This window comes from Streptomyces sp. NPDC050806 (assembly GCF_055586425.1).
On sequence record NZ_JBVJIF010000001.1, the window covers coordinates 55,912 to 113,582 of the forward strand.

Consider the following 57,671-nt stretch of genomic DNA (forward strand, 5'->3'; position numbering starts at 1 on the left):
GGCGTCGGCCGCCCGGGGCCGCGGTCAGTTCACGGCCACCTTCCGCTCCGCTGCCGACTCGGCGAACTGGGTGCGGTACAGCTCCTCGTAGCGACCGCCCGCGGCGAGCAGCGCCTCGTGGGTGCCGCGTTCCACGATGCGGCCGTCTTCGAGGACGAGGATGAGGTCGGCGGACCGTACGGTGGACAGCCGGTGGGCGATCACCAGGGAAGTGCGGCCCGCCAGCGCCTCGGCCAGCGCTTCCTGTACCGCCGCCTCGGAGGTGTTGTCCAGGTGGGCGGTGGCCTCGTCCAGGATCACGACCCGGGGGCGGGCCAGCAGCAGGCGGGCGATGGTCAGCCGCTGCCGCTCACCGCCGGAGAGCCGGTAGCCGCGTTCGCCGACGACCGTGTCCAGGCCGTCCGGCAGGGAGGCGATCAGCCCGTCGAGCCGGGCCCGGCGCAGCACGTCCCACAGCTCCTCCTCGGCGGCCCCGGGCCGGGCCAGCAGCAGGTTCTCGCGGAGCGAGTCGTGGAAGAGGTGGCCGTCCTGGGTGACCATGCCGAGGGTGTCGCGCAGCGAGGCGGCCGACAGGTCGCGCACGTCCACGCCCCCGATGCGTACGGCGCCCTCGTCCGTGTCGTACAGCCGCGGCAGCAGCTGCGCGATGGTGGACTTCCCGGCGCCGGAGGAGCCGACCAGGGCGATCATCTGGCCGGGCTCGGCGCGGAAGGACACGCCGTGCAGGACATCGTCGCCGCCACGGGTGTCGAGCGTCGCGACCTCTTCGAGGGAGGCCAGGGACACCTTGTCGGCGGCCGGGTAGCCGAAGCGCACATCGTCGAACTCCACGGCCAGCGGGCCGTCGGGTACCGGGCGGGCGTCCGGCTTCTCGCTGATCAGCGGCTTGAGGTCCAGTACTTCGAAGACCCGCTCGAAGCTCACCAGGGCGCTCATGACCTCGACGTGGGCGCCGGAGAGCGCGGTGAGCGGCGCGTAGAGGCGGGTCAGCAGCAGGGCGAGGGAGACGATCGCGCCGGGGCCGAGGCTGCCGCTGAGGGCGAGGTAGCCGCCGAGCCCGTAGACGATGGCCAGCGCGAGTGCGGAGACGAGGGTGAGGGCGGTGACGAAGTACGTCTGCACCATGGCCGTACGGACGCCGATGTCCCGTACCCGGCTCGCCCGTGCGGCGAATTCGGCGGACTCGCGGTCGGGCCGCCCGAACAGCTTGACCAGCGTGGCGCCGGGCGCGGAGAACCGCTCGGTCATCTGGGTGCCCATCGTGGCGTTGTGCGTGGCGGCCTCCCGGCGCAGCTGCGCCAGGCGCCGGCCGACGCGCCGGGCCGGCAGCACGAACACCGGCAGCAGCACGAGGGCGATCAGGGTGATCTGCCACGACAGGGCCATCATCACGACGAGCGTCAGGACCAGGGTGACGATGTTGCCGACGACTTGGGAAAGGGTGTCGCTGAAGGCCCGTTGCGCGCCGATGACGTCGTTGTTGAGGCGGCTGACCAGGGCGCCGGTGCGGGTACGGGTGAAGAAGGCCACCGGCATGCGCTGGACGTGGTCGTACACGGCCGTCCGCAGGTCCAGGATCAGGCCCTCGCCGATGGTCGCGGACAGCCAGCGGATCAGCAGGCCGAGGCCGGCCTCGGCGAGGGCGATGGCGGCGATCAGCCCGGCGAGGCCCAGTACCAGTCCGGTGGAGGAGCGGTGCTCGATCGCGTCCACGACCCTGCCAGCGAGCAGCGGGGTGGCCACGGCGAGCACGGAGGTGACCGTGCTGAGCAGCAGGAACGCCACCAGATTGCGTCGGTGCGGGCGGGCGAAGGCCGCGATGCGGCGCACCGTCCCGCGCGAGAACGGACGCTTGTCCTGTTGCGCGGTGACGGTGCTGTGCATCGAATGCCAGGCGGCGACTTCCATGTCCATCGCGGACCTCCGGGATGCGGTCATCCGTCGCGGTCGGGACTGACCGGCGACACATCAGGAAGCTATGACCTCAACCAATGTTGAGGTCAATTGCTTCCCTCGAAGGTTCAGCAGAAGGGGCGGTTCCCGGAGCCTGTCGAGCGGAGCTCGCAGGCCGCGGTCGGGTACGTCGTGGACTCGGTGAACCCGGGTGAGCCGGTGCGGACCGGGGCGGACCGGCGGGACGGGCTCAGTGCTGTGGCGGCGGACAGCAAGGCCGGGGCCGCGGCAAGGGCGAAGCACACGGGCAAGGGCATGCGGCCCACGAGCAGCCCGGCGGCAGCCGTTGCCGCCGCCGTGCCGGCGTTGAGCGCGGTGTTGACCCATGCGCCCGCTCTGGTGCGGGCATCCGGGCCGGCGCACTCGTCGGCGATCAGGTACGCCGTCGTGATGGCCGGGGCCACGAAAAGTCCGCCCAGTGCCGCCCAGAGGATGAGCACGTAGGGATGAGGCGAAAGACCTGCCGCCGCCAGCACGAGCCCCAGGGCGATCGCAAGCAGTGACAGCCGGCGCCTGCTCGACGCGCGCCACTGCACGGCGCCGTAGACGAGGCCGCCGACGGCGCTGCCGGCGGACAGCGCCGCCAGGACCCAGGGCACCACATGGGAGGCGTGGCGTTCATCGGCGAAGGCGATCACAAGGAGGTCCAAGGCGCCCAGGCTCACACCCACCCCAGCAGAGACGGCAATCGCCTGCCCCAGCCTCGCGCCGCCCCTGGATGCCGGGCCCGGGGGAGCGTCCTCGGACGGCCCTGCCGACGCCGCAGCAGCCTTTCCCCGGTCTCCCCAGTCGCGGGTCACCGGTGACGCGGCCAGCGTGAGGGCCCCGGTCAGTACGAGGGCGGCGCTCACGGCAAGACCCACCGACGGCACGGCGACTTGCACCAGAACGCCCACCAACAACGGCCCGGTCACGAACAGGAGCTCCTCGGCCACCCCGTCCAGGCTGTACGCGCGTTGCAGCAGCGCCCGGTCACGAACCAAGGTGCTCCACAACGTTCTCATCACCGGACCGAGTGGTGGCGTACTGGCACCAGCCGTCCCGGCCAGGAGACCCAGGAGGATTCCCGGCACGCCTGGCCATGCGGTCGCCAAGGCCAGGATGCTCAACAGCACCGCATAGGCGGCGGCCATGGGAGGCAGCACGCGGCGCGGCCCGTACCGGTCGACCAGACCGGCACGGGCAGGAGAGAGAAAGACACTGGTCAACCCGAACGCAGCCGTGGCACTGCCTGCCACGGTGTAGGAGTCGGTGGCCTCTTTGACCGCCAGAATCAGCGAGAGAGAAACCATTCCGTAGGAAAGCCGGCCCACCAGCGCCGCACCGAAGGTGCGGCAGGCATAGGGGGTCCGCAGCACAGCTGCGTACGACGGGGCCACGACAGGCGAAGACATGATCATGTTCCTCGGGAGAGGCGGCGCCGTACCGGCGGCGCTCGCACGTGCAGGGGCAGCGAAGGCCGCGTCCGGTGGGAGGACGCGGCAGCACTGACTCCTATGCACGGAAGAGGAACATGCGGGCGAACATAGCAGAACCGGGTCGAGAGGGGTGACCCTCATGACAAAAGTGCCGTCTGCCGATGCCCACCCGCTGATCACGAACCGGCAGGTGGGTGCTCAGGCCGCGGCGCGCCGCCACGCCGTCGTACGCAGCAGCCGCAGACCGTTCAGGCCCACCAGGACGGTCGAACCTTCGTGCCCCAGCACGCCCAGCGGCAGCGGGAGTTGGCCCGCCAGGTCCCAGATCACCAGGGCGCCGATGCACACCGACGCGATGACGAGGTTCTGCTTCACCAGCTGCCGGGCGCGCCGGGAGAGCGCCACGACGGTGGGCACGGCGCCGATCTCGTCCCGGACGACCACCGCGTCGGCGGTCTCCAGCGCCAGGTCCGAGCCGGCCCGGCCCATCGCCACGCCGCTGTCGGCGGCGGCCAGCGCGGGCGCGTCGTTGACCCCGTCGCCCACGACGAGCACCCGCTCGCCCTGCTCCTGCCAGGCGCGCACCGCCGCCACCTTGTCCTCGGGCAGCAGCCCGGCGCGTACGTCCGTCATCCCCGACTCGTCGGCGGTACGGGCCGCGGTACGGCCGTTGTCACCGGTCAGCAGGGCGGGCTCGGCGCCGGCCAGGGCACGCAGCCGGGCGACGGCACGGGGCGCGCCGGGGCGCAGCCGGTCGGCGAGCGCGAGTACGGCGGCGGGCGCGCCGTCGATCAGTACGACGACGGCGGTGCGGCCGTCCTCCTCGTACTCCGCGACGGCCCGGCGGGCGACCTCGTGTCCGGCGACGGGCTTCCCGGCGGCTGCCGCACCGTCCGGGCCCTCGGCGTCCGTCGGCAGATCGCCCGTCAGCAGGCCCGAGGGGCTGCCGACCTGGACCGTACGGCCCGCCACCGTGGCCCGGACGCCGCGGCCCGGTACGGAGGAGAAGTCCGTCGCGTCCGCCGGGCGCAGGCCGCGGTCGCGGGCGGCGGTGACCACCGCGCGGGCGAGCGGGTGTTCGCTGGGGAGTTCGGCGGCGGCGGCCGCAGCCAGCGCCTCGTCCTCGTCGAACCCGGGCAGCGCCCGGACGGCGGCGACCCGCGGCGTGCCCTCGGTGAGGGTGCCGGTCTTGTCCATCGCGACACGGGTGACCGAGCCCAGCCGCTCCATCGCCACCGCCGACTTCACCAGCACGCCGTGCCGTCCGGCGTTGGCGATGGCGGAGAGCAGCGGCGGCATGGTCGCCAGCACGACCGCGCACGGCGAGGCCACGATCATGAAGGTCATGGCGCGCAGCAGCGTCGGGGTGAGGGCGGCGCCGAAGGCCAGCGGGACGGCGAAGAGCGCGAGGGTGGCCACGACCACGCCGACGGAGTACCGCTGCTCGATCTTCTCGATGAACAGCTGGGTCGGCGCCTTGGTGCCGCTGGCCTCCTCGACCATCGTCACGATGCGGGCGATGACCGATTCCGACGCGTCCGCTTCGACCCGGACGCGCAGCGCTCCGGTGCCGTTGAGGGTGCCGGCGAAGACGGTGTCGCCGCTCCGCTTCTCGGCGGGCAGCGGCTCGCCGGTGATGGACGCCTGGTCCACCTCGCTCGCGCCGTCCAGCACGGTGCCGTCGGCCGGCAGCCGCTCGCCGGGGCGCACCAGGACGGTGTCGCCGACCGCCAGCGCGGTGGCGGCCACGGTCTCCTCGCCGTCGGCGGTCAGCCGTACGGCGGTGGACGGGGCGAGGTCCAGCAGGCCGCGTACGGAGTCCTCGGTGCGCCGGGTGGCCAGCGCCTCCAGCGCGCCGGAGACCGCGAAGATCACGATGAGCAGCCCGCCGTCGAGGTACTGGCCGATGGCGGCGGCGCCGATCGCTGCCACGACCATCAACAGGTCGACGTCGAGGGTGCGTTCACGCAGCGCTGTCAGGCCCGCCCAGCCCGGCTCCCAGCCGCCCGCCGCGTAGCACACGGCGTACAGCGGGCCCCACGCCCAGGCGGGGGCGCCCGCGAGGTCGAGCGGGAAGGCGATCAGGAAGGCGAGTGCGGCGAGCGCGGCCCAGCGGACCTCGGGGAGCGCGAAGAGCCGGGTGCGGCGGGGGAGCGCCGCGGGGGCCGGTGGCGCCGGAGCGGTGGCCGCGGTGGCCGTGTGCTCGTCGGCCAGCGTGGAAGCCATGGGAGACACCTCGGGAGCGGTGGCGTGCGCGGGCGGGGCCCGGGGGCACGAGGGTGCGGACGGGGACGGAAAACCACGTACGCATGAAGACCTCTTCATGCGTATGCGCCGGTGCCACCATAGCCGAATACATGAAGAGGTCTTCAAATATGCTGGTCGTTACGATGGGCGCATGGGACATGGAGTCGACGCCCGGGTCACGCCGGCCGAGCACTTGGACGCGGAGTCCGCCGCGACCATCGCCGCCACGCTTCAGGCGCTGGCCACGCCGTCACGCCTGATGATCCTCACCCGGCTCCGGCAGGGCGCCTGCCCGGTGGGGGAGCTGGCCGAAGCGGTGGGCATGGAGCAGTCGGCCGTCTCCCACCAGCTGCGGCTGCTGCGCGCGCTGGGCCTGGTCACCGGCGCCCGCCGGGGCCGCCGCATCGTCTACAGCCTGTACGACAACCATGTCGCGCAGCTCCTGGACGAGGCCGTCTACCACATCGAGCACCTCCGCCTGGGCGCCCGTGACCTGCCGTCGGACGACGAAGCGGCCGAGCGGGACTGAGCCCCGCCCGGCCGCTGCCGAGGTGTCCGGCCGTCAGCTCTTCCTGCGGCTGCCGCCGTTCTGTGCCTTGACGTCGTCCGGCGAGATGTAGACGTCCGTGCGTTCGAAGTCGCGCAGCGTCGCGTCCCGGCCGGACTGGAACCCGGTCCGTACGAAGTCATCGCCCGCCGTGGCGTTGAGCAGCCAGTTCGCGACGGTACGGAACCGCGCGGTACCGGTCCGCAGGGCCATAAGGTGGTAGCCGCGTGCCACCACCTGCGCGGGCAGGCCGACCAGTTCCTTGCCCAGCGGCCGGGACACCGCGTCGGCGCCGCCCAGGTCGACCACCAGCCCCAGGTCCTTGTGCCGGTACGGCGTGCAGAGCTGCCCGTGCAGCGAGGCGATGATGTTCTTCGCGGCGTGCTTGCCCTGCCGCTGCGCGTGCTGCGCCGTGGGCGGGCAGACCGCGCCGCCCTCCTTGGTGATGTCCGGTACGGCGGCCGCGTCACCGCAGGCCCACACGCCGGGCATACGCGGCACGGACAGGTCGGCGTGCACCGCCAGCCGGCCCTTCACCGTCTCCGCGCCGAGCGTGCCGATCAGCGGGCTCGCGGCCACCCCGGCGGTCCAGATCAGGGTGTGGCAGGGCAGCACCCGGCCGTCCGTGAGCGTCACGGTGTCGGCGGTGACCGACTCCACGGACACCCCGAGCGACACCTCCATGCCCCGCTTCTGCACCAGCTCCATCGCCTTGGTGCCGAGCCGTTCGCCCAGCTCCGGCATGAGCCGCGGCGCGATGTCGATCAGATGCCACTTGATCTCGTCCGGTTCGATACGGCCCGCGTACCGCTCGGCCGCCGCGCTGGTCAGCCGTTGCAGGTACGCCGCCGTCTCGGTGCCCGCGTAACCGCCGCCGACCACCACGAACTGCAGCCGGGCCGCCTTCTCCGCGGGGTCGGCGCAGCACGCGGCGATGTCGAGCTGCGCGATGACGTGGTCGCGGATGTACGCGGCCTCGGCGAGCGTCTTCATGCCGAGCGCGTGCTCGGTCAGACCCGGGATGTCGAAGGTCCGGGTGACGGAGCCGGGGGTGAGGACGAGGTGGTCGTACGACAGATTGACGGTCTCGCCGGTGATCTGGCGGACCGTGCACACCTTGTTGGCGGTGTCCACGCCGATCACGCCGCCCGGGACGAGCCGGGTCCGGCGCAGGATGCGGCGCAGCGACGGGGCGATCGACTGGGGGGTGACCACGCCGGCCGCGAGGTGCGGCAGGAGTGGCAGATACAGCTGGTAGTTGGTGGGGGAGACCAGCGTCAGCTCGGCCTCACGGGCCTCCAGGCCGTGCTCCAGGGCGCGGGCGCATTCCACGCCGGCGAAACCCCCGCCCACGATCAGCACTCTGGGTCGTTCCATCACGGTCCTCGCAATATCGGCAGCAGGGGCCCGGTGGCGACGCCACCCCTGGACACGCTGGCACGCACCCCTCCGGCCCGCCATCGGACCGGGGCCGGTCGTGCGACCGGGTGAGCACCGGCGTTCCAGGTGCGCCGGGTGCCCCGCGAGGACAGTGGTAATCACCCGAGTGATGACGATTCGCGACACGTGGGTACGGGGGACAAACTCACGTCCGTACGGGTGACGGGCCGTGGGCACCGGACCGCCGCTCGCGTACGCGCGTTGATAAGCGCCGGCGCATCAATGTGCGTCGAAGACCTATCAGGACCTTCTTCTCACGGGCCCGTCGCAGGCGGCAGGCTGGTGCCCAGCGGCGCCGGGGTGCGCCGGACGGGGGAAGGCGGGGGCGTCGGCACATGTCCGTGTGGGCCGGCGCTCCCCGCCCGCCCGGACATTCCACGGCACGCGGGGCTTCCCTCTGTGCATACGCGGAGAGGAGCAAGCGCGGGGGGTGGCGAGGAGTGGCGTAAGGGGGCCAACAACTTTCCGGTACAACCAAGTTGTTGACTCAGGCCAGTAGAGCCGGGTACACCGTATTCACACGTAACGGACCGGCCGATGACCCGGACCCTGCCGACGGCCGGCACGGCGCGGATCCCCGAACGTCGACGGTGGTCGTTGCTGACCTTTCTCCGCGGGTGTCCCCCACCTCCGCAAGCCTCCATCGCCGGTGTACGGCGCGATCACGCGTCTCGGCCGAACAGTGAAGTGGGGACGGGGATGGCCGAAGAGAGGCGGTCCTTCGGGGGCCGTGAAAGGGCCGTGGGAGCCACCACGGTCATCGAACTCTGTGGGGAACTGGACATTCTGGCGAAGGTCAATCTCGCCGACCGGATGGATGTGCTGACCAGCGCGGGCAGGCCCGACCTGGTCGTGGACCTGCGGCAGGTCACGTTCGTGGACTGCAGCGGACTGTCGCTGCTGTGCCGGGCGCGGCTGCGGATCCTGGCGCGCGAGGGACGGCTGCGGCTCATCTCGGACGGCGACAGTGCCTGTGTCGTCCGTGTGCTGCGCCTGACCGGCCTGCTCGAATCCTTCGAGGTCCATCCCGATCTGCTCTCCGCGCTCGACCCGCTGGGTACGACGTCCGACGACGCCATAGCCTGACCGGGCGCCGCCGCGGTGCGCGCATCCCTCCTCGATGCATTAATGCACCGTGCTGCTCGGTAGATTAATGCATCAACTCGCCGCGGCCAAGGGGTGAGTGGGAGCTGCCCACCGGTTCCCGGCACGCCGCCCGCCACTCCTCGACGAACTGCCGCACACCGGAGTGCCGGTGCGGCGGGTCGGCGCAGGTCGCCCGGGTTATCACGGCACGCTGCCGGGGCGTGCCGCGCCAGGCGCGCTCCTCGTCGCCCGCGTCCAGCAGCAGCCGCGCCGTCCGACCGAGGGTGAACACCGTCGTCCGGATGTCGATGACCGCGCCGCGCACCCACTCCTCCGGCGCCATGAACCGCCGCGACCCCGGCAGCCGGTCCGCCTGCACGGCGAACGGGCCGCGGCGGTACTCGTCCAGGTCCACGAGGTGCGGGGTGTGCGTGGCGAAGTCGTACAGCACCGCGCCGTCGTAGAAGTCCACCGCGACGTATCCGGCCTGCTCCACCGCGAGGTGCGCGTCCAGGATCAGGTCCAGCGCCGCCAGCACCCGCGCCACGGGGAGCGCGCGGAAGCGCGCCAGCGCACCGCCCGGCCGCTGCCCGGGACCGGCGGCCGGCGCCCGGTGGTACAGCGATGCGCCGTCCCGCCAGGGCAGTACCACCGCCGACCGCTCGCCCACCCGCAGCCGGTGCACCTGCGGGACGATCACGGGGTGCCGCACCGCCCGGTGGAACGCCCAGCCGCGGTCCAGCGACCGCTGCGCCGCGTCCGTCACGGCCTCCTTCACGCACCAGCGTTCACCGTCCGGCAGCCGTACGCCGTAGGTACGGCACCCCGAGTCGTGGACCGGCCCGGCGGCGAACACCTCGCCCACCCGGGCGAGCAACGGTTCCAGTGCGGGCACCTCGTGCGTTCCGAGCAGCGGATGGTCGGTCATGCCGAGCATCCTGCCAGCGCTTTCGGCACGGCCGGAGTGCTCGCGGGCCGGGCCGGTGATTTCCGGCCGGTACGCGTCACCGCGGCCCGACGGTCTCCGTGGCGCCGGACTCCGCGGCACGCTGCGCCGTCTCGATCAGGGCGAGGGTGCGCGCCGCGTCCGCGACCGAAACGGCCGGTTCCGCCTCGCCGCGCGCCACCGCGAGGAAGTGCCGCAGCTGGTTCGTGTACGAATCCCCGGTGCCCTTCGGTACGAACCGCGTGCTCAGCGGCCGGGTCCAGTCCGACGTGCCCTCGTGGTGGTAGTGCGCCAGCTGCGGGAAGGACAGCGAGCCGGTGGTCCCGGCGATCGAGTAGCAGGAGCCGTCGGGCCGGTACGGGAACGACGGGTCGTCCTCGGTGGCCTGGTCCCAGCCCCACGGCGCCACCACGGTGTCGGAGATCAGGAACGACCCCAGCGCACCGGACTCGAAACCCACGACGACGCTCGCCGTCTCCTCCACCTCGTGGCCCCGCACCGCGTTGCTGGTACGCGCCTGCACGGTGGTGATCTCCCCGCAGATGTGCCGCAGCAGGTCCAGGTCGTGCACCAGGTTGATCAGCATCACCCCCGCGCCCTTGCTGCGCCGCCACTCCTGGTCGAAGTACGCGTCGTCCTTCTTCGTCAGCCAGAGCCCGTTGACGGCCACCAGCCGCCCGAGGCCGCCCCCGCGGACGAAGTCGCGGGCCGCGGCCACGGCGGGGTGGTGCCGGCGGTGGTGGCCGACGAGCACCGGAACGCCGTGCTCCCGCTCCGCGGCGAGCAGCACGTCGGCCTCGGCGCGCGAGGTGGCCACCGGCTTCTCCAGCAGGGCCGGGACGCCGGCCGCCAGACAGTCCACCGCAGTGGTCACGTGCGCCCGGTTGGGGCTGGCGATGATCACCGCGTCCATGTCGCCCCGGGCCAGCAGCTCCTGATGCGATCGCACATGGGGTACGCCGCACCGCTCGGCCAGCGCGGAGCTGTACGGGTCGGCGACGGCCACCAGCCGGGCGTCCTGCTCCCGGTCGAGGAAACCGGCGTGCTGGGCGCCCATCCGCCCGGCGCCGATGATCCCGATGCGCAGCGGACCGTTACGTGGAGACATCGCCGGCTTCCTCACTCTGGATGACAGTGCTGTATGGCAGCTGCGCTGCATGACTGCGCAGTCATGCAGCGTGCGAAGAAGCTAAGGAGGGGGTGATGTCAGCGTCAAGCCCCCGTGGACGGGCGAACTGCCACGCCCGCCGACGCGTACTTTTCAGCGGTAACCCGCTCTATTGAGTGGATAATGGCGCATAGCCGACGTGGAAGGGCGCGATGGTGACTGAACAGCCGCACGGGACCGGGCACCGCACATCCCCCGTCATCCCGGCGCTGGACGTGTTCGACCCGGCGCCGGTCGCCGTGGCCGTCTTCCGCGGCCCCGACCACGTCCTCGCGTACACCAACGCCGTCTACCGGAAGCTCTTCGGCGACCGGCCGCTCGGCGTGCCCGCCCGCGAGGTCATGGCCGATCTCGAACGGCAGGAGGCCTTCACCCTTCTGGACGAGGTGTACCGCACGGGTCAGCCGGCGCAGATCGGCCCCGACCGGCCGGTGCGCATCGAGGACGCGCAGGGCGAAGTACGCGACCGCTGGTTCAGCCTCAGCCTCTCCCGGGCCGCGCCCGAGGGGCGGGCCGGCACCCCGGACGAGGTCGGGGTGCTGCTGGTGGCCATGGAGGTCACCGGCGAGGTGACCGCCAAGGAACGGGCCCGCATGCTGTCGGAGAAGCGGCTGCGCGTCCTCCACCGGTACCAGAGCCTGGTCACGGCCGGTGCCCAGAAGGTGTGGGTCACCGACCGGGACGGCGGGCTCGTGGAGGGCAGCCCCGGCTGGGAGCGGGTCACGGGCATGCCCTGGGACCGGCTCTGCGGGCGTGGCTGGCTGGACGCCGCGCACCCCGAGGACCGGCGGGCGCTCGCCGGGGCGTGGGACCGCGCGGTCCAGGAGGTGCCGCAGCTGTTCCAGCACCGGTTCCGGCTGCGGCACCGGGACGGCTGCTACCGCCACTGCGAGCTGCGCGCGGTCCCCATCCGGGAGAACGGCCGGGTCGTGGAGTGGGTCGGCGCCTGCGCCGACATCGAGGACCAGTGGGTCGCGGACCGCCGCAAGGAGCTGCTGGCGCGGGCCTCCGCCGCGGTGACCGAGTCGGCCCACGCCGACCGCGCCTTCGCGGCGGTCGGCCGGGTGATCGTTCCGGAGCTGGCCGACGCCTGCGGTGTGTACCTCTTCCCCGAGAGCGAGCCGGGCGCCGAACGGGAGGCGGGCATCATCCACCGGATCTCGTCCACCATCCGGCACGGGCTGCCCGCGGCCGTGGCCCCGCTGCGCCCTGAACGGGTGGCGCCCGGCTCGGCCTTCGACCAGGTGATCCACGAACGCCGCCCGATCCACCGCAGGATCCGTCCCGGCCCCGTGCCGCCCGAGAAGGTGCCGCCGGGCGTCGCGCCGTGGGCGGAGCTGGCGGAGGTGCACGACGTGGTGATGTTCCCCGTCACCATCGCCGGCAGCGTGCATGCGGTGGTCGCCGTCTACGCGTGCCGCGAGCGGGAGTCGTTCGGCCGCGGCGAGCTGGGCCTCGTCCGGGCCGTCCTGGACCAGTCGCTGCCGGTGTTCAGCAACACCCTGGAGCTACGGCACACCCAGCGCATCGCCCTCGCGCTGCAGCGGAGCCTGCTCACCGATCCGCCGCTGGTCGACGGCCTGGAGATCGTCGCCCGCTATCTGCCCAGTTCGATGGCGGACGAGGTGGGCGGCGACTGGTACGACTCCTTTGTACTGCCCGACGGGGCCACCACCCTGATCATCGGCGATGTCGCCGGGCACGACCTGACCGCCGCCGTCGCCATGAGCAAGATGCGGAACATGCTGCGCAGCCTGGTCGTCGACCGGCAGGAGCCGCCCGGCGACATCCTGCGCCGGCTGGACGTGAGCACCCAGATCCTCGGTACCGAGGAGGGCACGGCGACCTGTGTGTACGCCCGCATCGAGGGCTCCGCGGGCGGGCCCTGGCAGCTGCACTTCAGCGTCGCGGGGCATCTGCCGCCGCTGCTGGTCACGGCCGAGGGCGAGGCCCGGTTCCTGGACGCCGCCCAGGACATCATGCTCGGCGGGCTCGCTCCCGACCAGGAACGGGCGAGCAGCATCGAGCCGCTGCCGCCGCGCGGCATCGTCCTGCTCTACACCGACGGCCTGGTCGAGCGGCCCGACGAGGACATCGACGTGGGACTGGAACGGCTGCGCCGGCAGGCGGCCGGGCTCGCCACCGAGCCGCTGGACGATTTCTGCCGGGCCCTGGTCGCGGGGCCGTCGGCGGACAGCAGCGACGACATCGCGGTGATCGCTGCCCGGATCCCGGGGCACGAGGGGCAGGAACCCGAGGGCTCGGCGACGATCGGCTGAACCGGGCCGCGGCCCGGCCCGGCGCGGACGGTCAGTGCGGCGCGGGACCCGACGTGTCGCGTTCGATCAGCTCCACGTCGAAGACCTGCCGCCGCGGGATGTGGGCCGCCGGCTGCTCGATGCGGTGCAGCAGCGTCGTCGCCGCGGCCCTGGCCATCTCCGCCAGCGGCTGGCGCACCGTGGTCAGCCCGATCATCGACCAGCCGGACATCGCGATGTCGTCGAAGCCGATCACCGACAGGTCCGCCGGGACCCGCAGGCCCCGGCGCCGCGCGGCGTCCAGCACGCCGTACGCCACGATGTCGCTGCCGCACAGCACGGCCGTCGGCGCCGGGTCCAGCGCCAGCAGTTCCTCCGCGAGCGCGAACCCGGTCTCGTGCGCATGGCTGCCCCAGCGCGCGTACTTCGGGTCCAGCGGGCACCCCAGCTCCGCCAGCGCCGATGCGAAGTGCTGCCGCCGGTACCGGCCGCTGGAGGTGTCCGGCGGGCCGGTGAGCACGCCGATCCGCCGGTGGCCCAGGCCCACCGCGTACCGCGCCGCGAGGCCGCAGCCCGCCCGCTCGTCGCTCAGTACCCGGTCCACCTCGCCCCGCTCGGTGTCCCGGTGCAGCAGCACCAGGGGCATGCCCGACGCCAGGAACTGGGCCACCGCCGGCGATTCGACGGTCGCGGCGGCGAACACCACGCCGTCCACCGCCCGGCCGCGCAGCGCATCCAGGTCGCGCGGCGCGCCGTCCTCGTCCGCGCCCGGGTCGCCCCGGGTGAGCAGCATCGTGCGGTAGCCCGCCGCGCTGAACTCGCCGTGCAGTGTGGTGATCTCCTGGGGATACAGGGGGTTCACCACGTCCGGGGTGATCACGGCGACGGTGTACGCGCGGTTCGTGGTCAGGGTCCGGGCCGCGAGGTTGGGGGCGTACCCGAGGCGCCTGGCGATCTCCAGGACGTGGTCGCGGGTGCGTTCGGCGACGAGGGTGTCGCCCCGGAAGACCCGGGACACCGTGGTCTGCGACACCCCGGCGGCGCGTGCCACGTCGTACCCGTTCGGCACCGGTCCTCCCCTGTCTCTCGGCCTGGCCCGCTCACCCTATAGCCGGCCGTCGGGCCCCCTTCTTCCTACGGGCTTCAGCACGCGGGCCTCTTCACGCGGGCCGGGACCGGGGCCAACTCGGCGGCGGCGGAGCGGTCGTGGTTCTGACGAACTGGCCGCGGAGGTAGAGCAGCGGGCGGGCCTCGCGGCCCGGTTCCAGGGCGAGGACCCGGCCGATCACCACGTCGTGGTCCCCGGCGCCGTACACATCGGCGATCTCGGCGTGCACGCGCAGCAGCACCCCGGGCAGCGACGGGGTGCCCCACCGCGACAGGTCCCAGCCCAGCCCCTCGTACTTCCGTCCTGTTCGCGACCCGAAGCGCGTGCTCAGCTCCCCCTGGTCCTCGGCCAGCACATTGACCGTGAACCTGCCGGCAGCCCTGATCCGCGGCCAGCTGCGGCCCTCGTGGCCGGCGCAGAAGAGGACCAGCGGGGGAGCGAGGGAGACCGAGGCGAAGGTCTGGCAGGTGAAGCCGACCGGTTCGCTGCCGTCCAGGCCGGTCACCACGGTCACCCCGGTCGCGAAGGTGCCCAGGGCACGCATCTGCCGGGGCGTCGGGGGAGCGGCGACGGGCGGCGGCTCCGCCTGCGGCAGGGCCGTCGTGACGGGCGGGGTCGCCTCGGCGGGCTGGGCTGTCGTCGTCATCAGGGTCACCTCGACTGGTCCGGCGCGGGGCATGGCCGCCGCGCTGTGGCTCGACGGTGGACCGTCGCCGCCGGGCCCCGTCGCGCCGCAGGCCAATGCCGCGCGGTGCTGTCGAGTTCCCCCGGTCCCCTTCGGTATACGGTCCCAAAACCGCCCCGCCCCAGGGAAACCAAGGTCAGAACATCACGGACCGGAGTGGGGTGGTGCGCCCGTGCCGGAGGGGGTCAGAGGGCCTCGCGGATCGCGCGCTCGAAGCCCTGTACGTGGGCGTGGGCCAGCTCGGCGGCCTTGTCGGGGTCGCCGGCGGCGATGGTGCGCAGCAGCGGGCCGTGCTCGCCGATGTGGCCCGCCATGCCGGGCAGCCGGTCGACGAAGAGGCACCAGACGCGGGTGGCGAGGTTGTCGTACCGCACGAGGGTGTCCTCCAGGTACGGGTTGTGCGTGGCGGCGTAGATCGCGCGGTGCACCGCGAGGTCCAGGCGCATCAGGTCGTCCGGGCTGCGGCCCTGCTCGCCCGCGCTCTCCAGTTCGTGCAGCAGGGCGGTCAGCCGGGACCGGTCCTCGGCGGTGGCGCGCCGGGCGGCCTGGGCCGCGGCCATCGGCTCCAGCTGCCGGCGGACCTCGGAGAGGTGGGCGAGGTCGGTGATGTTGACCTCGGTGGCGAAGGTGCCGCGGCGGGGGAACGTCGCGATCAGCCGCTCGTACTGCAGGCGCTTGAGCGCTTCGCGTACGGGGGTCCGGCCGAACCCGAGGGACTGGGAGAGCTGTTCCTCGTTGATCGGGGCGCCGGGTCTGATGTCCAGCATGACCAGCCGGTCCCGGATCGCGCGGTAGGCCCGCTCGGCGAGCGACAGCTCCTCCGCAGGGGACTCGGGACCATTCATCGGCGCACCTCTTGACCTGTTCTCCGGGCTCACATACGTTACCGCACAGCCTGATATATCAGTTGGGCTTCAAGCGGATTCTAGGAGCGCCGCAGATGGCAGCGAAATCTTCGAACGCCCTCAACTCCCCGCTCGGCGCGCTCGACCCCGAGGTCGCGGCCGCTGTCGATGCCGAACTCCACCGCCAGCAGTCCACCCTCGAAATGATCGCGTCGGAGAACTTCGCGCCCGCCGCCGTCATGGAGGCCCAGGGCTCGGTCCTCACCAACAAGTACGCCGAGGGCTATCCCGGCCGCCGCTACTACGGCGGCTGCGAGCACGTCGACGTCGTCGAGCAACTGGCCGTCGACCGGGTCAAGGAGCTGTTCGGCGCCGAGGCCGCCAACGTGCAGCCGCACTCCGGCGCGCAGGCCAACGCCGCGGCGATGTTCGCCCTGCTCAAGCCGGGCGACACCATTCTCGGGCTGGACCTCGCGCACGGTGGCCACCTCACCCACGGCATGCGCATCAATTTCTCCGGCAAGCTCTACAACGTCGTCCCGTACCACGTCAGCAAGGACGACCTGCGCATCGACATGGACGAGGTCGCGCGGCTCGCCCGCGAGCACCGGCCGAAGCTGATCGTCGCGGGCTGGTCCGCGTACCCGCGACAGCTGGACTTCGCCGCCTTCCGCCGGATCGCGGACGAGGTCGGCGCGTACCTCATGGTCGACATGGCGCACTTCGCCGGGCTGGTCGCCGCCGGGCTGCACCCCAGCCCCGTCCCGTACGCCGATGTCGTCACCACGACCACCCACAAGACGCTCGGCGGCCCGCGCGGCGGTGTGATCCTGTCCAGGGCGGAGCTCGCCAAGAAGATCAACTCGGCGGTCTTCCCCGGTCAGCAGGGTGGCCCGCTGGAGCATGTGATCGCCGCCAAGGCCGTCGCGTTCAAGGTCGCCGCCTCCGAGGAGTTCAAGGAGCGGCAGCGCCGCACGCTGGAAGGCGCCCGCATCCTGGCCGGGCGGCTGCTCTCCGACGACGTCGCCGAGACCGGCATCTCCGTCCTCACCGGCGGCACCGAGGTCCACCTCGTCCTCGTCGACCTGCGCAACTCCACCCTCGACGGGCAGCAGGGCGAGGACCGGCTGCACCGCATCGGCATCACGGTCAACCGCAACGCCGTCCCCTTCGACCCCCGCCCGCCGATGGTCTCCTCCGGCCTGCGCATCGGCACCCCGGCGCTGGCGACCCGCGGCTTCGGCACCGAGGAGTTCCGCGAGGTCGCCGACATCATCGCGCAGACGCTGATGGACGAGCCCGACGAGGCGCGCGCCGCCGCGCTGCGCGGCCGCGTCGCGGCGCTCGCGGACAAGTTCCCCCTGTACCCGGGCCCGAACGGAGCCACCGCATGAGCACGAAGCCGTTGCCCGAGCACCCCGATCACCTCTGGCGCAACCCCGAGCCCCGGTCCTCCTACGACGTGGTGATCGTCGGTGGCGGCGGACACGGCCTCGCCACGGCCTACTACCTCGCCACCGTCCACGGCATCACGAACGTCGCGGTGCTGGAGAAGGGCTGGCTCGCGGGCGGCAACATGGCCCGCAACACCACCATCATCCGCTCCAACTACCTCTGGGACGAGAGCGCGGCGATATACGAGCACGCGCTGAAGCTGTGGGAGGGCCTGCCGGCCGAGCTGGACTACGACTTCCTCTTCAGCCAGCGCGGCGTCCTCAACCTCGCGCACACCCTCCAGGACGTGCGCGAGGGCGTCCGCCGGGTCGGCGCCAACAAGCTCAACGGCGTGGACGCGGAGTGGCTGGGCCCCGACGAGGTCGCCGAGGTCTGCCCGATCCTCAACGTCTCCAGCGACACCCGGTACCCCGTACTCGGCGGCACCTACCAGCCGCGGGCCGGCATCGCCAAGCACGACCACGTGGCGTGGGCGCTGGCCCGCCGCGCCGACGAACTCGGCGTCGACATCATCCAGCACTGCGAGGTCACCGGCTTCGTCAAGGACGGCGACCGGGTCGTCGGCGTCGAGACCAACCGCGGCCGCATCAACGCCGGCCGGGTCGGGCTCGCGGCCGCGGGCCACAGCAGTGTCCTGGCCGAGATGGCCGGCTTCCGCCTCCCCGTGCAGTCCCACCCGCTCCAGGCCCTCGTCTCCGAGCTGCACGAACCGGTCCACCCGACCGTCGTGATGTCCAACCACGTGCACGTCTACGTCTCCCAGGCGCACAAGGGCGAGCTGGTGATGGGCGCGGGCGTCGACTCCTACAACGGATACGGGCAGCGCGGCGCCTTCCACGTCATCGAGCAGCAGATGGCCGCGGCGGTCGAGCTCTTCCCGATCTTCGCCCGCGCCCATGTGCTGCGGACCTGGGGCGGCATCGTCGATGTCACCCCGGACGCCTCGCCGATCATCTCCACCACGCCGGTGGAGAACATGTACGTCAACTGCGGCTGGGGCACCGGCGGCTTCAAGGGCACGCCGGCCGCGGGCTGGACCTTCGCGCACACCATCGCGACAGGCTCGCCGCACCCCCTCAACGCCCCCTTCGCCCTGGACCGCTTCGTCACGGGCGCCCTGATCGACGAACACGGCGCCGCCGCCGTGGCCCACTGAGAGGACACACCCGGTGCTCCTGCTGAACTGCCCATGGTGCGGGCCCCGCGACGAGACCGAATTCCACTACGGGGGCCAGGCCCACCTCCCGTACCCCGATTCCCCGGCGGACCTCGACGACCCGCAGTGGGCCCAGTACGTCTTCTACCGCGACAACCCCAAGGGCCCCTTCGCCGAACGCTGGTCGCACGCCACCGGCTGCCGCCGCTGGTTCAACGCGGTCCGCGACACCGTCAGTTACCAGGTACTGGCCACCTACCGGCTCGACGAGCCGCGCCCCGACGTCCTGTCCGAGGGAGGGAACCGATGACCGAGCAGCACTGCCGCCTTCCCCACGGGGGCCGCGTCGACCGCGCCACCACGCTCCGCTTCACCGTCGACGGACGCGAACTGACCGGCCACCCGGGCGACACCGTCGCCTCCGCGCTGCTGGCGGCCGGCGCCGTCGAGGCGGCGCCCTCGATCTACCGCGGCCGGCCCCGGGGCATCACCGCCGCCGGTGTCGAGGAGCCCAACGCGCTCCTCCAGCTCGCCGGGCCCTGCTCCGAGGGCATGCTCCCGGCCACCACGGTCGAGCTGTACGACGGCCTTGCCGCCACCACGCTCTCCGGGCTGGGCCGGCTCGACCCGACGCCCGACACCGCCGTCTACGACAAGAAGTACGTCCACACCGACGTACTGGTCATCGGCGCCGGACCGGCCGGTCTCGCGGCCGCCGCCACCGCCTCGGCCACCGGCGCCAGGGTCCTCCTCATCGACGAACAGCCCGAGCCGGGCGGGGCGCTGCTCTCCGGCCGCCACGAGAGGGTCGACGGCCGGGACGCGCGCGACTGGGTGCGCGAGACCCGGGCCGCGCTGGACGCCGCGCCCGAGACGACCGTGCTCACCCGCACCAGCGCCTTCGGCTCCTACGACGACAACTACGTGCTCGCAGTACAGCGGCGCACCGACCACCTCGGTGCCGGGGCGCCCGAGGGCGTCTCGCGGCAGCGGCTGTGGCACATCCGGGCGGCGCGGATCGTGCTGGCCACCGGGGCCCACGAAAGGCCGCTGGTCTTCGCCGACAACGACCGCCCCGGCATCATGCTCGCCTCCGCCGTCCGGACGTACCTCAACCGGTACGCCGTGGCGCCCGGCACCCGGGTCGTCGTCACCACCACCAACGACAGCGCGTACGAGACGGCCGCCGACCTCTGCGCGTCCGGCGTCGAGGTCGCCGCCGTCGTCGACACCCGTACCGAACTGTCCGACCGGGCGGGCGAGTTCGCCACGGAGACCGGGGTGGAGGTGCTGACCGGCAGCGTGGTCACCGGCACCGCGGGCGATCCGCGGCTGACCGGCGTCACCGTGCGCGCCCTGGAGGAGGACGGGCGGGTGAGCGGCCCGGCCCGGTCCTTCGACTGCGACCTGCTCGCGGTCTCCGGCGGCTGGACGCCGGTTGTCCACCTGCACTCGCAGCGGCAGGGCAAGGTGCGCTGGGACGAGGACGTGGCCGGGTTCGTGCCCGTGGCGGCGGTGCCCGGGCAGCATCTCGCGGGCGCGGTGTGCGGCACGTACGGCCCGGCGGACTGTGCCGCGGCCGGGGCCCGGGCCGGCGCGCTGGCCGCCGCCGAAGCGGGGTTCGCGACCGTCGTCCCCGACGCGCCGGCGCCCGAACCGCCCGCGCCCGTACGGCCGGTCTGGCTGATCCCCGGCGAGGGCGACGACCCCGGCGCCTGGGACACCCACTTCGTCGACCTCCAGCGGGACGTCACCGTCGCCGACGTGCGGCGCTCCACCGGTGCCGGGATGCGTGGCGCCGAGCACGTCAAGCGGTACACCTCGCTGGGCACCGCCAACGACCAGGGCAAGACCTCCGGCGTCAACGCCATCGGCGTCATCGGCGAACTGCTGAAGGAGGCCGGCTCCCCGGCGTGCTCGCCGGGCGACATCGGCACCACCACCTACCGCGCGCCCTACACGCCGGTCGCGTTCGCTGCCCTGGCCGGGCGCGAGCGCGGGGAACTCTTCGACCCGGTGCGCCGGACCCCGGTCCACGACTGGCACGTCGAGCAGGGCGCGGAGTTCGAGGACGTCGGGCAGTGGAAGCGGCCGTGGTACTACCCGCGGCCCGGCGAGGACATGGACGCCGCGGTGGAGCGGGAGTGCCGCGCTGCCCGCGAGGGCATCGCCTTCATGGACGCCTCCACCCTCGGCAAGATCGAGATATGGGGCGCCGACGCCGGCGAGTTCCTCAACCGCATCTACACCAACGGCTTCAAGAAGCTGAAGACCGGCTTCGCGCGCTACGGCGTGATGTGCAAGCCGGACGGCATGATCTTCGACGACGGCGTGACCCTGCGGATCGCCGAGGACCGCTACTTCATGACCACCACCACCGGCAACGCCGCCACCGTCCTGGACTGGCTGGAGGAGTGGCTGCAGACCGAGTGGCCGGAGCTGGACGTGAAGTGCACCTCGGTCACCGAGCAGTGGACCACCGTCGCCGTCGTCGGGCCCAAGTCCCGTGAGGTCATCGCCCGGGTGGCGCCGGACCTGGACGTGTCCAACGACGCCTTCCCCTTCATGACCTTCCGCGAGACCACCCTCGCCTCGGGGGTTCCGGCGCGGGTCTGCCGGATCTCCTTCTCCGGCGAGCTGGCCTTCGAGATCAACGTCTCGTCCTGGTACGGCAGGGCGGTCTGGGGCGAGGTGCACGAGGCGGGCCGCCCGTACGGCATCACTCCCTACGGCACCGAGACCATGCACGTGCTGCGGGCCGAGAAGGGCTTCATCATCGTCGGCCAGGACACCGACGGCACGGTCACCCCGCAGGACGCCGGGATGTCCTGGGTGGTCTCCAAGCTGAAGGACTTCGTCGGCAAGCGCTCCTTCACCCGGCCCGACACGGCGCGCGCCGACCGCAAGCACCTGATCGGCCTGCTGCCCACCGACCGCACCACCCGCCTCCCCGAAGGCACCCAGCTCATCGACCAGGGCGTCCCGGTGACACCGGAGGCCGGGCCGGTCCCGATGCTCGGCCACGTCACCTCCGCCTACTACAGTCCCGCGCTCGGCCGCCCGTTCGGCCTGGCGCTGGTCAAGGCGGGCCGCGACCGGATCGGTGAGACGCTGCTCGCCGTCGTCGGCGACGACCTCGTACCCGTCGAGGTGACCGGACCCGTCCTCTACGACCCCGAAGGGACCAAGCGCGATGGCTGAGCCGACCCTCACCGACACCGCCGCCGGGCCCGCGGAGCTGCGCCGCAGCCCGCTCGCCCACCTCGCCGACCTGCTCCGGGACGCCACCGTCAGTGGGCCGCGCGGAGTCGCCGTCAGCGAGTGGCCGTACGCCGTCATGGTGAGCCTGCGCGTCGACCCCGACTCGTTCGCCGCCGCCCGGGTGGAGAAGTGCCTCGGCGCTGCGCTGCCCGCGCGCTGCGGGGAGACGGCGCCGGCCGGGCCGCGCACCACGCTGTGGCTCGGGCCCGACGAGTGGCTGGTCGTCGCGCCGCCCGGCGCGGACCCGCTGACCGCCGAACTCCAGGAGGCGCTGGCGGGCGAGCCCGGCTCGGCCGTCGACGTCTCCGGCAACCGCACCGTCCTCGAACTGCGCGGCCCGGCGGCCCGCGACGTGCTGGACAAGGGCTGTCCGCTCGACCTCCACCCGCGGGTCTTCGCCCCGGGCCGGGCGGTGAGCACCCAGCTCGGACCCGTCCCCGTCCTCCTCTGGCGGACGGCCGAGGACACCTACCGGCTGCTCCCGCGCTCCTCGTTCGCCGACCACCTGGCGCGCTGGCTGGTCGACGCGATGTCCGAGTACGCGCGGCCCGAGGTGCCCTGACGGGGTGCCACTCCCTCGCGGTCCGGCACGACCGAGCAGTAAATAACACGAACGACGGTCATTCCGTGTCACTCTGAAGGGGTATGACATGGAATGACCGTTTCGTTGTGCGGGTGCCATACGGAGCGCACCGCGAAGGAGAGGACGCCGATGACTGGGCAGGCCGCTGATGAGCCGGCGAAATAACCGGGCGGGCGTGGCCCTCGGAGTGCTGCCGCTGCTCGGCATGCTGACCGCCGCGTGCTGGGCCGCGGCACCCGAGGGGAAGCAGACCGGCTTCTGGGTCGACCCCGACACCGCGGGCGCCCGCAAGGCACGGGTGCTCGCCGAACGGGGACGGGAGACGGAGGCGAGCCTGCTGCGCCGCATCGCCGACCGGCCCGTGGCCGTCTGGCTGACCGAGGACGACCCCGCCTCCCGCGTCGCACGCATCACCAAGGAGGCGGCCGGCGACAGCCAGGTACCGGTCTTCGTCGCCTACAACATCCCGCAGCGCGACTGCGGCCACTACTCGGCCGGCGGCGCCGGCAGCGACGACGCGTACCGCCAGTACGTCGCCCGGCTGGCCCAAGGACTGGGCAGCCGCAAGGCGGTCGTCGTGCTGGAGCCGGACGCGGTGCCGCACACCGTCGCCGGCTGCCGCAACCGCACCCGCGCCGACCGCCTGGGGCTGCTGAACGAGGCGGTCCGCACCCTCAAGGCGCGCCCGGGCACCTCGGTCTACGTGGACGCGGGCAACGCCTCCTGGATCAAGGACATCGACGCGCTCGCCAGGTTCCTGTCGTCCGCCGGCGTCAAGTACGCCGACGGCTTCGCGCTCAACGTCTCCAACTTCCAGACCACCAAGGCCAGCGAGGAGTACGGAGACAAGCTCTCCCGGGCGCTCGGCGGCGCGCACTACGTGATCGACACCAGCCGCAACGGCAACGGCCCGCCCCCGGCCGACCAGGACCCGGCGAGCGGCGCGGAGAGCTGGTGCAACCCGCCCGACCGCGCGCTCGGCACACCTCCCACCACCCGCACCGGGCACCCGCTCGTGGACGCCTACCTGTGGATCAAGCGGCCCGGCGAGTCCGACGGCACCTGCCGCGGCGGACCGCCGGCCGGCCAGTGGTGGACCGACTATGCGCTGCAGCTGGTCCGGGGCTCGCTGGAACGCCCGCAGGCCCCCGAGCCGCCGCGCCGGCCGGTCCAGGAATCCCCTGAGCAGCCGTCCCCTCAGCAGCCCTCCCCGGAGCCGCCGCAGCGGCCGGAACAGCAGCAGGCCGGGGCCGCACCCTCCCCGGCCCCGGCCGCGGCCCCGGTCACTTCACGTGAACCCACTTCGCCTGCGACGGCGTCCCCCGCGCGTCCATGAGGAAGAGCATGTACCAGCCCCGGGGCACCAGTGAGTGACTGCCGGGCACCTTCACCGACAGCGTTCCGCCGCGGCGCGTGAAGTCCAGCGCGACGGACCGCTGCTCCACATCGGTGACATGGGTGACGGCGCTCGGGCGCATCAGCCGGGCGGTCCTCACCTTCCCGGCGCCGGCGACGGTGAAGCGGGTGGTCCCGCCCCGCTCCACCTCGACCGGGCCGTGCGCCGCCGCCGGGCGCGTCCGCTCGTAGAGGTACGGCGGCGTGTACACCTCGATGCGCTTCTCGAACTCCCCGCCCCGGCTGTCCGCCCGGTCCGAGAAGAGCGGGTCCGACCCGAAGACCGCGATCCGGCCGTCCGGCAGCAGCAGCGCCTCGGAGTGGTAATTGCGCCCCACGGTCGGGTCGGCGACCCGGGTGAAGGCCCGGGTGCGCGGGTCGAAGATCTGCGCCTTGTGGTTGTCGCTGGCGCCCTTGCCGCGGTAGTCGCGGGACCCGCCGCTGGTGAAGACCTTGTCGTCCGGGGTGAGCACCGCGTTCAGGTAGCGGGTGCCCTCCGACAGGTCGGGCCCGGCGTGGTACCGCGGGTTCTTCTCGGTCAGGTCCACCAGTGCGGTACGCCCCGTGGACCGCGGGGACTCGCCGACGCCGCCCCCGCCGAAGAGCATCACCTGCTGCTTCTGCGCGGGCGGCAGCAGCACGGACGCGGAGGTCTCGGTCCGGTCGGCCTCCGTCAGACCGGGCACGGGCTCGAAGGTGTTCTTCCCGACGTTCCAGATGCCGGCCACGCGCCCCTTCTCGGCCGGGCCGTAACCGGCGTTGGAACCGGAGTAGAAGAGCTTGCCGTTGCCGGTCAGGAAGAGCGCGGGATAGGTCGGGAAATAGCGGTTCGGCCCCTTGGACCACTTGCGGGTCTTCGGGTCGTAGATCTCGTTCTTGCCCGGGATGATCTCGCCCATGTCGTCCAGCCCGGACACCGCGAGGACCTTGCCGCTCTTGAGGGTCACCAGCGTCGGGTACCAGCGGGCCTCGCTCATCGGGTCGACACGGAGGTACCGCTCGGCGACCGGGTCGAACTCGTACGCGTCCTTCAGCCCCTGGAAGTCCTTCTTGTCCAGGCCGAGCTTGGTCGCCAGACCGTAGTGGTTGCGGGCGTCCGCGCCCTTGAGGCCCTTGATGTCGTACTGCGCCGCCGTGTTGGTCACCCCGGCCTTGCCGCGCCGCACGGCCTCGACGAACACGCGTGCCTCGCGCGCGGTCACCCGCATCTTCCCGCTCCCGTCGCGGGCGGGCGTCTTCTTGGCGCGCGGCACGACCACCGGGAACTGCGAGCGGTACTCGATCCCCTTCGGGCTGCGGAAGACGGTGCCCTTGGGCAGGGTGCGCGGCTTGTCGGGGTCCTCGTTCTTGACGACCATCAGGCCGCCGGCCCGGGTGACATCGCCCTTGAGCTTCTCGTACCGGCGGGTGCCGCCCGCGACCAGCAACTTGCCGTCCGGCAGCTGGGCGTGGCCGGCGCAGAACATGTCCTTCGGTGTGTGGATCTCCTTGAAGGTGTTCTTCACCGGGTCCCACAGGACGCTCTGGAACGTGCCGGCGTCGAAGTTCTGCTCGTCGTTGCCGGACCCGGCGATCATCAGCACCTTGCCGGTGTGCAGCAGCGCGGCGTGAATGGAGTTGATCCGGAAACGCTCCGGGACGTCCGCCAGGTCCCAGTGGCCGTACTGTGCCTTGTAGGACGGCTGATTGATCTTGTAGTCGTGGTACTTGTGCGAGGCGAAGCCGATGACCGCGGGCGCGTTCATCGCGCCGACCGCACTCAGCGCGACGGCGCCGACCGCCACCTTGCGGGTGCGGGGGCTGGGCCTGAATCTCACGTGGGGGCCTCCTGAGGGTGAGGCGGTCCCGGAGGACCAGAGCGAAGGGACGGGAGCTGCCCGGGTGTCAGGACGGCGCGGGCGCGTCGGCCCCGTCGAGGCCGGGCGGACCGCCTCCGGTGTCCGGACTGCGCAGGAACTCCTCCACCGCCCACCGGCTCGACGCGACCTTCACCAGGTCCGTCAGCCGCGCGGCCGACGGCCCGTAGCAGACGTAGTAGGCGATCCCCTGCGGATCGCCGCCGGTCCGCCGGGCCAGCACCCAGCGCCCGAACCCGTCCTGCGGGGCCGGCCGGATCGTGACCCGCGCCCAGGCGTACTCGCGTGCCTCCGGCGGGTCGATCCGGCCCCGCACGTACTTCCACGCCTGCACGGGGAGCGTCGTGACCAGCGCGTCCACGCGTGCGTCGGCGCCGTCCGCGGTGTGCACCGTGTCGTCGGCCCCGAGCGCCAGGACGTACGGGACGCGGGACTCCTCCAGCCAGTCGCGGAGCGGCCGGTCCCGCCCGTACGCCACGTCGGCGGTGACCCAGGAGAACGGCGCTTCCGAGTCGAGGGCGTGCCGCACCAGCTCCCGGAACCGCTCCGCTTCGTCGTCCGCGGCCTCGCCGGCCTCGCCGGGCGTGCCGGTCTCGGGCCCCTCGGCGGCTTCGGTGGCGGGTTCCCCGGGAAGGCGCGTACCGGGTTCCGCGGCAGCGTCCGTACCCGGCTCCCCGGCGGTGTCCGTACCCGGCTCCCCGGCGGTGTCCGTACGGGGCTCTTCGGCGGGTCCGGGCGTGAGCTCCCCGGCGGCGGCCGGGATCGGGGCCGGGGCGGGTGCCGGGGCGTGCTCGGCGCGGCGCCGTTCGAGGACCGGGGACAGGCGCCAGACCGCCAGCGGGGCGACGGCGATCACCAGCGCGATCGCGGCCCAGGTCCGCATGGCCACGTGGGTGTGGCCGAGGAAGACCGAGGCGATCAGCGTCATGGAGAACAGCCCGGCCCACGCCAGGTGGGTGGTGAACGTGCGCAGCCGGTCCGGGTTGGCGGTGTCACCCTTCGAGGTGACGACGAAGCCGGCCTTCCGCCGCAGCACCGCCCCCGTCAGTGAACGCGCGTACAGCGGTGCGGACATCGCGGACATCGCCATCCCCGCGACGCCCGAGGACCCCTGCGGCTCGTGCGGGCTGACGTTGTGCCGCCGGTTCCACATGTACAGCCCGATCTGCAGGGCCGCGGCGTCGCTGTACAGCATCATCCACATCTGCGACTCGACCTGGACGCCGGAGGCGCCCAGACAGAGGAACAGCGCGCAGGACAGGCCCCCGATGACCCAGTTGATCCCGGCGATCGGGTAGTAGGTGACCATGAGCCCGTAGTTGAGCGCCTGGCCGGGGGAGAGGCGGACGACCGCCCGCCAGAACTGCCGGATGATCGACTCGTAGGTGCCGCGGCTCCACCGCAGCTGCTGGTTGAAGAAGTCGGTCCAGGTGGCAGGGCCTTCGCCCACCGCCAGCACGTCGGGGGTGTAGACCGAGCGCCAGGGGCGGCCGGTCGCGGGATTCTCCCGGCGGTGGATCTCCAGCCCGGTGGCCATGTCCTCGGTGATGGAGTCGTAGAAACCACCGGCCTGCTTCAGGGCGCTGATCCGTACGCAGTTGTTGGTGCCGACGAACATCGGTGAGCCGTACGCGTTACCGGCGCGCTGGATCAGCGCATGGAAGAGAAACTGCTGGCTCTCGGAGGCCTTGGCGACCGTGCTGTCGTAGTTCCCGTAGACCTGCGGGCCGACGACGAACGCCACGTCCGGGTCCCGGAAAAAGCCCAGCATGCGTTCCAGGTAAGCGGGCAACGGCACATGGTCCGTGTCCACCCCGGCCATGAATTCATAACCGTCGCCGTGCGCTGCCAGCCAGGCATTGTAATTGCCGTGCTTGGTTTTCGCGCGGAACGGACCCGTCGGCTGGTTCCATTTCTCCACCCCTTTGCGGGAGAAGTGCCGGACGCCCAGCTCCTCGCACAGCTCCCGCACTGCGGGAACATTTCCCTCGTCCAGCAGCCACACGTCCAGCGGCCCGTCGTGCCGCAGCGCGGCGGCCCCCGTCAGCGTCGCCCGGACCATCTCCAGCGGTTCCTTGCCGGGGACGAAGGTGGTCAGGAACGCCACCCGGGTACCGGGCGCGGCCCTGACCGGTACCGGGTCCCGGGCGACGAGCGTGGCGTGGGCGATGGAGACGACGTTCAGGACACGGAAGGCCTCCAGCAGCCCGATGGAGACGAGCATGACGGTGTCGGCGAAGATCTCCCAGCCCGCCGCGTACTCCCGGTGCACCCAGTGCTGCGGCTGCATCAGCCAGATGAGCAGCGCCAGCGAGGCCAGCGGCGCGCACGCCAGCAGCAGGGCCGTCAGCAGCCGGTGCGAACTGCTGCTCAACAGTGAGCGGTACTGCACCCGGTAGGGCCCGGCGTCGGTGTCCGGCACGGTCAGCGGCCCGGCCAGCCGGCTGAATTTCTCGTAGTCGTAACGAGGAACGGACGGCGTTTCGCCGGCCGGGCAGCGCACTTCGGTTTCCGCACCGTCCTCCGTTTGCGCTGAACGGCTGCTGACCGCGACCGACGAGTGGCCACCGCGCTGATCCATGGCAGTTTTCCGGGAGAACGGCACGCTACCCCTCGTTACGTATGTCGCTCATAGGTCGAACGGGTCACTAAAACGCTAAGCTAACAAACCTTCTGTATGGCGGTCGGCTGCCAGCGCCGCGGGCACGCCCGAATGGCGGGGAAGCGGCCGGACGGAAAGCGGGGTGCGGCAATCCGTGCGGCCGAACAGGTGAAAAAATGTTGGCCGCGCAACTTTGGACGCGACTGACCCGATCAAGAGGGAGAAGGTAAGCGGCAGTACGGCCGCCTCTCACTCTTTTGCAGAAAGGCCAGTTGTCATGTCACGAATGGCGAAGTTCACCGCTCTTACGGCTCTTGCGACCACCGCGCTCTTCGGCGGGGCGACGATCGCCTCCGCGCACGGCACCGGCAGCGGGGGCGCGTCGGCCTCCGCCGCTGCCGCGGGCTCCCCGGGCGTGCTGTCGGGCAATGTGGTCCAGGTTCCGGTCAGCGTTCCGATCAACGCCTGCGGCAACACCGTGGACGTCATCGGCATCCTGAACCCGGCCTTCGGCAACAGCTGCGCGAGCACCGCCCCGCACCAGAAGAACCACCACAAGAAGCACTGACACAGCGGTGGTGTGAAGCCCCTCCCGTCCGGTGCTCCCAGCCCGGCACCGGACGGGAAAACCGCCCCGCGGCCGGGTACCGGCCGGGGGCGGTACGGCCTTCCGCTCCCGGCGTCGGAAGCGGCGGGCCAGGTGTTCAGCGGCGCTCCAGCACCTCCGGGTTGGCGCAGTGGGCCAGGGCCTCGCCGCGGACGAAGCGGCCCACCTCGGCCCCCACGATCCGGGCGGCCTTGTGGGCGACGCCCTGACTGCCGCCCGCGATGTGCGGGGTGAGCACGACGCCCGGCGCGGTGAGCAGCGGCGATCCCGCGGGGACCGGCTCCTCGGGGAAGACGTCGAAGCCGGCGGCGGACAGCCGGCCGGTGGCGAGCGCCTCGCACGCCGCGTCGTAGTCGAGCAGCGCGCCGCGGGCGCAGTTGACCAGTACGGACCCCTCGGGCATCAGGTCCAGCTGCTTCCGGCCGATCATCCCGGTGGTCTCCTCCGTGACCCGGGCGTGCAGCGAGACGATGCGCGAGCGGCTGAGCAGCTCCTCCAGCGACACCTGCTCGGCGATGCCCGCCAGCTTCTCCGGATCGGCGTACGGGTCGTGGACCAGGACCGTCGCGCCCAGCGCGAGCAGCACTTCGGCGACGCGGCTGCCCACCGCGCCGAAGCCGACCAGGCCGACGGTGGCGCCCTCGATCTCGATCCCGCAGTTGCCGTAGTCGAAGTAGTCGCCGCGCCAGACGCCGCGCCGCAGATCGGTGTGGACGTCACCGAGGCCGCGGGCCGCGGCGAGGATCAGCGCGAGGGTGTGCTCCGCGGTGGCCACGGCGTTGCGGCCGGGGGCGTAGCAGACGGCGACACCGTGCCGGGTGGCCGCTTCGAGGTTGGCGTTGACCGGGCCGCCCCGGCTGGCGCAGAACAGCTCCAGGTCCGGGCAGTTGTCGAGGATGCGCTCGGTGAGCGGGGCCAGCTGGGTGACGCAGACGCGGACGCCCTGGAGCGCCTCGATCATCCCGTCCTCGGTCCCGGAGGCCTCCTGGACCTCGGCGACCGGGCCGAAGGGGGTGTGCGGCCAGGGCAGCAGCAGCTCGCGGACCTCGGCGGCACCGCCGGTAGCGGCGGTGACCTGCTCGGTGAACAGACGGGGCAGGACGAAGTGGTCGCCGGCGGCGAGGACGGTGGTGGACATGGGTGGTCTCTCCGTGGGTGCGGTGCGGGTCAGTGGGTGCCGGCGGGGGACACGGCACAGGGGGCGTTCAGACGCAGCAACGACGCCTGACCGTGGCGGAGGCGCAGTTCGGTGAGGGCGCCGTTCTCCAGGGCCGGGAAGACCCTGCGGTAGGTACCGAGGGGAATGCCCAGCTCGCGGCAGAGCAGCAGACGGACGAGGGTGGAGTGGGCGACGACGAGGACGCGGCCGTCCGGCAGCTCCTCGGCGAGACCGGCGAGGCAGGCCGCGGCCCGCGCAGCGGCCGCCGCTGGGTCCTCGCCGCCGGGGAGATGGTGGGCGACGGGATCGGCGAGAAACGCCTCCAGCCGCTCCGGGAACACCTCCCGCATCTCGGTCCTGGTGAGCCCGTCACCACGCCCGAAATCGACCTCCACCAGGCGTTCGTCGGTCCGCAGTGGCAGGCCGAGGGCGCGCGCCGCGGGGTCGGCGGTGAGCCGGGCCCGGGACAGCGGGGAGGAGACCACCGCGTCGATCCGCGCTCCGGCGGCCCACGCGGCCAGCTCGGCGGCCTGCGAGTGGCCCCGCTCGGTGAGGGCGACGTCGGTGCGCCCGGCGTAGCGGTTCTCCGCGTGCCAGACGGTCTCACCGTGCCGTACGAGAAGGAAGTCGGTCACTGCTGGGCCTTTCTGACGGCGTACTCGGCCAGGTCGGGGCCGATCCGGCCGCGGTCGTGCAAGACCGCCACGAACGCCAAGTAGGCGGGGCGGAAGCGGGCGGTGCGCTCGGGGTCGGGCCGGTGCTCGGCGCGTACGCGGACCATCGCCGCGGCGGCGTCGGTCAGCGGGGTGCCGTCGGCGGTGGCGGCGAGCACGGCCATGCCGAGGGCGCCCTCGGCATGCTCCGGCAGGGTGACGGTCCGGCCGAGCACGTCGGCGCGCAGCTGGTTCCAGTACGCGTTGCGGGTGCCGCCGCCGGTGAGGGTCAGCGGGCCGTCGACCGGGGCGCCGAGCCGTTCGAGGTAGTCGAAGCAGAGCCGTTCGAGGCAGGCCGTGCCGAGCAGATGGGCGTGGAAACGCCCCGCCTCGTCCGCCGGATCGCCCAGGACGAACGGCTCCGCGTCCGGCGCCCGGAAGGGAAACCGCTCGCCGCCGGCACCGGCCAGCGGATACGCGACCGGGTCGTGACCCGCCGGGGCCGGGCCGCCGCGTACGGCCCGCTCGGTGAGGTCCGCCAGGTCGGCCCCCGGGAACTCGCGGGTCAGCGCGCCCGCGCCACTGCTGGACGCGGCGCCGGGCAGCCAGGTGTCGCCGGGACCGCGGTGGCAGTAGACCAGGCCACCGGGGTCGCGGACCAGGCGCGGGCTGACGCCCTTGAGGACGAGGGTCGTGCCGAGGACGGAGTTCCACGCGCCGGGGGCGAGCGCACCGGCCCCGATCTGCGCGGCGCAGCCGTCCGTCATGCCCGCGACGATCTCCACGCCCGCGGGGACGCCGGTGGCGCGCGCCGCGGCGGCACACACCGTACCGAGCACGGTCCCGGGCCGTACCACCTCCGGCAGCAGGGAGTCCGGTGCGCCGAGCGCGGCCAGCTCCTTCTCCGGCCAGTGCTCCGCGAGGAGGTGGTACCCGGTCTTCAGCGCATGGCTGGCGTCGCTCGCCACCTGACGGCCCGCCAGCCGCCAGGTGACCAGATCCACCTGGTGCAGCAGCCGGGTGCCCGCCGCCGTTGCGGCCGCCGAGTGCTCCAGCAGCCACACCAGCTTCGGCAGCGCCCACGAGGGCTGCATGGTGCGGTAGCCCAGCTCCTCCCAGACCGCCGCGCCCGCCTCGTTGACCCGTACGGCCTGCGCGGCGGCGCGCCCGTCGTCGTACATCAGCCCCGGGGTGAGCGGGGCGCCGCCCGCGTCCGCCAGCAGGATCGTGCCGGACGTGCCGTCCAGGGCGAGGGCCGTCACGCGCGCCGGGTCGATGTCCGCGAGCGCCTCGCGGCAGGCCGCGGCGAGCGCGTGCCACCACTCCTCGGGGTCCTGCTCGTGGCGCTCGCCGGCCCGGCTGCTGTGCAGCGGGCGGGAGGCGGCGGCCAGCACCCGGCCGGCGGCGTCCACCGCGACGGCGCGGGCGCTCTGGGTGCCCAGGTCGAGGCCGAGCCGGACGGGGTCGGCGGGGCGGGGCATCAGATCTCCTCCTTCGGTGCGTGCGGTTGCGGCGCCGACGGTGCGTGCGGCTGCCAGCCGGCCTCGCGGGCCAGCGCGCGCCAGGACAGGAACGCCGCGTACCGCTCGGTGTAGAGCGCGGCACGCTCGGCGTCGGGCTCCCAGGCGGGGCCCATGTGGACGTACTTGTCGGCGGCCCGGTGCATGCTGGACTCGGCGCCGGTGAGGACGAGACCGGTGAGGAAGGCGCCCTTCGCACCCAGCTCGGTGTCGGTGGAGCGAGTGGTCGGCACGCCCGTGACATCCGCGATCAGGCCGCACCACGCGTCGCTCCGCGCGCCGCCGCCGCACAGCCGCAGCTCGCTGACCTCCGTACGGGAGGCGGTGAGCGCGTCGCGCAGGGTGAGCGACAGCCCTTCGAGGACACCGCGGGCGATGTCGGCCCGGGAGTGCTCCAGGCTCAGCCCCCAGAAGGTGCCGCGGGCCCGCGGGTCCAGGAAGGGCGCGCGTTCACCGGCGGGCGAGAGGTACGGCAGGAAGGCCAGACCGTGGGCGCCGGGCGCGGAACGGAACGCCTCGGCGCACAGCTCCTCCGCTCCGGACAGACCGAGCACCCCGGCGGTCCAGTTCAGGACCTCGGTGCCGGAGAGGGTGGGGAAGGCGCGCAGGACACGTTCACGGCCGCGGTAGGCGATGTTGATGCCGCTCGGCTCGCCGGCGGTGTCGACGGCCGTACGCACGACCTCGGCGCAGAGCGTGGTGCCGAGGATGGCGCACGCCTGCCCTGGATTGACCACGCCGATGCCGCGCGCGGTGGCGGCGATGTCGTACGGGGCCATGACGACCGGCAGCCCGGCGGGCACGCCGAGTTCGGCGGCGGCCGCCGTGGTGATCTCGGCGATGCGCCGCTCGTCGCCGACCACGTCGGGCAGCAGCCCCGCGTGCCGGCGGAGCCCGAACAGGTCGATGACCTCCTGGTCGTACGCGCCGGTGGCATGGTCGAGGAAGGGCGCCGAGGCGTCCGACTCGTCGATCACCCGCTCGCCGGTGAGCCGCAGGAAGAGCCAGCCGGCGGCGGTGAGGGCGGTGGCGGAGCGAGTCAGGCGCGCGGGGTCGTGCGCCGCGAACCAGGTGAGGATCGCGTTCGGCAGGCCCGCGAAGGTGAGCGAGCCATTGCGGCGGAAGGCGTCCGCCAGCACTCCGGCACGCTGCCATGCGGTGACCGTGTCCGCGGCCCGCCCGTCGGACCACAGGACGGCGGTGCCGGTGGGCCGGCCGGCCTCGTCCACGAGCCAGCAGCCGTCGCCCTGAGCGGTGAAGGTGACCAGCCACACCGGCTCGGCGCCCCGGTCCCGCACCGCGGCCAGCGCCTCGTGCACGGTGTGCACCACCGCGTCCCACACGGCGTCCATGTCCTGCTCGGCCCACCCCGGGTGCGGGCGGTCGACCTCGGTGGCCCGCCGAGCGACGGCCACCTCGTGGCCCCCGGCGTCATAGACCACGGACTTGATCAGCGAGGTGCCGACGTCGATGGAGAGTACGGACACGGGTCACACTCCTTCGGAGGCGCCGACGGCGGCCGGAGCGGCCGGGACGGGAGGCGGTGCGTCGCGTTCGGCGGGCGTCCGCAGCCACAGGGCCAGCACCCCGCTCAGCGCGTACAGACCGGCGAAGATCCAGATCACGCCCTGCACGCCGAACGGCCCGAGGAACACCGCGACCAGGGCCGGGCCGACGAAGGTGCTGGCGCCCGCGCCGAGGTTGAGCGCGGCCATCGCCTGGCCCTTGTGCGCCGGGGCGAGCGAGGGCATCAGCGCGGAGAGCGGCACGTACCCGGCCAGTGTGGCGCCGAACAGGCCGGCCACCAGCAGGCACAGCGCGTACTGCCCGCCGAGCGCGGTCGGCACGTAGTACAGCAGCAGCGAGGTGACCGTGCAGCCGAAGCCGCCGCACCAGGCGACCGTGCGCCGCCAGCCGAACCGGTCCCCGAGCGCACCGAACAGCAGGTTGAAGACGATGTTGACCGCGAACATCACGGACAGCAGCCGCAGCCACTGCGCCAGGCTCAGCCCGATGGTCTGCGTGAAGAAGGCCGGCAGGCAGACCAGGAAGCCGAACTCCGGCACCGTATTGATCATGCGGACCACGGCCCCGGCACCGATACGCGGATTGCGCCCGAGCAGCGCCAGGCTGCCGAACAGCGTGGCCATCGGGCGTTCACCGGCCGGCGCCAGCCGCGCGAAGCCGGTCCGCTCGCGGACGAGGAACAGGGCGATCAGGCCGCCGAGGACGACCAGCCCGAGCGAGAACCACAGGGTGCGGTAGGCGCCGATCTGCGGGACGAGGAAGCTCGCGGTGAGCGAACCGAGCGTCGGCAGCCCGCCGGTGAAGGCGAACCAGAACCAGCCGACCGCCGTGCCCAGCCGCCGCTCCGGCGCCGTCGCCGCGATCCACACCAGGAAGCCGAACGCGAAGAGGGGATAGCCGATGCCGCGCAGGCCGTAGCTGAGGAGCAGCAGCGGATAGTTCATCGAGGGCACCGCGATCGCCAGCATGAGCACCTGGAAGCCGATCCAGGCTCCGAACCCCGCCATCATCACCCGGCGCGGCCCCCACAGGTCCGACAGCGCGCCGGAGAGCCACGCCGCGACGGAGGCGGTGATGCCGTACACGGTGAACAGCATCGCCACCCGCTGCGCCGACAGCCCCTCCTGCGCCAGGTACGGCGAGAGGTACCCCGACTCGACGCCGTCACCGATCATGAAGACGAGCACGCCGAGAAAGCCCCAGGCGAGCCCGCGCGGCATGCCGAGCCGTTCGGTCCAGGCGGGCCGCCGCTCCGCGTCCGGCGGCCCGGCAGGTGTGGGAGCGTCACTGGCCACCACGGCACCTCTTCCCTCGTACGGATCTTCCAGCGGTACGGGCCGTTCCGCGCCCCTGACCGGCGTGGCCGGGCCCGTGTGGCACTGATGCAACGCGGGCCGCGCCGAGCCGGTCAACGCCCGCCGGCCGACCTCTCGCGAGGCGCCCGTACCGCCGGGTGAAATCCGCCGACGGCGGGCCTCCGTACCGCGGGCTTAACATGGCGGCAATGCGGCGTGAGCTCGGCATTTCCGTGCTGACCCGGTACGCGGGCACAGCTCCGCCGTGTGACATCCGCGTGAAGTTAACGAGAGGTTCCCGCAGTGACCGAGGAGCACGGCAGCGCGCCCGACGGCGCCGCACGGCGGGAGGACATCCAGCACGACCGGCAGCGGCGGATCCGGGAACGGGTCGCCGCCGAGGGCTTCGTCCGCACCGCCGACCTCGCGCGGGAGTACGCGGTCAGCATCATGACCATCCACCGCGACCTGGACGTCCTCCAGGCGCAGGGCTGGCTGCGCAAGGTCAGGGGCGGCGCCTCCTCGCTGCCCTCGCTGCTCTTCCACGGCGACCTCAGCGAGCGCATGTCCGCCATGAACACCACCAAGCACCGGCTCGCGCGCGCCGCGCTGCGGCTGCTCGCCCCCGGCCAGACCGTCATGATCGACGAGTCGACGACCTGCCTCGCGCTGGCCCAGCACCTCACCGAACGCCGCCCGCTCACCGTCATCAGCAACTTCCTGCCGGTGATCAAGCTGCTCGCGGGCGAGCCCGGCATCAGCCTGCTCGCGCTGGGCGGCGCCTACTACCCGGCGTACGACGCGTTCCTCGGCCCGCACACGGCGGAGGCGGTCCGCTCCTTCCGCGCGGACGTGCTGTTCATGTCCACCACGGCCGTCACCGGCGACACCTGTTACCACCAGTCGCAGGAGACGGTGCAGGTCAAGCGGGCGCTGATGGACCGGGCCTCGCGCCGGGTGCTGCTGGTGGACCACACCAAGTTCACCCGCCAGGGCATCTACGCGCTGGCCCCGCTCACCGACTTCGACGCCGTCCTCGTCGACGACGCCCTGCCGGTCGCCGAAATCCGCCGCATGCGGGACCTCGGCGTGCCGGTGACGACGGTCGGCGGCGGATCCTGACGCGGCCCGCCGCCCCGGCCCGCCCCACCGGAGTCGCGGTGGACCACGGCGACCGCGACGAGCCCGAGGGCGAGACCGGCCGCCGTCCGGAGGGAGAAGGGCTCGCCGAACATCAGGGCGCCCCAGACCGCGGTGACCGGGGCCATCAGGAACATCAGCGTGTTGACGGCGGTGACGCCGCGGCGGCGCAGCACCAGCCAGTACAGGCCGTAGCCGCCGAACGTCGCGAACACCACGAGCCAGCCGACCGCGAGCCAGAACGACGCCTCGGGCGGTGGGGCCGCGGCCCCCGTGCACAGGGCCAGGACGCTGAACACGACCGCGCTGGCGGTGCAGTGGACGGTCAGCGGGACGGCCGGCGCGAAGCGCGTGCGCGACCGGCTCTCCAGAAAGGTGGCGGCGACCAGAGCCAGCATGCCGAGGAACGGCACGGCGTACGCCCACCAGGGCACGCCCCCGGCCGGGCCGCCCGGTGACCCGTGCGACGCCGCGTCGGCCAGGGTGACCACGGCGACGCCCGCCGCGCCGAGCCCCAGCCCGAGCCACTGCCGACGCGAGACGTACTGGTGCAGCAGCGGCCCGGCCAGCGCCCCCGCGACCAGCGGCTGCACGCCGTCGATCAGGGCCGTGGTGCCGCTGGACACGCCCAGCCGGATCGCCGCGTAGACGCTGAGCAGATAGCCGCTCTGGGAGAGCACGCCGATCACCGACTGCCGCGCCAGGTCGCGCGCTGTCACCCCGCGCCAGGCGGCCCGCCGGACGGCCGCGGCCGCCAGCAGCACCACGGCGAGCGGCAGGAAGCGCCACATCAGGATCGTGAGCGGGCCCGCGCTGCCCGCGCCCAGCTTGGCGCCGATGAAGCCGGAGCTCCAGGTGAGCACGAAGGCGGCCGACAGGAGGAGGTTCATACAGGCTCCCGGTGAGTAAACAGATCGGTATACCTCGCTGATTCGACCGTACTATACAGATCGGTATAGTGGAGGGGTGAGCGTGAACGAAAGCACGACGAACACGATGGCGGCGGTCGAGCGGATCCCCATGACGCCCGGCGCACGCCGGGTACGGGACGCCGCGGCACGGCTCTTCTACGAGCGCGGCATCCACGCGGTCGGCGTCGACCTCATCGCCGCCGAGGCCGGAGTGACCAAGAAGACGCTCTACGACCGCTTCGGCTCCAAGGACCGGATCGTCGTGGAATACCTGGCCGACCGCGACGAACGCTGGCGGGCCTTTCTGGACGACCGCCTCGCGGCCGCGCCGCCGGACCCCGCGACGCAGATCCTGACGGTCTTCGACGCGTCACGGGAATGGGCGGGCGAGCACAGCGGACGTGGCTGCAGCATGGTCAACGCGCACGCCGAGATCACCGATCCGGCCCACCCCGCGTACGCCGTGATCACCGGCCAGAAGGCCTGGATGCTGACGCTCTTCACGCGGCTCGCGCGGGAGATCGACCCCGGCCGGGGCGAGGACATGGGGCGCGTGCTGATGCTGCTGCACGAGGGCGCGCTCGTCACGCACGGGATGGAGGTCTTCCCCGACGCCCTGGGCCAGGCCCGCCGCCAGGCGGAGACAATGCTCGCCGGATCGGCGCCCGCACGTGCGACCTCATCCGCACGCGCGGACACGGGGCCGCAGAAGAAGGGGCAGTAGTCAGGAGCGAGGCGGGACGGCGCTCAGCCCGTCAGGCCGGGCAGCTCGTCCGGGTCGGCGAACGAGTACGGTGCCCACGGGCCGGTCAGCTCGATGCGCAGCTCGGGACAGCGCGCGACCAGCCCGCCCACCGTCTCCGCGAAGACCCCCGCCGCCTCCCGGTGCACCAGATACGCGCTGTCCAGCAGGTTCCGCCCGTGCGGATACGGCGCCCCGGAAATGGGCGAGGTCCAGTACGCGGAGGTGGCGCAGGAAGCGGCCGCGCCGGGCAGCACGCCGTGCGGACAGGCGTCCCACCGATGGTGCACCCGGCTGCACTCGGAGACATCCGCCAGCACGTCGTGCGCCGCCCGCGCCAGCTTGTCCACGGGCTCGCAGGCGCCGTCCGCCGCGGCCCTGGCACCGTCGCCCGCCGCCCACGCGCCCGCCGCGTCGTCCGCGTACGCCTTCACCCCCCCACTCCAGCCGCCCGTCCAGCCGCGTCAGCAGCCGCTCGTACAGGTCGGCCCGTTCGGTGAGCACCCGGCGCACCTGAGCCTCGTCGCGATGGACGGTACCGATGCGCAGCGGCAGTACGCAGACCGTGGCAGCCGCCTCGTCGACGACCCTGCGATGGGCGTCGGCGGCGGCCTGCGCCGCCGCCTCGGCGCGCGACATACCGGCCGCGCCGGACGCCTGGGAGAAACCGTCACCACCCCACACTCCGCCAGGGCCGCATGGCACCGACACCAGCGCGGCCAGCGGCCCTGCCGGCACCACGAGCACGGCCCCGCCACCGGCCCCGACCAGCCCCGGCCGAGGCCGGAACCCTCTTCGCACGATGCCGTGCGCGTACAGCGGACCATCGACCGGGGCATGAGGAGGGTCTGCATGCGGAGAGTCCGCATTCGGACGCGCGGTCATCGGCACAGTCCTCTCCGGGCGTTCTCGCGTTCGAATCCCTGGCGGTACGGGTACCGGCCCGCGGCCACCGCAAACCACACCGCCCGAACCAGGCCGTCGCGCGGAGGCGCGCCCCGCCCGGAGACGGGCTAGCCTGCTGACAGGGCCACTCGGCGGCCGAAACGTGAGCAACAGCGCACTCATATGCGCATTCCCCGGCTCTCATCCGGCACCTTCCGTGGAAATGGGGGTAGCCGGACTACAGGGCGACACGGGGGAGCGGAGAGAAGAGGGAGCGCAGCGAGCCGAGGGAGGCGGCAGCCATGCAGCACATCGGCGGGCGATGGCGGTGGCGGCGGTGCCCGCTGCGCCGCAGGTGGGACGTAATGGACGCCTGGCTGGGCCTGCTGACGGCCCTCGCCCTGCTCCTCGGCGTACCGGCCGTCGGCCTCTCCGCCGGCCTCGCCACCTACGGGGCCCAGCGCGTCGAGCGCGCGGAACAGCTCGCCGAACGCCGCACGTTGACCGGCCGCCTCCTGGAACCGGTACCGGCCGACCCCTCGGCCACCGGCTTCACCGCCGGCATCGACCGGATACCCGCCAAGGTCCGCTGGACCGGACCCGACGGCCAACGCCACACCGGCACCATCGATGTCGAGACCGGCACCCGCAAAGGCGCCGCCGTCACCGTATGGACGTACCGCGACGGACGCCTCGCCGACCCGCCCATGACCACCGCCCAAGCGGCCGACGACGGCGTCGCCGCGGGCCTCGGCACCGGCATGGCGCTCGTCCTCGCCCTCCTCGCCGTCCGCTGGGGCGGCCGCCGCTACCTGGACCGCGTACGCCTCGCCGAATGGGAGCGCGAATGGGCCCGCATCGGACCCCGATGGGGGCGCAGTCCCATCTGACGTCCTTCCCGTCTGACCTCATTGCCGGCTCCGCGCCCGGCGGCCCGTCATGTGCCGGCAGCGTGCGCCGCGCCCGAGGAACGGGGCCGGGAAGGCGACCGCGGTCTCCTCGGCCATCGCCGAGAAGAACCGGCGGCCGTCCGCCGTCTGCCGGGAGGTGTACCAGCGGTAGGCCCCCGCCGGGGCGAGCGCGCGGTGCAGCGCTTCGCGGGCCAGGCCGTGGCCCCGCCAGCGCTCGGACACGGCGATGTTGCGGATCCAGCCGCGCCGGCACTCGTGGCACAGCTGGTAGTCCAGCCGGCCCACGGCCCGCCCCGCCGCGTCCCACATCCCGATCTCCCGGCGCCCGCCCGGCACCGCGGGCCCCGTCTGCCGGTAGCTGACGGAGGCGGCATCCGGAACCGGCCCGCCGCGAGCCGACGGCACCCGCCACGGGGGCACTCGCTGTGACGCCATCGCGTACCTCCGCCGTCTCGGCCGCACCGCCATGATCTACAGGCTTGTAGAGTACGCGCGTCGCGGGAGGGAGAGGGGCGGGATGGAGGAGGGGGCGGGGGCGAGAGCGGTGGGGGCGGTGCATTGTCAGTACCCCCAAGTACTGTGTTGAGAAGGGGACCTCGTCACCCCCATGGGGGAGAAGGCGGGCGGAAACGGTCCGCCGCACCCGCCACCCCACACCCCCGCCCTCCCCACGCCCCCGTCCTTCGCAACTCCCCCCCGCCTCCCCTCCCCTCGCTTCCCGCCTCCACGCCCCGCCCCGCGTTTCCTCCCTCCGCGGCAGGGCATGATCGTTCAGGCGTCGGGGCGGCGGTGCGGCCGATACGCGGCGTCCACCGTTACTGCTGCCACTGCCACTACTCCCGCTACTGCCGTTACTCGGCGTCCCGTTCACCCGTCGGAGTCGGAGCGAGTCCTATGCGCGCATTCACCTACACCGGCCACCCCACCCGGGTGGTCTTCGGTGCCGGGACGATCGGTCGCCTGCCCGAGGAGCTGAGCCGCCTCGGCGCCACGCGTGCCCTGGTCCTCAGCACACCGGGCCGGGCGGACCTCGCCCGCCGGGTCGGGGAGCTGCTGGGCCCGGCAGCCGTCGGGGAGTTCACCGGTGCCGCCATGCACACCCCCGTCGAGGTCACCGAACAGGCCCTGGCCGTCGTCCGGGAGTCGGCCACGGACTGCCTGGTGGCGGTCGGCGGCGGGTCGACCACCGGGCTGGCCAAGGCGCTGGCCGTACGGACCGGGCTGCCGCAGGTCGTCGTGCCCACCACGTACGCCGGTTCCGAGGCCACGGCGGTGCTCGGCGAGACGGAGAACGGCGTGAAGACCACCCGCTCGGCCCCGGAGATCCGGCCGGGCACGGTGCTGTACGACGTCGACCTCACCCTCGGCCTGCCGGTGCCGGTCTCCGTCACCAGCGGCATCAACGCCATGGCGCACGCCGTCGAGGCGCTGTACGCGCCGGAGACGGACCCGGTGACGGACCAGCTCGCGCTGCGGGCCGTCGAGTTGCTCGCGGGTGCGCTGCCCCGGATCGCCGCCGAACCCCCCGACCGGGCGGCTCGTGCCGACGCGCTGGAGGCGGCCTGGCTGGCCGGGACCTGTCTCGGCAGCGTCGGCATGGGCCTGCACCACAAGCTGTGCCACACCCTCGGCGGCTCCTTCGGGCTGCCGCACGCCCCCACGCACACCGTCGTCCTCCCGTACGCCATGGCCCACAACGCGCCCGCCGCGCCCGAGGCCATGCGCCGGATCGCCCGCGCTCTCGGCGCCGCCGATGCGCCGAGCGCCGTCCACGACCTGGTCCGCCGCCTCGGCGCGCCGACGAGCCTGGCCGAGCTGGGGCTGGACCGGGCCGCTCTGCCGCGCGCCGCCGAACTCGCCACCGCCACGCCCTACCCCAACCCCCGCGAGGTCACCCGGGAGGGGATCGAGCGGCTCCTCGCCGATGCCTTCGAGGGCCGCCGCCCGGCCCCCGCCGAGCCCCTCGCGGACTCCCTGCACATTCTCCTCGCCCAGGTCACCGCGAGTCTCGCCGGTGCATCCGACGCCAGGGTGCGGCAGTTGCTCACCGACCTCACCCGCCGGTTGCACGGCTTCGTCGCCGACAACGACCTCAGCGACGCCGAATGGCGGTACGCCATCGACTTCCTGACCCGCACCGGTCAGCAGTGCTCGGACACCCGGCAGGAGTTCATCCTGCTCTCCGACACCCTCGGAATCTCCAGCGCGGTCGATCTGCTCACCAACTCCCGTACGGCGGAGAGCACCCCGTCGGCCGTCCTCGGGCCGTTCTACGTCGACGGGCCGCCGCCGCTGCCGGACGGCGCGGACCTCGCCGAGGGGCTGCCAGGTACGCCGATGTACGCCTCCGTGCGGGTCACGGACCTGGACGGGAAGCCGCTGGCGGGTGCGGTGGCCGACGTCTGGCAGTCCAACGAGGACGGCTACTACGACGTGCAGCTGCCCGACCTGGACGGGCCGCAGCTGCGGGCCCGCTTCCACGCCGACGACGAGGGCCGCATCCGCTTCCGCTCCATCCTGCCCTCGGAGTACCCGGTACCCGACGACGGCCCGGTGGGGCGGATGCTGGCCGCGGTCGGGCGGCACCCCTACCGCGCCCCGCACGTCCACTTCATGATCAGCGCGCCCGGGCGGCACACGCTCGTCACCCAGCTGTTCGTCGCCGGCGGCGCCCACATCGACGACGACACCGTCTTCGGCGTCAAGGACGCACTGGTCGTCGACTTCCCCGAGCACCACGGGCCCACCCCCGACGGCCGGCCGGCCGACGGCCCGTGGCGCTCCCTCGACTACACCTTCCGCCTCGCCCCCGCACCCACCCCCGGAGACCGGTAAGAAGATGACCGACCGCACCACCCACGGCGCCGCCTGCGACGACTACGACACGGACGTACTTGTCGTCGGCAGCGGACCCGCCGGGAGCAGCGCCGCCCTGCTGCTCGCCACGTACGGCATACGCACCACGCTGGTCAGCAAGTACGGCTGGACGGCCGACACCCCGCGTGCCCACATCACCAACCAGCGCACCCTGGAGGTCCTGCGCGACCTCGGCATCGAGGCGCAGGCGCTGGCCGCGGGCACCCCGCAGCACCTGATGGGTGACACCGTGCTGTGCACCTCGCTCACCGGCGAGGAGATCGGCCGCATCCGCACCTGGGGCACCGGTGACGACCGGCTGAGTGAGTACACCGCCGCCAGCCCCTGCCCCATGACCGACCTGCCGCAGCACCTTTTGGAGCCGATCCTGGTGGGCAACGCCGCGGCGCGCGGCGCCAAGGTCCGCTTCGACACCGAGTTCGTCCGCCTGGAGCAGGACGAGGACGGGGTCACCGCGTACCTGCACGACCGGCTGCGGGGCGATGAGTTCACGGTGCGGGCGCGCTACCTGGTCGGTGCGGACGGTGCCCGCAGCCGCGTCGCCGAGCAGGCGGGCCTGCCCATCGCCGGGCAGGAGGGCAAGGCCGGCAGCATGAACATCGTCTTCCGCGCCGACCTGAGCGCCCATGTCGCCCACCGCCCCAGCGTTTTGTACTGGGTGATGCGTCCCGGCGCGGAGACCGGCGGCATCGGCATGGGGCTGGTACGGATGGTCCGCCCCTGGAACGAGTGGCTGCTGACGTGGGGATACGACATCGACGGGGCCCCGCCGGAGATCGACGGCGCGGAGGCCCGGCGGATCGTCCACGACCTGATCGGTGACGACTCGATCGACGTCGAGATCACCTCGGCCTCGCTGTGGACCGTCAACCACATCTACGCCACCCGCTACTCCACCGGCCGGGTCTTCTGCGCGGGCGACGCCGTGCACCGCCATCCGCCGTCCAACGGCCTCGGCTCCAACACCTCGGTGCAGGATGCCCACAACCTCGCCTGGAAGCTGGCGATGGTGGTGCGCGGCCAGGCGGGCGAGGGGCTGCTCGACACCTACACCGCCGAACGCGCGCCGGTCGGCCGGCAGATCGTCGACCGCGCCAACCTCAGCCGCGATCAGTTCGGCCCGATCTTCCAGGCGCTGGGCATCGGCGGCGGTGCCGATCAGGAGGGCATCGCGGGCGCGCTGGCCGCCTGCCGCGCGCCGGACGCCGAGGGCGCGCGGCGGCGGCGCGAGCTGGACGCGGCGATCGAGTTGAAGAACTACGAGTTCAACGCGCACGGTGTGGAGCTGAACCAGCGGTACGTCTCGGCCGCAGTCCTCGACGACGGCGGTCCGGCGGAGGAGTGGCCGCGCGACCGGGAGCTGTACCACCAGCCCAGCACCCGGCCCGGCGCGAAGCTGCCGCACGTCTGGCTGACGGACGCCGGAGGGCACCGCGTCTCGACCCTCGACCTCGTGGGGAGGGGCGGGTTCACGCTGGTCACCGGCGTCTCGGGGGCCGTGTGGGAGGCCGCGGCGGAGTTCTGCGCGGCCGGGCTCGGCATTCCGCTCCGTACGGTGCGGATCGGTTCGGAGGCGGCCCGGGACGCGTACGGCGACTGGCGCCGGCTGTGCCGCACCGAAGGCACCGACGAGTCCGGCTGTCTGCTGGTCCGTCCCGACGGCTGTATCGCCTGGCGTCAGGAGAGCGCGCCCGGTACGGAGGACGAGGCGCGGGCCGAGCTGGGCAAGGCGCTGGCGTCGGTGCTGCAGCGCTGACGGTGCGTCAGAGTGCCGGCGGCCCGTCGGGCCGCCGGCACCGCTGCCGTCAGGGGATGTAGCGGGTGCGGTCCGCGCACAGCGACCAGATCACGAAGACGCCGAGTGCGATGCCGACCGTGGCCCAGATGGGCTGGTACGGCAGCCACATGAAGTGCGCGATCACGTACAGGCCCGCCAGCACGATGCCGGACATGCGGGCCCAGCGGGCACCCTTGAGCAGGCCGAAGCCGGTGATGGCCACGACGATGCCGAGGATCAGGTGGATCCAGCCCCACACGGTGGTGTCGAACTCGTAGACGTAAGTGCCGGTCAGCTCGTTGCTCAGCAGGTACACCTGGTTGTTGGCGATGCCGGCGATGCCCTCCAGGACGCCCAGGACCCCGGAGACCAGCATCAGGACCCCGGCGAAGAGCGTGCCGCTGGCCGCCCAGACGTTCTCCGGGCCGTGTGCCCGGGGCTGCTTGGGGCCCGCTGCGTGGGGTGCTGCCTGCGACATGGTGGCTCCCCTCCGTGACATACGGGTGCGAATGTCGTCGGTCCAGCGTCGTCCCGCCGCGCCCCGGTGTCCACCGGATACGTTGCCGACCGCACGAACCCGGTCCCGGACGGGCACGCCCCACTGGACACCGGGACCGGGTGGGCTCACACCCGTTCGCGATGGGCGCGCAGCGCGCGGGCGGCGAGGTCCCGGTCCTCGCCGAGCACGAAGGCCGTGACGCCGTCCGCGCGCCACTCGGCGCGGCGCTCCGGGGTGCTGGCCATGGCGCAGAAGGGCACACCGTGGCGGGCGCAGGCGGCGCGCACGGTGCGCACCGCCTCCTGGACGCGCGGATGCCGGACCTGCCACGGCACGCCGTACGACTGCGACAGGTCGCCGGGGCCCGGCAGGACCAGGTCGACGCCGCCGCCCGCGAGGATCGCGTCGATCGCGGCGACGCCCTCCGCGTCCTCGACGAGCGGTACGACCATGACCTCGGCGTTGGCCCGCGCGATGAACTCGCGTGGGTCGACGCGGCCGTAGCCCGGACCGCGCCCGCCGTTGAGGGAGCGCATCCCCTCGGGCGCGTACCGGGCCGCCCGGATCGCGGCGTCGACGTCGGCACGGGTGCGGACGTGCGGCACGACGATTCCCATCGCCCCGGCGTCCAGCGCACGCAGCACCGCACCCGGGTCCGCCTCCGGCACCCGCACGAACGGTGTGAGCCCGCTGGACTCCGCGGCCCTGATCAGGTGTTCCAGCTGCCGCGGATCGACGAGGGTGTGCTCGGTGTCCAGGACGGCGAAGTCGTACCCGGCACAGCCGATCATCTCGACCACGGCGGGGTCGGGAACCACGCTGAACAGTCCGTGCACCTCCTCGCCCGCGGCGATCTTCCGCTTGACCTCGTTGGGGCGCAGCACTGCTCAGGCCTCCTCGGGTGCGCCCAGGAAGTGGAAGCCGGGGCGCGGGTGCATGAGGAAGTCGTGGTGCGAGATGTTCCAGGCGTACGCCCCGGCCATCCCGAACGCCACCCGGTCGCCCGCCCGCAGCCCGGCCGCCGGCACGCCCCGCGCGAGCAGGTCCTTCGGTGTGCACAGCTGGCCGGTCAGGGTCACCCGGTCGCCGCTCGCCGCCGGGCGGGGCCAGGGGTGCGGCCAGGGCGCGTCGGTGGGCAGGACGGTGCAGGGCTGGTCGTGGCCTTTGGTGGCGGGGGTGCGCAGGTGGTGGGTGCCGCCGCGGACCACGGCGAACTCCTCGCCGTGGCTGCGCTTCACGTCCAGCACCTCGGTGACGTACCAGCCGCAGTACGCGGTGAGCGCGCGGCCCGGTTCGATGCGCAGCGTCAGCTCCGGGTGGGCGTCGGCGAGCCGGGCCAGTCCGGCGCCGTACGCCGCCCAGTCGAAGCGGCGCTCCGGGTGGTCGTAGTCGACGGCCATGCCGCCGCCGACGACCACCTCGCGGAGCGGGACGCCGTGCCGGGCGGCCAGTCCGGTGGCCCACGCGACGACCGACCCGGCGACCGCGAGCTGCTCGGCCGCCTCCAGGCCGCTGGCCAAGTGGGCGTGTACGCCGCGGAGTTCGAGGTGCGGGTAGGTGTCGTCGGTGAGCAGCCGTACGGTCTCTTCGGCCTCGTCCGGGTCGTGACCGAAGGGGGTGGGGCGGCCGCCCATCGCGAGCGGGACGCCGTCCAGGGAGCCGTCGCCGACCGCCAGGTTGACGCGCGGCAGGACGGCGATGCGGCGGCCCGGGGCGTGCCGCGTGGCCAGTTCGGCGAGCATGTGCAGCTCGTACCGGCTCTCCACGTGGAACCGCTCGACACCGGTGGTCAGCGCCTCGGTGATCTCGGCGGGGGTCTTGCCGGGGCCGCCGAAGGCCAGCGGGGGACCGGGCACGGCCTTGCGTACGTGGGTCAGCTCGCCGCCGGAGGACACCTCGTAGCCGTGCACGTAAGGGCGGAGCGCGGCCAGGATCTCCGGCTCGGGGTTGGCCTTGGCCGCGTAGTACAGCTCGACGCGGTCGGGCAGGGCCGCCCGGACCTGGGCGGCGTGCTCCCGCAGGGCCGTCAGGTCGTACACGTAGGCGGGCAGGTCCTCGGCGCCGAGCGAGCGGGCGCGGTCGCGGACCGCGGGGGTGGGCGGGGTCATCACACGTTCCCGGTGGTGGTGGCGGAAAGAACGGACTCGGCCAGCGGCGAGGGCAGTTGGACGTAACCGGCCTCGCGGTCGGCCTTGCGCGCCCAGCGGGTGAGCAGGTTGGCCTTGGCGGGCAGTGGCACGCCGGCGAGCAGCGCGGCCAGCCGGGGCGGGCAGCCGTGCCGGTCGGCGTGGTGCTGGAGGGTGCGGCGCACCTGGGCCCACAGCTCGGCCTCGGCTCCGGGGTGCAGGTCGGCGAGGGCGGCGAGCAGTTCGGAGACGTGGTTGACCAGCAGGCAGTACACGACGCGGTCCCAGCCGCGCTGCGCGTCGTACGTCAGGGGCGCGGCGATCTCGGGCGGCAGCGCGGCGAGGGTGTCCTCGTGCTGCTCGGGGACGAGCTTGGTGCCCTCCAGGTCGCGCAGCAGCACCTGCGCGGGCATGCCGTCGCCGTCGACGCAGATCAGTACGTTCTGGAGGTGCGGCTCGAAGACCAGGCCGTGGTCGAAGTACGCGGCCAGCACCGGCGGGACGAGGAGGTCGAGGTAGGCGGCCCACCACTTCAGCGCGGTCGCCGCGTCCGCCCCCGCCAGCAGCCGGGAGACGTGCGCTTCGCTCGACGGGTACTCGTCGGCGACGGCGGCGGCCAGCAGCGGGGTGGTGCCGGGCAGCAGGCGCCGGGACAGCCCCTCGCGGACGATCACGCCGAAGCCTTCGAGGAGCGCGGTGTCGGCAGCGCCGTCCGGGCCGGGGAGGGCGAGGCTGCGGTACGCGGGCTCGCGGAGCACCGCGCAGCCGGGGAAGCGGGCGGCCAGGTGGTCCAGGACCGGGGCCAGCAGCCGGGTGAGCGCCACCGCGCCGGACAGCTCGTAACTGGCGTTCTTGCGGAGGCAGTTGGTGATCCGGACGTTCAGGCTGAACTTCAGGAAGGTGTCGGGCGCGTAGAGCGTGCGGACCGAGGCGGTCGCGGCGTAGGGCTGCTCGCCGGTGCCCAGGACGCGGATGTCGTCGCGGTCCAGTGCCTCCTGGAGCGCCGGGTGGTCGCGCAGCAGCTCGTACTGCCAGGGGTGCGCGGGCAGCAGCCGGTAGCCCTCGGGCACGGACACGCCGAACGCGTCCAGGGGCACCGTGCCGTCGGGCGCCGCGGCCTCCTCGGTGATCAGCTCCTCCCGGACGGCGAGCAGCAGCAGCGGGAAGGATCCGCCGGTCTCGGGCGCGTACTCCTGCCAGGCCCCGGGGTCACCGGTGCGGGCCTTGGGGGTGGGGTGGAAGCGGTGGCCGAGCAGCAGGGACTGCTCGGAGGCCAGGTAGGTGTCATGCCAGGCGGCACCGTTCCCGGCGGGTCCGGAACGGTCCGGGTCCGGTGCGGTGCGGCCGGCCAGCGCCGCGGCGGTGGCCTGGTGGCTGGCCGCGACCTGGGCCAGGAACTCGTCGTTGTCCACGCCGGTGCGCAGCGTCAGCTCGGCGTGTACGTATTCGGCCAGCCGTGCCCAGCCGACCTCGGCCCAGTCATCGCCGTCCTGCTCGGCCACGGGGCCGGTGAAGCGGTGGGCGCCGATCAGCGACGTGCGGCGCAGCGCGACGCGCAGCAGGACGCCGCGGCGGGGCAGCCGGAGGAGCAGGTGGCCGCGGTCGACGGCGGTCTGGTGCTCCGGGCCCGAGACCTCGCGGAGCAGGCAGTTCAGCAGGGTGTGGGCCACGGCGTGGTCGGCGCCGGGCAGCCCGGCGGGAGACGCGGTGGCCGGGGAATCGGCCCGCTCGGTAGCGGTGGAATGCGTCAGCGGAGGCATCAAAGGCTCCTGCGAGTAGCGGAAAGACGACGGAAGAGAGGGGGGAGGGCGGTCGCGAGCACGGTGGCCACGGCGATCGCGGTGCCGATGAACAGCGGCGCGGACGGTCCGAACAGGCCGTTGCCGGCCGCGGCGGCCAGGCCGGCGGCGACCGCACCGGCCTTGGAGAAGAACTCGATCGAGCCGAACAGCCCGCCGGGCGCACGGCCCTTGGCGCAGTCGGCGGCCAGTACGGACATGCAGACCAGACCGAGGGTGAGGCCCACGCCGAGCAGCAGGCGGACGGTGAAGAACGCGGGGAGCGAGTCGGCCGGGCCGTGCCCGGCCGAGCCGAGCGCGATGCAGGCGAAGCCGAGCGCGATGCCGAGCCGTGGCCGGGTGCGGAACGCGTCGTGCACCGCCATCGCGCCCACCAGGTAGCACATGTGCGGCAGCGCGAAGAGGACGCCGGACACCATCGATCCGGTCCCCGGTATCCGCTCCTTGATGAGGGAGATGAGGTACGGGAAGGAGATCACCGTCGAGAAGACGAAGGCGAACTCCAGCGCGAGCAGGGCCCGCAGCGCGCCGGTGCTGCCCCGCTGGGGTGCCGTGGCGGCGTCCGCAGCCGGTTCCCCGGCGGTTTCCGTACGGTCCCGGTTCGGCTCCGGCAGCGCCGCCAGCATCGCGGCGGCGGCCAGGGGAAGCACCGCGAGCAGCGCGTACTGCCGGTGCGGCGAGAGCCAGGGCGACAGCGCGCCGACCACGATGGGCGCGAAGACCAGCGCGGCCCGCGCACTGCCCTGCATCAGCGTCAGCGCCTTGGACAGCGCGGGCCCCTCCAGCGCGGCGCCGAGGTAGCCGTTGGACGCGGCGAACGTGCCGCCCAGGATGCCCTGGAGCACCAGCGCCGCGGTGAAGGTGGCGAGCGAGTCGGCCCAGCCCGCGAGCAGGAACGCCGCGGCCAGCCCCAACTGGGCGCGCAACAGCAGCCGTTTGCGGCCGAACCGGTCGGCCAGCCGCCCCCACAGCGGGGCGCCGAGCCCGCCGAAGACGGTCGGCACGATGTAGAGCAGGCCGGCCCAGCGGGCGGCGCCGTCGCCGAGGTCCGGCAGGATCTCGGTCAGGTACGGCGGCAGCCCGAGTGCGGCGAAGGAGGCCACGAAGTAGCAGCCGGCCACGGCGTGCACCTGGCGGCGGCCGAGGCGTGGCGCGGCAGGGGGCTCGGGCGCAGGGGCGGGTGCCTGGACCGGCTGGGGTGCGGTGGTGCTCATCTCATGCCCCCCGTCGGCAGCAGGTAGTTGGGTCCGTTGGTGTAGTGCTTGTTGATGTCGGCGGCGCCCGAGCGCTCCTTCGACAGCAGCGTGCCGGCGCTGACCATGGCCTTGACCGGCAGGTGCGGGGCGTCCAGCAGCCGTGCGCGCAGCGCGGCGCCGGGTTCGCCGGGGCCGGTGCCCAGCCGCTCGACGGCCTCGGCGAGGCGGTCGCGTACCAGGCCGAGCAGCCGCTCCAGCGGCGCGCGGCCGTGCCGGGCCAGCCCGAAGGCGTAGGACCCCGCGCACAGGTGGACGGTGATGGTGGCGAGCATGTCGATCACCGGGCCGTCGTCCTCGCCGAAGATCCGCGGGTCGGCGAAGTCCGCCGGGTCCGGCGCGTCGGCGCCCAGCCGCTCCCGCAGCCGTACGGTGTTGATGCGCGGCGCGTCGTTGTCCTTGAACAGCAGCCGCAGCCGGGTCCCGGCCGCGTCCGTGCGGTCCAGCACCAGCGAGATGTTCTGCTGGTGGGACTCCAGGCCGATGCCGTAGCCGAACAGTGTGGTCTGCCAGTCGAACAGCAGGGTCAGGAAGGCGTCGAGCAGCGCGAGCGGGTCGCCGCCGTAGAACCGGTCGGCGAGCGCGTCGATCACCAGCCGCTCGCCGGGCGCCGGGGCCAGCAGGGCGGCCATCGGGACGACGGCACTGCCGTCCAGGCCCGCCGGGTAGCGGCGGCACAGCGCGGCCAGCAGTTCGTGCCCGGCGTGCGCGTACACCGTCTCGTCGGCCTGGAGCACCGTCGCGCGGAACCGCGGCTCGCGGGCGAGCACCGATTCCAGCAGCGCCTGGCCCGCCGCGCCGTCGATCAGCGTACGGGGCTTGATGGTGCGCCGGTTGCGCAGTCCGAGCGTGGCGGTGGCCAGCGGCAGCTTCAGGTGCACCTGCGGGTCGGCGTCCAGTGCCACGGTCCGCATCGACAGCGTCGGTACGGCGCCCAGCCAGGCGTGTTCCGACAGCACCGCGTCCCCGGCCAGCCCGGTCTCGCGCAGCGCGCCGTCCAGCGGCTCGCCGAGCGCCAACGGGTGCACGGGCAGCGCGACATGGCTGCCGTCCAGGTCGGGCCGTGCCAGGTCGGCGGGCAGCGGCCAGCAGGCGGGCAGCGCCTCCTCGCCGCCGGCCACGGTGACCTCGGCCCGCGGCAGCAGCAGCCAGCGCAGCGCGAATCCCGGGTGGAACTCCGGTGCGTACGACCGCAGTTGCTGCTCGTCGAGGCCGGAGCGGCCGCGCGAGGTCGGGTACACCGGGTGGTCGAGGCGGGCCGCGAGCGCGTCGTACGCGAGCCCGGCGGTCAGCCCGGCCCAGCGGCCGGCGTCCGGCCCGTGCCGGTCCGTCAGCGCCTCGTTCAGCTCGTCGTGCGTGGCGGTGTGCAGCCGCAGCGTCTCCAGGGTCTGCCGGCACTCCGCGGCGAAGGCGTCGAAGCCCTCGTGGTCGAGCGGGTCGGCGAGCGCCCGCAGCGCCGTGAGGACATCGTCCAGCGAGGTCAGCCGGGTGCCGTCGGACTCCCGGACGAGCAGCGGCAGCCGCGCTGCGTACTCGGCCTGGTAGCCGTCGGGCGCGAGCGGCAGCAGCAGCGCGTCGGCGGCCTCTTCGGCTTCGCCGGTCGCGGCGGTCCCGGCGGGCAGCCGCAGCCACGGCCCGTCCGGGCGTTCCAGCACGGTGCTCCGGGTCCGCAGGCCCACCACGTCCTCGCGCAGCAGTGCGCTGAGCACCCGCACCAGCAGCTCGTGCTCCTCCGGCCCGCCGGCCGCCTCGGGCACGGTCAGGGTCTCGGCCGTCGCGGTCATGGGGTGATCTCCCAGCGCTCGGCGGCGAAGAACGCCGCGGCGGCCCGTGCCACGGCCTCCGGGTCACGGCCCGTGGCCCGCAGCACGCCCAGGTAGTCGCGGTTGGTGCGGTGGTACGGGTGCTCGGTGCCGAGCGCGCGCAGCGGACGGTACGTCAGGTGGACGCCGTCGGTCGTGCGGTCCAGCGCGCCGGGCGCGGCGGTAAGGGTGCCGGCCCGGTCGGCCAGGGCGTACTCCACCCGCGCCGCGGCGTCCGTCCGCGCGCCGAGGTCGGCCGGCAGCGGCTCGCCCAGGTGCGTGCGGAGGATGAGTTCGAAGAGCGGGATGTCGAGGACCTCGGCCAGCATCAGGTCGCACTGGTCGCCGATGGCGCGGTAGTTGACCTCGATGAGCCGGGCGCGGCCCTCGTGCACCACGAACTCGGTGTGGCAGGCGCCGAGCCCGACGCCCAGCGCGTCCAGCTGGGCCAGTATCTGCGCCGTGACCGGCTCCGGGTGGGCCGCGACGAAGTCGTGCCGCATCTCGATGAAGGTGGGGGGAGCGGAGATCCTGCTGCGGAAGCCGCCGAGGACGTGCCGGGTCCGGCCGTCGCCCAGCGTCTCCAGCGTGTACAGCTCGCCCGCCAGGTACTCCTCGGCGACCAGCGCCGCGTCCGGGCGCCGGGAACGTATCTCCTTCGCGCGCTCGACGAGTTCGCCGGGCCCGTCGGCCAGCATGACGTCCTCGCTGGCCACACCTTCGCGGGGCTTGACCACGCACGGGTAGGGGAGATCCGCATCGGCCAGCGCGGCCGGGTCCTGGCCGGGTGCGAGCTGCGCCGACCGTACGGTGTCGACGCCGGCCGCGGCGAGGTGGCGGCGCATCTCGGCCTTGTTCTTGGCGCGCAGCGTGGCCCGCCAGTCCTTGCCGGGCAGCCCGAAGTACGCGGCGGCCAGCGCGGCCTGGGTCTGGAGGTGGTCGCTGTTGGTGAAGACCGCGTCGGCGGGTGCGTGCGCGGCGATCAGGCTGATCACGGCGCGGACGTCGTGGACGTCGCACTCCAGGCTTTCTATGTGCGGATATTTCTCCTGGTGAGCGGCGGGCTGGTCCGTCAGGACGGTGACATCGAGGCCGAGGCGGGCGGCTGCGGGGAGGAAGCCGTCCGTGACCGAGTCGGTGGGGTTGAGCGCGAGCAGGTACAGGCGCATGAGCGGAGACCCCTTCAGGTTCGGGGGTGGTGCGGGGACGTGCGGGGTGCGGGGGCGGGCCGGGGGACACGGCCCGCCCCCGGCAGGTCACTTCTTCGGCAGCTCGACGCCGGTGGCCTTCGCCACGTCGGCGAGCATGTGCTCGGCGGCCTGGATGCCGATGCCGGACATCCAGGTCTCGTCCGGTACCTCGAAGACCTTCTTGTCCTTGACGGCGGGCAGGTCCTTCCAGACCGGGTTGGACGTCACGTCCTTCTTCTGCGTCTTGGACGGGGTGTCCGCGACGGTCACGAAGACCAGGTCGGCGTCGGCCTTGTCGATCTGCTCGGGGCTGACGTCGAGCATCGGCTTCTCGGGGTCGGTGGAGCTCTGCGACTTCGGGCGCTCCAGGCCGATGTCGTCCAGGACGACGCCGCTGAAGGAGGACTTCTGGTACAGGCGGGTCGGTCCGGCGATGAAGCGGACGACGGAAGCGGAGGGCATCTTGCCGTCCTTCTTCTCGATGGCCTCACCGAGGTGCTTCGCACGCTCCTCGTAGCTCTTCATGGCCGCGGCGGCCTGCTTCTCCTTGCCCAGCGCCTTGGCGTGGACCTTGAGGTTGGCCTTCCAGGGGCCGCCGGTCGTCTCGGTGAAGACGGTGGGGGCGACGGCCTTGAGCTTGTCGTAGACCTTCTCGTGCCGGACCTTGGAGGACAGGATCAGGTCCGGCTTGAGGGAAGCGATCTTCTCCAGGTTGGGCTCCAGGAGCGGGCCGACGTCGGTGACGCCGTCGATCTTGCCCTTGAGGTAGCTGGGGAAGCCGCCCTCGGTCTTCATGTGCGGCGAGACCGCGCCGACCGGCTTGACGCCGAGCATGGTGGCGTCGTCCAGCTCGCCGGTGTCCAGGACCACGACGCGCTTCGGCTGTGCGGGGACCTCGACCTTGCCCATCGCGGTGTCGAGCGTGCGCGGGAAGGCGCCGGACGCGTCGCCGGCCTTCGCGTCGCCGCCTTCGGACTTCGTGCCGCCGCAGGCTGCGAGCGCCGCGGTGCCCAGGACGACGGCGAGCAGCGCCGCGAGCAGCCGGACGAGGCCGCGGAAAGTGGGTCTGTTGGACATGAACTTCTGTCCTTGCTGTGAGCGGAATAGGGACGGTGTGGGGGGTGACACCGTGGGGGGTGGGGACTTCGGGGCCGGCGGTCAGACCGACAGGGGGGCGGCGCGCCGTACCGGGCGGCCCTTGGGGACGACGAGCGGGGTGCCGGTCTCCGGGTCGGGGATCACCCGGCAGTCCACGTCGAAGACGGATTTGACCAGTTCCGCGTCGAGTACGTCGGCGGGGGCGCCGGCCGCGGCCAGCTGCCCGTCCTTGAGGACCACGAGGTGGTCCGCGTAACGGGCGGCCTGCCCGAGGTCGTGCAGCACCATCACCACGGTGCGGCCCGCCTCGGAGTGCAGTTCGGCGACCAGGTCGAGCACGTCGAGCTGGTGCCGCAGGTCCAGGAAGGTGGTGGGCTCGTCGAGCAGCAGCAGGTCGGTGTCCTGGGCGAGTGCCAGGGCGATCCAGGCGCGCTGCCGCTGGCCCCCGGAGAGCCGGTCGACGGGCTGGTGGCGGAGAGCGGTGGTGCCGGTGCGCTCCAGCGCCTCGTCCACCGCCGCCTGGTCCTTGGCCGACCACGGGGCGAGCAGCTTCTGGTGCGGGTAGCGGCCGAGCCGTACCAGCGCCTCGACGGTGATCGCGTCGGGTGTGACCGGCTGCTGGGGGAGCAGGCCGAGCCGCAGCGCGAGCGCCTTGGCCGGCATCCGGTGGATGTCGGCGCCGTCGAGGGTGACGGTGCCGGCGGCCGGGGCGAGCAGCCGGGTGAGGCCGCGCAGCAGAGTGGACTTGCCGCAGGCGTTGGGGCCGACGACGGCGGTCACGGCACCGCCGGGCAGTTCCAGGTCGAGGCCGCCGACGATCAGCCGGTCGCCGTAGCGCAGGTCGAGGCCGTGCGTGGAGAGCTGGTTGGCGGTCATCGGACACTCCTGTGGACGGAACTGCTCTGACGGATCATCAGCACCAGCAGCCAGGGCGCGCCCAGGGTGGCGGTGACCACCCCGACCGGCAGCCCGCCGACCGGCAGCAGGTGCTGCACCACCAGATCGGAGGCGAGCAGCAGGACGGCACCGGCGAGGCCGGTGAGGACCAGGGTCCCCGCGGTCGGTGGACCGGCGAGGAACCGCACCAGGTGCGGGACGGCCAGCGCGACGAACGCGACCGGACCGGAGAGCGCGGCGGCCAGCGAGGCCAGCGCCACCGCGGTGACCAGGACCTGGAGGCGGGCGGTGTCGGTGTTGACGCCCAGCGCGCCGGCCGAGTCGTCGCCGAGGTCGAGCACGGACAGCTTCCGGTGCAGGAGGAAGGCGGCGGCCAGTGCGATCAGCACGGCAGTGCCCGCGGCCCACACCTGCGTCCAGGTCCGCCCGTACACCGACCCGGTGGTCCACTGGAGCGCGGAGCCGGCCAGCTCGGTGGGGAAGCGTACGACCATGAAGTTGACCGCGGCGGTCAGGCCCGCCTGGACGGCGAGGCCCACCAGCACCAGCCGGGTGGCGCTGACGCCGGAGCGCCAGCCGAACACCCCGAGGAGTACGGCGGCCAGCAGCCCGCCGCCGAGCGCGGCCGGCGGGATCAGCGCCTGGGAGGCACCGGTGGCGAGCATCGCGACCGCGCCGAAGGAGGCGCCGCCGGTCACGCCCATCACGTCGGGTGAGGCGAGCGGGTTGCGGAACATCCGCTGGAGCAGCGCGCCGGCCACCGCGAGGCCCGCGCCGGCGATGACCGCTGCGGCCATGCGCGGGGCGCGGAACTGCTGGACGATCAGCACGTCGGCGCCGTCGCCGAGGCCGACCAGCCCCTTGAGCGCGGCGTCCGCCGGCAGCGGTATCTCGCCGATCGCCACCGCGCAGGTGACCAGTGACAGCAGCACGACGAGGGCGATGCAGGACAGCAGGAGGGTGCGGCGGGCGGAGTGCGCGGGCGCGGCCGCGGGCGGCGCGACGGCACGCGCCTCGGTGCGTACGACGTTGCTCACCGGGCCACCTTCCGTGCCAGCACGGCCAGGAGGGGCGCGCCCAGGAAGGCGCTGATGATGCCGACCTGGAGTTCGGAGGGCCGGATGACGATCCGGCCGAGGATGTCGGCGGTGAGCAGCAGCAGCGGTCCCGCGATGAGGCAGCCGGGCACCAGCATCCGGTGGTCGGAGCCGAGCAGCTGCCGTACGAGGTGCGGCGCGGCCAGGCCGATGAAGGCGATGGGCCCCGCCACGGCGACCGCGGAGCCCGCGAGCAGCACCACCGCGAGACCGCCGGCCAGCCGGATGCGGGAGACCGGCACGCCGAGCGCCTGCGCGGAGTCGTCGCCCAGCGCGAGGGTGTTGAGCGCCGGGGCGATCGCCAGCGCGACGACGAGGCCGATGACGAGGGTGGGCAGCATCGGAACGAGCATGTCGAGGGGACGTTCCGCCAGCGAACCGGCGAGCCAGAAGCGGGCCTCGTCCAGCGATCGCTTGCTCGCCAGCATCACCGTCGACGTCCAGGAGACGAGGACCAGTTGGAGCACGGTGCCGCCCAGCGCGAGGCGTACGGGGTCCAGATCCCCGGCCCGGCGGGCGAGCGCCTGGGCGAAGAGCGCGGCGCAGGCTGCCCCCGCGAACGCGAACCAGACGTACTCCACGGGCCGGGTCAGATGGAACGCGAAGATGGCGATGACCACCGCGAAACCGGCGCCGTTGTTGATGCCCAGCGTCGTCGGGGAGGCGAGCGGGTTGCGGGTGATGCCCTGGACGACCGCGCCGGCCACGCCCAGCGCGGCGCCGACGGCGAGCCCCACGAGTGTGCGGGGCAGCCGCAGGCCCGTGACGGCGATGGCGTCACGGCTGTGCGCCTGCCCGGTCAGCGCGTCGATGACGGTGGGCAGCGGCACGGAACGCGCGCCCACGGCGAGGCTCAGCGCGGCGCACACGGCCAGCGCGCAGAGCCCGGCGAGAAGCAGGGGTACGCGACGCAGCAGCGACGGGACGCGTGCGCCGGCCGCCGGGGGAGCGGTAGCGGAAGGTTGGGACGTCAACACGCGTCGTTACGTTAGGTTAGGCAAACCTACGCTGCAAGCGAGCCGACTGGAATCAGTGAACTGTCCGCTTTGGTGCCCGGCGCGAGCAGCGTGGTCGCACACTCCATACCCGCGCTGCGCGCCGTATTCACCTCCCCCGGGGCGCAAATTCGGTTGTCCGGAAGCACGCTCCTTGCTGAAGTGTCCGGATGAATCACGAATCGGTGCTTGCGGAGTACGACCGGCGCATGCGACGGGACGCCCGGCCGGACGGCCCGGGCGCCCGCATCGAGCGGGTGGACGGCGTCGTCCGGCAGACCGCCGGCACCGCGGACGGCTGGCACGGCGTGCTCTGGTCGGACCTCACCACCGCCACCGTGGACGCCGCGATCACCGCCCAGATCGAGCACTTCACCGCGCTCGGCCGCGCCTTCGAGTGGAAGCTGCACGCCCACGACCGCCCGGCCTGCCTCGCCGAGCGGCTGCGCGCCGCGGGGTTCGAGCCCGAGGACGAGGAGACGCTGATGGTCGCCGAGACCGGCGCCCTGCCCACCGCCGTCGACCTCCCGGACGGCATTCGGCTCGAAACGGTCACCGGCCCCGCCGGCGTCGACCTCATGGTCGCCGTCCACGAACGGGTCTTCGGGCCCGGCCGCGCCCACTTCCGCACCCAGCTCCTCGACCGGCTCGCCGAGGCACCGGAGACGGTGGCGGCGGTGGTCGCGATGGCCGGCGACACCCCGGTGAGCGCGGCCCGCGCGGAACTGCCGCCCGATGCCCCCTTCGCCTCGCTCTGGGGCGGCGGCACCCTCCCGGAGTGGCGCGGCCGCGGCCTCTACCGCGCCCTGATCGCCCACCGCGTCCGCATCGCCGCAGCGCGCGGCCACCGCTACCTCCAGGTCGACGCCTCCGCCCAGAGCCGCCCCATCCTCCAGCGGCTC

At 73.1% G+C, this 57,671-nt stretch carries 44 protein-coding genes and 3 pseudogenes (1 of these 47 running past the window's edge); 16 read left to right on the forward strand and 31 right to left on the reverse strand.

Annotated elements, in window-relative coordinates:
• Positions 1–24: 24 nt before the first annotated feature.
• From ACZ6WH_RS00270 to ACZ6WH_RS00280, 3 genes are all read right to left on the reverse strand, one after another.
• Positions 25–1,914 (reverse strand): ABC transporter ATP-binding protein, encoded by a 1,890-nt coding sequence (locus ACZ6WH_RS00270; RefSeq protein ID WP_432850882.1) that lies wholly within the window; start codon positions 1,912–1,914, stop codon positions 25–27.
• Positions 1,915–2,021: 107 nt separating this feature from the next.
• On the reverse strand, positions 2,022–3,353 hold the full coding sequence (locus tag ACZ6WH_RS00275; protein WP_469724834.1) for an MFS transporter: 1,332 nt from the start codon (positions 3,351–3,353) through the stop codon (positions 2,022–2,024).
• A gap of 216 nt (positions 3,354–3,569) precedes the next feature.
• Positions 3,570–5,597 (reverse strand): heavy metal translocating P-type ATPase, encoded by a 2,028-nt coding sequence (locus ACZ6WH_RS00280; protein WP_469724836.1) that lies wholly within the window; start codon positions 5,595–5,597, stop codon positions 3,570–3,572.
• A 172-nt stretch (positions 5,598–5,769) separates the two neighbouring features.
• On the opposite strand from ACZ6WH_RS00280, the gene ACZ6WH_RS00285 reads away from it, so the two are divergent.
• Positions 5,770–6,147 (forward strand): ArsR/SmtB family transcription factor, encoded by a 378-nt coding sequence (locus ACZ6WH_RS00285; RefSeq protein ID WP_052863329.1) that lies wholly within the window; start codon positions 5,770–5,772, stop codon positions 6,145–6,147.
• A gap of 33 nt (positions 6,148–6,180) precedes the next feature.
• Here ACZ6WH_RS00285 and ACZ6WH_RS00290 read toward each other — a convergent pair whose 3' ends face one another.
• Positions 6,181–7,542 carry an NAD(P)/FAD-dependent oxidoreductase gene (locus ACZ6WH_RS00290; protein WP_469724838.1) on the reverse strand — a complete coding sequence of 454 codons (1,362 nt, stop codon included), beginning with the start codon at positions 7,540–7,542 and terminating at the stop codon, positions 6,181–6,183.
• An 804-nt stretch (positions 7,543–8,346) separates the two neighbouring features.
• Here ACZ6WH_RS00290 and ACZ6WH_RS00295 point away from each other — a divergent pair.
• Positions 8,347–8,691, forward strand: coding sequence for an STAS domain-containing protein (locus ACZ6WH_RS00295; RefSeq protein WP_432850877.1), 345 nt, complete (start codon positions 8,347–8,349; stop codon positions 8,689–8,691).
• Positions 8,692–8,755: 64 nt separating this feature from the next.
• Here the strand turns inward: ACZ6WH_RS00295 and ACZ6WH_RS00300 are convergent, their stop codons facing one another.
• Together ACZ6WH_RS00300 and ACZ6WH_RS00305 are read right to left on the reverse strand one after the other, a co-directional pair.
• The gene (locus ACZ6WH_RS00300) at positions 8,756–9,619 is read right to left on the reverse strand and encodes a serine/threonine protein kinase (RefSeq protein ID WP_469724840.1); all 864 of its coding nucleotides are present in this window, start codon (positions 9,617–9,619) and stop codon (positions 8,756–8,758) included.
• 76 nt (positions 9,620–9,695) lie between these two features.
• Positions 9,696–10,745, reverse strand: a complete 1,050-nt coding sequence (locus ACZ6WH_RS00305) for a Gfo/Idh/MocA family protein (RefSeq protein WP_469724842.1) — start codon at positions 10,743–10,745, stop codon at positions 9,696–9,698.
• Positions 10,746–10,957: 212 nt separating this feature from the next.
• Between ACZ6WH_RS00305 and ACZ6WH_RS00310 the strand changes: the two genes are divergently transcribed.
• A complete protein-coding gene (locus ACZ6WH_RS00310; protein WP_469724843.1) occupies positions 10,958–13,084 on the forward strand; it encodes a SpoIIE family protein phosphatase in 2,127 nt (708 codons plus the stop codon).
• 31 nt (positions 13,085–13,115) lie between these two features.
• Here the strand turns inward: ACZ6WH_RS00310 and ACZ6WH_RS00315 are convergent, their stop codons facing one another.
• From ACZ6WH_RS00315 to ACZ6WH_RS00325, 3 genes are all read right to left on the reverse strand, one after another.
• Entirely contained in the window at positions 13,116–14,132 is a 1,017-nt protein-coding gene (locus ACZ6WH_RS00315) for a LacI family DNA-binding transcriptional regulator (RefSeq protein WP_469724844.1), read from the reverse strand.
• A 91-nt stretch (positions 14,133–14,223) separates the two neighbouring features.
• Complete coding sequence (locus ACZ6WH_RS00320) at positions 14,224–14,817, reverse strand: flavin reductase family protein (RefSeq protein ID WP_469724846.1); 594 nt, start codon at positions 14,815–14,817, stop codon at positions 14,224–14,226.
• A gap of 224 nt (positions 14,818–15,041) precedes the next feature.
• A complete protein-coding gene (locus tag ACZ6WH_RS00325) occupies positions 15,042–15,701 on the reverse strand; it encodes a GntR family transcriptional regulator (protein WP_469724848.1) in 660 nt (219 codons plus the stop codon).
• A gap of 95 nt (positions 15,702–15,796) precedes the next feature.
• On the opposite strand from ACZ6WH_RS00325, the gene glyA reads away from it, so the two are divergent.
• From glyA to ACZ6WH_RS00355, 6 genes are all read left to right on the forward strand, one after another.
• Positions 15,797–17,095 carry a serine hydroxymethyltransferase gene (glyA, locus tag ACZ6WH_RS00330; RefSeq protein WP_469724849.1) on the forward strand — a complete coding sequence of 433 codons (1,299 nt, stop codon included), beginning with the start codon at positions 15,797–15,799 and terminating at the stop codon, positions 17,093–17,095.
• The gene (locus tag ACZ6WH_RS00335; protein WP_469724850.1) at positions 17,092–18,312 is read left to right on the forward strand and encodes a sarcosine oxidase subunit beta family protein; all 1,221 of its coding nucleotides are present in this window, start codon (positions 17,092–17,094) and stop codon (positions 18,310–18,312) included. Before glyA ends, ACZ6WH_RS00335 begins: the two co-directional genes overlap by 4 nt.
• Before the next feature lie 13 nt (positions 18,313–18,325).
• Positions 18,326–18,622, forward strand: a complete 297-nt coding sequence (locus ACZ6WH_RS00340) for a sarcosine oxidase subunit delta (protein ID WP_469724851.1) — start codon at positions 18,326–18,328, stop codon at positions 18,620–18,622.
• Positions 18,619–21,513 (forward strand): sarcosine oxidase subunit alpha family protein, encoded by a 2,895-nt coding sequence (locus ACZ6WH_RS00345; protein WP_469724853.1) that lies wholly within the window; start codon positions 18,619–18,621, stop codon positions 21,511–21,513. The genes ACZ6WH_RS00340 and ACZ6WH_RS00345 overlap by 4 nt, the downstream gene beginning before the upstream one ends.
• Positions 21,506–22,135 (forward strand): sarcosine oxidase subunit gamma, encoded by a 630-nt coding sequence (locus ACZ6WH_RS00350; protein WP_432850859.1) that lies wholly within the window; start codon positions 21,506–21,508, stop codon positions 22,133–22,135. The genes ACZ6WH_RS00345 and ACZ6WH_RS00350 overlap by 8 nt, the downstream gene beginning before the upstream one ends.
• 196 nt (positions 22,136–22,331) lie before the next feature.
• Entirely contained in the window at positions 22,332–23,492 is a 1,161-nt protein-coding gene (locus tag ACZ6WH_RS00355) for a glycoside hydrolase family 6 protein (protein WP_469724854.1), read from the forward strand.
• Here ACZ6WH_RS00355 and glxA read toward each other — a convergent pair.
• Positions 23,440–25,368 (reverse strand): radical copper oxidase GlxA, encoded by a 1,929-nt coding sequence (glxA, locus tag ACZ6WH_RS00360; protein ID WP_469724856.1) that lies wholly within the window; start codon positions 25,366–25,368, stop codon positions 23,440–23,442. The two genes, ACZ6WH_RS00355 and glxA, sit on opposite strands and share 53 nt — an antisense overlap.
• A gap of 832 nt (positions 25,369–26,200) precedes the next feature.
• Positions 26,201–27,988: pseudogene (locus ACZ6WH_RS00365) on the reverse strand (glycosyltransferase family 2 protein); the annotation flags it as partial.
• Positions 27,989–28,295: 307 nt separating this feature from the next.
• On the opposite strand from ACZ6WH_RS00365, the gene ACZ6WH_RS00370 reads away from it, so the two are divergent.
• Positions 28,296–28,577 (forward strand): chaplin, encoded by a 282-nt coding sequence (locus ACZ6WH_RS00370; RefSeq protein WP_469724857.1) that lies wholly within the window; start codon positions 28,296–28,298, stop codon positions 28,575–28,577.
• Between the two features lie 136 nt (positions 28,578–28,713).
• On the opposite strand, the gene ACZ6WH_RS00375 is transcribed toward ACZ6WH_RS00370, so the two are convergent.
• Genes ACZ6WH_RS00375 through ACZ6WH_RS00395 form a run of 5 tightly spaced genes read right to left on the reverse strand, consistent with a single transcriptional unit; the run spans position 28,714 to position 34,770 of the window.
• Positions 28,714–29,754: a 2-hydroxyacid dehydrogenase gene (locus ACZ6WH_RS00375; protein WP_469724859.1), complete on the reverse strand. Its 1,041-nt coding sequence runs from the start codon at positions 29,752–29,754 to the stop codon at positions 28,714–28,716.
• Positions 29,755–29,783: 29 nt separating this feature from the next.
• Positions 29,784–30,410, reverse strand: coding sequence for a histidine phosphatase family protein (locus tag ACZ6WH_RS00380; RefSeq protein ID WP_469724860.1), 627 nt, complete (start codon positions 30,408–30,410; stop codon positions 29,784–29,786).
• Entirely contained in the window at positions 30,407–31,909 is a 1,503-nt protein-coding gene (locus ACZ6WH_RS00385) for an FGGY-family carbohydrate kinase (protein ID WP_469724862.1), read from the reverse strand. The genes ACZ6WH_RS00380 and ACZ6WH_RS00385 overlap by 4 nt, the downstream gene beginning before the upstream one ends.
• Entirely contained in the window at positions 31,909–33,435 is a 1,527-nt protein-coding gene (locus ACZ6WH_RS00390) for an FGGY family carbohydrate kinase (RefSeq protein WP_469724863.1), read from the reverse strand. Before ACZ6WH_RS00390 ends, ACZ6WH_RS00385 begins: the two co-directional genes overlap by 1 nt.
• Positions 33,436–33,438: 3 nt before the next feature.
• The gene (locus ACZ6WH_RS00395; RefSeq protein WP_469724864.1) at positions 33,439–34,770 is read right to left on the reverse strand and encodes an MFS transporter; all 1,332 of its coding nucleotides are present in this window, start codon (positions 34,768–34,770) and stop codon (positions 33,439–33,441) included.
• A 303-nt stretch (positions 34,771–35,073) separates the two neighbouring features.
• On the opposite strand from ACZ6WH_RS00395, the pseudogene ACZ6WH_RS00400 reads away from it, so the two are divergent.
• Positions 35,074–35,754 (forward strand): annotated as a pseudogene (locus tag ACZ6WH_RS00400) (DeoR/GlpR family DNA-binding transcription regulator); the annotation flags it as partial.
• A 14-nt stretch (positions 35,755–35,768) separates the two neighbouring features.
• On the opposite strand, the gene ACZ6WH_RS00405 reads toward ACZ6WH_RS00400, so the two are convergent.
• The gene (locus tag ACZ6WH_RS00405; protein ID WP_469724866.1) at positions 35,769–36,800 is read right to left on the reverse strand and encodes a DMT family transporter; all 1,032 of its coding nucleotides are present in this window, start codon (positions 36,798–36,800) and stop codon (positions 35,769–35,771) included.
• Positions 36,801–36,930: 130 nt separating this feature from the next.
• On the opposite strand from ACZ6WH_RS00405, the gene ACZ6WH_RS00410 reads away from it, so the two are divergent.
• A complete protein-coding gene (locus ACZ6WH_RS00410; RefSeq protein ID WP_469726192.1) occupies positions 36,931–37,545 on the forward strand; it encodes a TetR/AcrR family transcriptional regulator in 615 nt (204 codons plus the stop codon).
• Between the two features lie 23 nt (positions 37,546–37,568).
• Here the strand turns inward: ACZ6WH_RS00410 and ACZ6WH_RS00415 are convergent, their stop codons facing one another.
• The gene (locus ACZ6WH_RS00415) at positions 37,569–37,997 is read right to left on the reverse strand and encodes a GvpL/GvpF family gas vesicle protein (protein ID WP_469724867.1); all 429 of its coding nucleotides are present in this window, start codon (positions 37,995–37,997) and stop codon (positions 37,569–37,571) included.
• A gap of 13 nt (positions 37,998–38,010) precedes the next feature.
• Positions 38,011–38,631, reverse strand: a pseudogene (locus ACZ6WH_RS00420) (GvpL/GvpF family gas vesicle protein); the annotation flags it as partial.
• Between the two features lie 119 nt (positions 38,632–38,750).
• Here ACZ6WH_RS00420 and ACZ6WH_RS00425 point away from each other — a divergent pair.
• Positions 38,751–39,338, forward strand: a complete 588-nt coding sequence (locus ACZ6WH_RS00425) for an Rv1733c family protein (protein WP_469724869.1) — start codon at positions 38,751–38,753, stop codon at positions 39,336–39,338.
• An 18-nt stretch (positions 39,339–39,356) separates the two neighbouring features.
• Here the strand turns inward: ACZ6WH_RS00425 and ACZ6WH_RS00430 are convergent, their stop codons facing one another.
• Positions 39,357–39,794, reverse strand: coding sequence for a GNAT family N-acetyltransferase (locus ACZ6WH_RS00430; RefSeq protein WP_469724871.1), 438 nt, complete (start codon positions 39,792–39,794; stop codon positions 39,357–39,359).
• 459 nt (positions 39,795–40,253) lie between these two features.
• Between ACZ6WH_RS00430 and ACZ6WH_RS00435 the strand changes: the two genes are divergently transcribed.
• A complete protein-coding gene (locus ACZ6WH_RS00435) occupies positions 40,254–42,194 on the forward strand; it encodes a maleylacetate reductase and hydroxyquinol 1,2-dioxygenase domain-containing protein (protein WP_469724873.1) in 1,941 nt (646 codons plus the stop codon).
• A 4-nt stretch (positions 42,195–42,198) separates the two neighbouring features.
• Complete coding sequence (locus tag ACZ6WH_RS00440) at positions 42,199–43,992, forward strand: FAD-dependent oxidoreductase (protein WP_469724874.1); 1,794 nt, start codon at positions 42,199–42,201, stop codon at positions 43,990–43,992.
• Positions 43,993–44,041: 49 nt separating this feature from the next.
• On the opposite strand, the gene ACZ6WH_RS00445 is transcribed toward ACZ6WH_RS00440, so the two are convergent.
• The 11 genes from ACZ6WH_RS00445 to ACZ6WH_RS00495 form a co-directional block, all read right to left on the reverse strand.
• Positions 44,042–44,491, reverse strand: coding sequence for a DUF7144 family membrane protein (locus ACZ6WH_RS00445; RefSeq protein WP_432850829.1), 450 nt, complete (start codon positions 44,489–44,491; stop codon positions 44,042–44,044).
• Between the two features lie 146 nt (positions 44,492–44,637).
• The gene (locus ACZ6WH_RS00450) at positions 44,638–45,396 is read right to left on the reverse strand and encodes an HpcH/HpaI aldolase family protein (RefSeq protein WP_469724876.1); all 759 of its coding nucleotides are present in this window, start codon (positions 45,394–45,396) and stop codon (positions 44,638–44,640) included.
• Between the two features lie 3 nt (positions 45,397–45,399).
• A complete protein-coding gene (locus tag ACZ6WH_RS00455) occupies positions 45,400–46,620 on the reverse strand; it encodes a type III PLP-dependent enzyme (RefSeq protein ID WP_469724878.1) in 1,221 nt (406 codons plus the stop codon).
• The gene (locus ACZ6WH_RS00460) at positions 46,620–48,398 is read right to left on the reverse strand and encodes an IucA/IucC family protein (protein ID WP_469724880.1); all 1,779 of its coding nucleotides are present in this window, start codon (positions 48,396–48,398) and stop codon (positions 46,620–46,622) included. Before ACZ6WH_RS00460 ends, ACZ6WH_RS00455 begins: the two co-directional genes overlap by 1 nt.
• Entirely contained in the window at positions 48,398–49,651 is a 1,254-nt protein-coding gene (locus ACZ6WH_RS00465; protein ID WP_469724881.1) for an MFS transporter, read from the reverse strand. Before ACZ6WH_RS00465 ends, ACZ6WH_RS00460 begins: the two co-directional genes overlap by 1 nt.
• Positions 49,648–51,474 (reverse strand): IucA/IucC family protein, encoded by a 1,827-nt coding sequence (locus ACZ6WH_RS00470; protein WP_469724883.1) that lies wholly within the window; start codon positions 51,472–51,474, stop codon positions 49,648–49,650. The genes ACZ6WH_RS00465 and ACZ6WH_RS00470 overlap by 4 nt, the downstream gene beginning before the upstream one ends.
• Positions 51,471–52,661 (reverse strand): ATP-grasp domain-containing protein, encoded by a 1,191-nt coding sequence (locus tag ACZ6WH_RS00475; RefSeq protein ID WP_469724885.1) that lies wholly within the window; start codon positions 52,659–52,661, stop codon positions 51,471–51,473. Before ACZ6WH_RS00475 ends, ACZ6WH_RS00470 begins: the two co-directional genes overlap by 4 nt.
• Before the next feature lie 87 nt (positions 52,662–52,748).
• Positions 52,749–53,759 (reverse strand): ABC transporter substrate-binding protein, encoded by a 1,011-nt coding sequence (locus tag ACZ6WH_RS00480; RefSeq protein WP_469724887.1) that lies wholly within the window; start codon positions 53,757–53,759, stop codon positions 52,749–52,751.
• Between the two features lie 81 nt (positions 53,760–53,840).
• On the reverse strand, positions 53,841–54,656 hold the full coding sequence (locus ACZ6WH_RS00485) for an ABC transporter ATP-binding protein (RefSeq protein ID WP_469724889.1): 816 nt from the start codon (positions 54,654–54,656) through the stop codon (positions 53,841–53,843).
• On the reverse strand, positions 54,653–55,714 hold the full coding sequence (locus tag ACZ6WH_RS00490; protein WP_469724891.1) for a FecCD family ABC transporter permease: 1,062 nt from the start codon (positions 55,712–55,714) through the stop codon (positions 54,653–54,655). Before ACZ6WH_RS00490 ends, ACZ6WH_RS00485 begins: the two co-directional genes overlap by 4 nt.
• The gene (locus ACZ6WH_RS00495; protein WP_469726194.1) at positions 55,711–56,691 is read right to left on the reverse strand and encodes a FecCD family ABC transporter permease; all 981 of its coding nucleotides are present in this window, start codon (positions 56,689–56,691) and stop codon (positions 55,711–55,713) included. Before ACZ6WH_RS00495 ends, ACZ6WH_RS00490 begins: the two co-directional genes overlap by 4 nt.
• A 248-nt stretch (positions 56,692–56,939) precedes the next feature.
• Here ACZ6WH_RS00495 and ACZ6WH_RS00500 point away from each other — a divergent pair, with 248 nt between their 5' ends.
• Positions 56,940–57,671: the 5' portion of a GNAT family N-acetyltransferase gene (locus ACZ6WH_RS00500; RefSeq protein WP_469724893.1), read on the forward strand. It continues 48 nt past the right edge of the window; 732 of the gene's 780 nt are visible here — the first part of the coding sequence; the start codon lies at positions 56,940–56,942; its stop codon lies beyond the right edge, outside the window.

Bases quoted from the DNA above. Each gene is read 5' to 3' on its own strand.
- ACZ6WH_RS00435 (WP_469724873.1), top strand. From the start codon at position 40,254: ATGCGCGCATTCACCTACACCGGCCACCCCACCCGGGTGGTCTTCGGT.
- ACZ6WH_RS00370 (WP_469724857.1), top strand. From the start codon at position 28,296: ATGGCGAAGTTCACCGCTCTTACGGCTCTTGCGACCACCGCGCTCTTC.
- ACZ6WH_RS00480 (WP_469724887.1), bottom strand. From the start codon at position 53,759: ATGTCCAACAGACCCACTTTCCGCGGCCTCGTCCGGCTGCTCGCGGCG.
- ACZ6WH_RS00300 (WP_469724840.1), bottom strand. From the start codon at position 9,619: ATGACCGACCATCCGCTGCTCGGAACGCACGAGGTGCCCGCACTGGAA.
- ACZ6WH_RS00325 (WP_469724848.1), bottom strand. From the start codon at position 15,701: ATGAATGGTCCCGAGTCCCCTGCGGAGGAGCTGTCGCTCGCCGAGCGG.
- ACZ6WH_RS00460 (WP_469724880.1), bottom strand. From the start codon at position 48,398: ATGCCTCCGCTGACGCATTCCACCGCTACCGAGCGGGCCGATTCCCCG.
- ACZ6WH_RS00305 (WP_469724842.1), bottom strand. From the start codon at position 10,745: ATGTCTCCACGTAACGGTCCGCTGCGCATCGGGATCATCGGCGCCGGG.
- ACZ6WH_RS00470 (WP_469724883.1), bottom strand. From the start codon at position 51,474: ATGACCGCGACGGCCGAGACCCTGACCGTGCCCGAGGCGGCCGGCGGG.
- ACZ6WH_RS00345 (WP_469724853.1), top strand. From the start codon at position 18,619: ATGACCGAGCAGCACTGCCGCCTTCCCCACGGGGGCCGCGTCGACCGC.
- ACZ6WH_RS00485 (WP_469724889.1), bottom strand. From the start codon at position 54,656: ATGACCGCCAACCAGCTCTCCACGCACGGCCTCGACCTGCGCTACGGC.
- ACZ6WH_RS00410 (WP_469726192.1), top strand. From the start codon at position 36,931: ATGACGCCCGGCGCACGCCGGGTACGGGACGCCGCGGCACGGCTCTTC.
- ACZ6WH_RS00440 (WP_469724874.1), top strand. From the start codon at position 42,199: ATGACCGACCGCACCACCCACGGCGCCGCCTGCGACGACTACGACACG.
- ACZ6WH_RS00270 (WP_432850882.1), bottom strand. From the start codon at position 1,914: ATGGACATGGAAGTCGCCGCCTGGCATTCGATGCACAGCACCGTCACC.
- ACZ6WH_RS00285 (WP_052863329.1), top strand. From the start codon at position 5,770: ATGGGACATGGAGTCGACGCCCGGGTCACGCCGGCCGAGCACTTGGAC.
- ACZ6WH_RS00335 (WP_469724850.1), top strand. From the start codon at position 17,092: ATGAGCACGAAGCCGTTGCCCGAGCACCCCGATCACCTCTGGCGCAAC.
- ACZ6WH_RS00425 (WP_469724869.1), top strand. From the start codon at position 38,751: ATGCAGCACATCGGCGGGCGATGGCGGTGGCGGCGGTGCCCGCTGCGC.
- ACZ6WH_RS00385 (WP_469724862.1), bottom strand. From the start codon at position 31,909: ATGCCCCGCCCCGCCGACCCCGTCCGGCTCGGCCTCGACCTGGGCACC.
- ACZ6WH_RS00445 (WP_432850829.1), bottom strand. From the start codon at position 44,491: ATGTCGCAGGCAGCACCCCACGCAGCGGGCCCCAAGCAGCCCCGGGCA.
- ACZ6WH_RS00375 (WP_469724859.1), bottom strand. From the start codon at position 29,754: ATGTCCACCACCGTCCTCGCCGCCGGCGACCACTTCGTCCTGCCCCGT.
- ACZ6WH_RS00290 (WP_469724838.1), bottom strand. From the start codon at position 7,542: ATGGAACGACCCAGAGTGCTGATCGTGGGCGGGGGTTTCGCCGGCGTG.
- ACZ6WH_RS00350 (WP_432850859.1), top strand. From the start codon at position 21,506: ATGGCTGAGCCGACCCTCACCGACACCGCCGCCGGGCCCGCGGAGCTG.
- ACZ6WH_RS00280 (WP_469724836.1), bottom strand. From the start codon at position 5,597: ATGGCTTCCACGCTGGCCGACGAGCACACGGCCACCGCGGCCACCGCT.
- ACZ6WH_RS00310 (WP_469724843.1), top strand. From the start codon at position 10,958: ATGGTGACTGAACAGCCGCACGGGACCGGGCACCGCACATCCCCCGTC.
- ACZ6WH_RS00405 (WP_469724866.1), bottom strand. From the start codon at position 36,800: ATGAACCTCCTCCTGTCGGCCGCCTTCGTGCTCACCTGGAGCTCCGGC.
- ACZ6WH_RS00475 (WP_469724885.1), bottom strand. From the start codon at position 52,661: ATGCGCCTGTACCTGCTCGCGCTCAACCCCACCGACTCGGTCACGGAC.
- ACZ6WH_RS00275 (WP_469724834.1), bottom strand. From the start codon at position 3,353: ATGATCATGTCTTCGCCTGTCGTGGCCCCGTCGTACGCAGCTGTGCTG.
- ACZ6WH_RS00430 (WP_469724871.1), bottom strand. From the start codon at position 39,794: ATGGCGTCACAGCGAGTGCCCCCGTGGCGGGTGCCGTCGGCTCGCGGC.
- ACZ6WH_RS00465 (WP_469724881.1), bottom strand. From the start codon at position 49,651: ATGAGCACCACCGCACCCCAGCCGGTCCAGGCACCCGCCCCTGCGCCC.
- glyA (WP_469724849.1), top strand. From the start codon at position 15,797: ATGGCAGCGAAATCTTCGAACGCCCTCAACTCCCCGCTCGGCGCGCTC.
- ACZ6WH_RS00320 (WP_469724846.1), bottom strand. From the start codon at position 14,817: ATGACGACGACAGCCCAGCCCGCCGAGGCGACCCCGCCCGTCACGACG.
- ACZ6WH_RS00455 (WP_469724878.1), bottom strand. From the start codon at position 46,620: ATGACCCCGCCCACCCCCGCGGTCCGCGACCGCGCCCGCTCGCTCGGC.